Source organism: Pseudarthrobacter sp. fls2-241-R2A-127 (assembly GCF_030209355.1).
Taxonomy (GTDB): Bacteria; Actinomycetota; Actinomycetes; order Actinomycetales; family Micrococcaceae; genus Arthrobacter.
Genome location: NZ_JARVSF010000006.1, coordinates 1 through 54,161, shown reverse-complemented (window position 1 = coordinate 54,161; position 54,161 = coordinate 1). Strand labels below are relative to the sequence as shown.

Annotated in this window: 54 protein-coding genes and 1 pseudogene (1 of these 55 running past the window's edge); 30 read left to right on the top strand and 25 right to left on the bottom strand. The window is 66.2% G+C overall.

Translation table 11 applies throughout. From position 1 onward, the window contains the following. Nucleotides 1-153, bottom strand: the 5' portion of a protein-coding gene (locus tag QRN53_RS03385) for a hypothetical protein (protein ID WP_285242614.1). It extends 45 nt beyond the left edge of the window; the window shows 153 of its 198 coding nt (coding positions 1-153); the start codon lies at nt 151-153; the stop codon falls past the left edge of the window. A gap of 286 nt (nt 154-439) precedes the next feature. Between QRN53_RS03385 and QRN53_RS03380 the strand changes: the two genes are divergently transcribed. From QRN53_RS03380 to QRN53_RS03365, 4 genes are all read left to right on the top strand, one after another. Beyond that, on the top strand, nt 440-1,174 hold the full coding sequence (locus QRN53_RS03380; RefSeq protein WP_285242613.1) for a GAF and ANTAR domain-containing protein: 735 nt from the start codon (nt 440-442) through the stop codon (nt 1,172-1,174). An 89-nt stretch (nt 1,175-1,263) separates the two neighbouring features. Then, complete coding sequence (locus QRN53_RS03375; RefSeq protein WP_285242612.1) at nt 1,264-1,596, top strand: ArsR/SmtB family transcription factor; 333 nt, start codon at nt 1,264-1,266, stop codon at nt 1,594-1,596. A 12-nt stretch (nt 1,597-1,608) separates the two neighbouring features. Next, complete coding sequence (locus QRN53_RS03370) at nt 1,609-2,106, top strand: SRPBCC family protein (protein WP_285242611.1); 498 nt, start codon at nt 1,609-1,611, stop codon at nt 2,104-2,106. Nucleotides 2,107-2,258: 152 nt separating this feature from the next. Beyond that, a complete protein-coding gene (locus QRN53_RS03365) occupies nt 2,259-2,858 on the top strand; it encodes a DnaJ family domain-containing protein (protein ID WP_285242610.1) in 600 nt (199 codons plus the stop codon). 54 nt (nt 2,859-2,912) lie between these two features. On the opposite strand, the gene QRN53_RS03360 is transcribed toward QRN53_RS03365, so the two are convergent. Then, nucleotides 2,913-5,084, bottom strand: a complete 2,172-nt coding sequence (locus QRN53_RS03360; protein WP_285242609.1) for a transglycosylase domain-containing protein — start codon at nt 5,082-5,084, stop codon at nt 2,913-2,915. Nucleotides 5,085-5,263: 179 nt separating this feature from the next. On the opposite strand from QRN53_RS03360, the gene QRN53_RS03355 reads away from it, so the two are divergent. After that, the gene (locus QRN53_RS03355; RefSeq protein WP_285242608.1) at nt 5,264-5,890 is read left to right on the top strand and encodes a PadR family transcriptional regulator; all 627 of its coding nucleotides are present in this window, start codon (nt 5,264-5,266) and stop codon (nt 5,888-5,890) included. A gap of 78 nt (nt 5,891-5,968) precedes the next feature. Here the strand turns inward: QRN53_RS03355 and QRN53_RS03350 are convergent, their stop codons facing one another. Further along, on the bottom strand, nt 5,969-7,318 hold the full coding sequence (locus QRN53_RS03350; RefSeq protein WP_285242607.1) for an ammonium transporter: 1,350 nt from the start codon (nt 7,316-7,318) through the stop codon (nt 5,969-5,971). Nucleotides 7,319-7,644: 326 nt separating this feature from the next. Further along, entirely contained in the window at nt 7,645-8,439 is a 795-nt protein-coding gene (locus QRN53_RS03345) for a carbon-nitrogen hydrolase family protein (protein WP_285242606.1), read from the bottom strand. A 32-nt stretch (nt 8,440-8,471) separates the two neighbouring features. Here QRN53_RS03345 and QRN53_RS03340 point away from each other — a divergent pair, with 32 nt between their 5' ends. Beyond that, nucleotides 8,472-9,128 carry a GntR family transcriptional regulator gene (locus QRN53_RS03340; protein ID WP_285242605.1) on the top strand — a complete coding sequence of 219 codons (657 nt, stop codon included), beginning with the start codon at nt 8,472-8,474 and terminating at the stop codon, nt 9,126-9,128. On the opposite strand, the pseudogene QRN53_RS03335 reads toward QRN53_RS03340, so the two are convergent. Further along, nucleotides 9,129-10,536: pseudogene (locus tag QRN53_RS03335) on the bottom strand (MFS transporter). 161 nt (nt 10,537-10,697) lie between these two features. Between QRN53_RS03335 and QRN53_RS03330 the strand changes: the two are divergent. Continuing rightward, a complete protein-coding gene (locus QRN53_RS03330; protein ID WP_285242604.1) occupies nt 10,698-11,384 on the top strand; it encodes a DUF2848 domain-containing protein in 687 nt (228 codons plus the stop codon). A 90-nt stretch (nt 11,385-11,474) separates the two neighbouring features. On the opposite strand, the gene QRN53_RS03325 is transcribed toward QRN53_RS03330, so the two are convergent. Then, nucleotides 11,475-11,711, bottom strand: coding sequence for a DUF2630 family protein (locus tag QRN53_RS03325; RefSeq protein ID WP_285242603.1), 237 nt, complete (start codon nt 11,709-11,711; stop codon nt 11,475-11,477). 86 nt (nt 11,712-11,797) lie between these two features. Here QRN53_RS03325 and QRN53_RS03320 point away from each other — a divergent pair, with 86 nt between their 5' ends. Further along, nucleotides 11,798-12,196 carry a DUF3592 domain-containing protein gene (locus QRN53_RS03320; protein WP_285242602.1) on the top strand — a complete coding sequence of 133 codons (399 nt, stop codon included), beginning with the start codon at nt 11,798-11,800 and terminating at the stop codon, nt 12,194-12,196. 9 nt (nt 12,197-12,205) lie between these two features. On the opposite strand, the gene QRN53_RS03315 is transcribed toward QRN53_RS03320, so the two are convergent. Genes QRN53_RS03315 through QRN53_RS03300 form a run of 4 tightly spaced genes read right to left on the bottom strand, consistent with a single transcriptional unit; the run spans nt 12,206 to nt 14,591 of the window. After that, nucleotides 12,206-12,538, bottom strand: coding sequence for a DUF202 domain-containing protein (locus QRN53_RS03315; protein ID WP_285242601.1), 333 nt, complete (start codon nt 12,536-12,538; stop codon nt 12,206-12,208). Then, nucleotides 12,538-12,942 (bottom strand): YidH family protein, encoded by a 405-nt coding sequence (locus QRN53_RS03310; RefSeq protein ID WP_285242600.1) that lies wholly within the window; start codon nt 12,940-12,942, stop codon nt 12,538-12,540. The genes QRN53_RS03315 and QRN53_RS03310 overlap by 1 nt, the downstream gene beginning before the upstream one ends. Nucleotides 12,943-12,981: 39 nt before the next feature. Next, the gene (gene lhgD, locus QRN53_RS03305; RefSeq protein ID WP_285242599.1) at nt 12,982-14,184 is read right to left on the bottom strand and encodes an L-2-hydroxyglutarate dehydrogenase; all 1,203 of its coding nucleotides are present in this window, start codon (nt 14,182-14,184) and stop codon (nt 12,982-12,984) included. Nucleotides 14,185-14,231: 47 nt separating this feature from the next. Then, a complete protein-coding gene (locus tag QRN53_RS03300) occupies nt 14,232-14,591 on the bottom strand; it encodes a YnfA family protein (RefSeq protein WP_285242598.1) in 360 nt (119 codons plus the stop codon). Between the two features lie 54 nt (nt 14,592-14,645). Here QRN53_RS03300 and QRN53_RS03295 point away from each other — a divergent pair, with 54 nt between their 5' ends. From QRN53_RS03295 to QRN53_RS03285, 3 genes are all read left to right on the top strand, one after another. Continuing rightward, nucleotides 14,646-15,671 (top strand): LLM class flavin-dependent oxidoreductase, encoded by a 1,026-nt coding sequence (locus tag QRN53_RS03295; protein ID WP_285242597.1) that lies wholly within the window; start codon nt 14,646-14,648, stop codon nt 15,669-15,671. 143 nt (nt 15,672-15,814) lie between these two features. Beyond that, on the top strand, nt 15,815-16,912 hold the full coding sequence (locus tag QRN53_RS03290; RefSeq protein WP_285242596.1) for a ferredoxin reductase: 1,098 nt from the start codon (nt 15,815-15,817) through the stop codon (nt 16,910-16,912). 13 nt (nt 16,913-16,925) lie between these two features. Further along, nucleotides 16,926-18,110, top strand: coding sequence for a fatty acid desaturase family protein (locus tag QRN53_RS03285; protein WP_285242595.1), 1,185 nt, complete (start codon nt 16,926-16,928; stop codon nt 18,108-18,110). A 72-nt stretch (nt 18,111-18,182) separates the two neighbouring features. Here the strand turns inward: QRN53_RS03285 and QRN53_RS03280 are convergent, their stop codons facing one another. The 4 genes from QRN53_RS03280 to QRN53_RS03265 all read right to left on the bottom strand — a co-directional run bounded on the left by QRN53_RS03280 (nt 18,183) and on the right by QRN53_RS03265 (nt 20,983). Continuing rightward, on the bottom strand, nt 18,183-19,040 hold the full coding sequence (locus QRN53_RS03280; RefSeq protein WP_502934818.1) for a cation diffusion facilitator family transporter: 858 nt from the start codon (nt 19,038-19,040) through the stop codon (nt 18,183-18,185). Nucleotides 19,041-19,288: 248 nt separating this feature from the next. Continuing rightward, nucleotides 19,289-19,666 (bottom strand): ArsR/SmtB family transcription factor, encoded by a 378-nt coding sequence (locus QRN53_RS03275; protein WP_285242593.1) that lies wholly within the window; start codon nt 19,664-19,666, stop codon nt 19,289-19,291. A gap of 97 nt (nt 19,667-19,763) precedes the next feature. Further along, the gene (locus tag QRN53_RS03270) at nt 19,764-20,171 is read right to left on the bottom strand and encodes a response regulator transcription factor (RefSeq protein WP_285242592.1); all 408 of its coding nucleotides are present in this window, start codon (nt 20,169-20,171) and stop codon (nt 19,764-19,766) included. Nucleotides 20,172-20,239: 68 nt separating this feature from the next. Then, nucleotides 20,240-20,983 (bottom strand): GAF and ANTAR domain-containing protein, encoded by a 744-nt coding sequence (locus QRN53_RS03265; RefSeq protein ID WP_285242591.1) that lies wholly within the window; start codon nt 20,981-20,983, stop codon nt 20,240-20,242. 289 nt (nt 20,984-21,272) lie between these two features. On the opposite strand from QRN53_RS03265, the gene QRN53_RS03260 reads away from it, so the two are divergent. From QRN53_RS03260 to QRN53_RS03250, 3 genes are all read left to right on the top strand, one after another. Next, nucleotides 21,273-21,866 (top strand): adenylate kinase, encoded by a 594-nt coding sequence (locus QRN53_RS03260; protein ID WP_285242590.1) that lies wholly within the window; start codon nt 21,273-21,275, stop codon nt 21,864-21,866. A gap of 41 nt (nt 21,867-21,907) precedes the next feature. Next, nucleotides 21,908-22,786: an NAD-dependent epimerase/dehydratase family protein gene (locus tag QRN53_RS03255; protein WP_285242589.1), complete on the top strand. Its 879-nt coding sequence runs from the start codon at nt 21,908-21,910 to the stop codon at nt 22,784-22,786. A gap of 116 nt (nt 22,787-22,902) precedes the next feature. Further along, entirely contained in the window at nt 22,903-23,691 is a 789-nt protein-coding gene (locus QRN53_RS03250) for a phosphatase PAP2 family protein (RefSeq protein WP_285242588.1), read from the top strand. 19 nt (nt 23,692-23,710) lie between these two features. Here QRN53_RS03250 and QRN53_RS03245 read toward each other — a convergent pair whose 3' ends face one another. After that, nucleotides 23,711-24,040 (bottom strand): MerR family transcriptional regulator, encoded by a 330-nt coding sequence (locus QRN53_RS03245; protein WP_285242587.1) that lies wholly within the window; start codon nt 24,038-24,040, stop codon nt 23,711-23,713. 144 nt (nt 24,041-24,184) lie between these two features. On the opposite strand from QRN53_RS03245, the gene QRN53_RS03240 reads away from it, so the two are divergent. The 3 genes from QRN53_RS03240 to QRN53_RS03230 all read left to right on the top strand — a co-directional run bounded on the left by QRN53_RS03240 (nt 24,185) and on the right by QRN53_RS03230 (nt 26,726). Continuing rightward, a complete protein-coding gene (locus QRN53_RS03240; RefSeq protein WP_285242758.1) occupies nt 24,185-24,610 on the top strand; it encodes an Hsp20/alpha crystallin family protein in 426 nt (141 codons plus the stop codon). A 94-nt stretch (nt 24,611-24,704) separates the two neighbouring features. Further along, nucleotides 24,705-25,082: a hypothetical protein gene (locus tag QRN53_RS03235; RefSeq protein WP_285242586.1), complete on the top strand. Its 378-nt coding sequence runs from the start codon at nt 24,705-24,707 to the stop codon at nt 25,080-25,082. Between the two features lie 96 nt (nt 25,083-25,178). Next, on the top strand, nt 25,179-26,726 hold the full coding sequence (locus tag QRN53_RS03230; RefSeq protein WP_285242585.1) for a glycoside hydrolase family 1 protein: 1,548 nt from the start codon (nt 25,179-25,181) through the stop codon (nt 26,724-26,726). A 27-nt stretch (nt 26,727-26,753) separates the two neighbouring features. Here QRN53_RS03230 and QRN53_RS03225 read toward each other — a convergent pair whose 3' ends face one another. Next, nucleotides 26,754-27,866 (bottom strand): App1 family protein phosphatidate phosphatase, encoded by a 1,113-nt coding sequence (locus QRN53_RS03225; RefSeq protein WP_285242584.1) that lies wholly within the window; start codon nt 27,864-27,866, stop codon nt 26,754-26,756. Nucleotides 27,867-27,897: 31 nt separating this feature from the next. Continuing rightward, nucleotides 27,898-28,629, bottom strand: coding sequence for a DUF72 domain-containing protein (locus QRN53_RS03220; RefSeq protein WP_285242583.1), 732 nt, complete (start codon nt 28,627-28,629; stop codon nt 27,898-27,900). 40 nt (nt 28,630-28,669) lie between these two features. Between QRN53_RS03220 and QRN53_RS03215 the strand changes: the two genes are divergently transcribed. The 3 genes from QRN53_RS03215 to QRN53_RS03205 all read left to right on the top strand — a co-directional run bounded on the left by QRN53_RS03215 (nt 28,670) and on the right by QRN53_RS03205 (nt 31,590). Further along, on the top strand, nt 28,670-30,478 hold the full coding sequence (locus QRN53_RS03215; RefSeq protein WP_285242582.1) for a glycoside hydrolase family 15 protein: 1,809 nt from the start codon (nt 28,670-28,672) through the stop codon (nt 30,476-30,478). A gap of 114 nt (nt 30,479-30,592) precedes the next feature. Beyond that, nucleotides 30,593-30,886: a hypothetical protein gene (locus tag QRN53_RS03210; RefSeq protein WP_285242581.1), complete on the top strand. Its 294-nt coding sequence runs from the start codon at nt 30,593-30,595 to the stop codon at nt 30,884-30,886. Beyond that, a complete protein-coding gene (locus QRN53_RS03205) occupies nt 30,883-31,590 on the top strand; it encodes an HAD family hydrolase (RefSeq protein ID WP_285242580.1) in 708 nt (235 codons plus the stop codon). Before QRN53_RS03210 ends, QRN53_RS03205 begins: the two co-directional genes overlap by 4 nt. Before the next feature lie 27 nt (nt 31,591-31,617). On the opposite strand, the gene QRN53_RS03200 is transcribed toward QRN53_RS03205, so the two are convergent. The 4 genes from QRN53_RS03200 to QRN53_RS03185 are packed head-to-tail and all read right to left on the bottom strand — an operon-like array spanning nt 31,618 to nt 36,811. Beyond that, nucleotides 31,618-32,430: a bifunctional allantoicase/(S)-ureidoglycine aminohydrolase gene (locus QRN53_RS03200; protein ID WP_285242579.1), complete on the bottom strand. Its 813-nt coding sequence runs from the start codon at nt 32,428-32,430 to the stop codon at nt 31,618-31,620. A gap of 16 nt (nt 32,431-32,446) precedes the next feature. Next, nucleotides 32,447-33,721 (bottom strand): DUF6986 family protein, encoded by a 1,275-nt coding sequence (locus QRN53_RS03195; RefSeq protein ID WP_285242578.1) that lies wholly within the window; start codon nt 33,719-33,721, stop codon nt 32,447-32,449. 1 nt (nt 33,722) lies between these two features. Beyond that, on the bottom strand, nt 33,723-35,321 hold the full coding sequence (aceB, locus tag QRN53_RS03190; RefSeq protein ID WP_285242577.1) for a malate synthase A: 1,599 nt from the start codon (nt 35,319-35,321) through the stop codon (nt 33,723-33,725). A 38-nt stretch (nt 35,322-35,359) separates the two neighbouring features. Then, on the bottom strand, nt 35,360-36,811 hold the full coding sequence (locus QRN53_RS03185; protein WP_285242576.1) for an NAD-dependent malic enzyme: 1,452 nt from the start codon (nt 36,809-36,811) through the stop codon (nt 35,360-35,362). Nucleotides 36,812-37,031: 220 nt separating this feature from the next. Here QRN53_RS03185 and QRN53_RS03180 point away from each other — a divergent pair, with 220 nt between their 5' ends. After that, nucleotides 37,032-37,787, top strand: a complete 756-nt coding sequence (locus QRN53_RS03180; protein WP_285242575.1) for an IclR family transcriptional regulator — start codon at nt 37,032-37,034, stop codon at nt 37,785-37,787. An 89-nt stretch (nt 37,788-37,876) separates the two neighbouring features. Here QRN53_RS03180 and QRN53_RS03175 read toward each other — a convergent pair whose 3' ends face one another. Together QRN53_RS03175 and pucL are read right to left on the bottom strand one after the other, a co-directional pair. After that, the gene (locus QRN53_RS03175) at nt 37,877-39,382 is read right to left on the bottom strand and encodes a nucleobase:cation symporter-2 family protein (RefSeq protein WP_285242574.1); all 1,506 of its coding nucleotides are present in this window, start codon (nt 39,380-39,382) and stop codon (nt 37,877-37,879) included. Nucleotides 39,383-39,508: 126 nt separating this feature from the next. After that, a complete protein-coding gene (pucL, locus tag QRN53_RS03170; protein WP_285242573.1) occupies nt 39,509-40,417 on the bottom strand; it encodes a factor-independent urate hydroxylase in 909 nt (302 codons plus the stop codon). Between the two features lie 347 nt (nt 40,418-40,764). Here pucL and QRN53_RS03165 point away from each other — a divergent pair, with 347 nt between their 5' ends. Together QRN53_RS03165 and QRN53_RS03160 are read left to right on the top strand one after the other, a co-directional pair. Continuing rightward, a complete protein-coding gene (locus QRN53_RS03165; RefSeq protein WP_285242572.1) occupies nt 40,765-40,950 on the top strand; it encodes a hypothetical protein in 186 nt (61 codons plus the stop codon). A gap of 220 nt (nt 40,951-41,170) precedes the next feature. Then, nucleotides 41,171-42,196, top strand: coding sequence for a glycoside hydrolase family 16 protein (locus tag QRN53_RS03160; RefSeq protein ID WP_285242571.1), 1,026 nt, complete (start codon nt 41,171-41,173; stop codon nt 42,194-42,196). A gap of 9 nt (nt 42,197-42,205) precedes the next feature. On the opposite strand, the gene ligD is transcribed toward QRN53_RS03160, so the two are convergent. Together ligD and QRN53_RS03150 are read right to left on the bottom strand one after the other, a co-directional pair. Beyond that, nucleotides 42,206-43,450: a non-homologous end-joining DNA ligase gene (ligD, locus tag QRN53_RS03155; protein WP_285242570.1), complete on the bottom strand. Its 1,245-nt coding sequence runs from the start codon at nt 43,448-43,450 to the stop codon at nt 42,206-42,208. A 31-nt stretch (nt 43,451-43,481) separates the two neighbouring features. After that, nucleotides 43,482-44,852: an 8-oxoguanine deaminase gene (locus QRN53_RS03150; RefSeq protein WP_285242569.1), complete on the bottom strand. Its 1,371-nt coding sequence runs from the start codon at nt 44,850-44,852 to the stop codon at nt 43,482-43,484. A 388-nt stretch (nt 44,853-45,240) separates the two neighbouring features. On the opposite strand from QRN53_RS03150, the gene QRN53_RS03145 reads away from it, so the two are divergent. The 7 genes from QRN53_RS03145 to QRN53_RS03115 all read left to right on the top strand — a co-directional run bounded on the left by QRN53_RS03145 (nt 45,241) and on the right by QRN53_RS03115 (nt 54,079). Next, complete coding sequence (locus QRN53_RS03145) at nt 45,241-45,735, top strand: nucleoside deaminase (protein WP_221383463.1); 495 nt, start codon at nt 45,241-45,243, stop codon at nt 45,733-45,735. Nucleotides 45,736-45,749: 14 nt separating this feature from the next. Continuing rightward, on the top strand, nt 45,750-47,291 hold the full coding sequence (locus tag QRN53_RS03140) for an NCS2 family permease (protein WP_285242568.1): 1,542 nt from the start codon (nt 45,750-45,752) through the stop codon (nt 47,289-47,291). A gap of 100 nt (nt 47,292-47,391) precedes the next feature. After that, nucleotides 47,392-48,603 carry an XdhC family protein gene (locus QRN53_RS03135; protein WP_285242567.1) on the top strand — a complete coding sequence of 404 codons (1,212 nt, stop codon included), beginning with the start codon at nt 47,392-47,394 and terminating at the stop codon, nt 48,601-48,603. Next, nucleotides 48,594-49,529 (top strand): FAD binding domain-containing protein, encoded by a 936-nt coding sequence (locus tag QRN53_RS03130; protein WP_285242566.1) that lies wholly within the window; start codon nt 48,594-48,596, stop codon nt 49,527-49,529. Before QRN53_RS03135 ends, QRN53_RS03130 begins: the two co-directional genes overlap by 10 nt. Before the next feature lie 2 nt (nt 49,530-49,531). After that, nucleotides 49,532-52,357, top strand: a complete 2,826-nt coding sequence (locus QRN53_RS03125) for a molybdopterin-dependent oxidoreductase (protein ID WP_285242565.1) — start codon at nt 49,532-49,534, stop codon at nt 52,355-52,357. A 71-nt stretch (nt 52,358-52,428) separates the two neighbouring features. After that, nucleotides 52,429-53,409: an aldo/keto reductase gene (locus tag QRN53_RS03120; protein WP_285242564.1), complete on the top strand. Its 981-nt coding sequence runs from the start codon at nt 52,429-52,431 to the stop codon at nt 53,407-53,409. 22 nt (nt 53,410-53,431) lie between these two features. Then, on the top strand, nt 53,432-54,079 hold the full coding sequence (locus QRN53_RS03115) for a uracil-DNA glycosylase (RefSeq protein WP_285242563.1): 648 nt from the start codon (nt 53,432-53,434) through the stop codon (nt 54,077-54,079). Nucleotides 54,080-54,161: the final 82 nt, after the last annotated feature.

The following is a 54,161-nucleotide window of genomic DNA, read 5'->3' as shown; positions in this document are numbered from 1 at the left end:
GAACGTGTTGGGGCCGCTGCAGGTGACAGCGATGCGGCAGGCGGTCGTGTTGTGGCGGGTGGAAAGGTCCGTCACTGCGGAGTCGAGGGTCTCGTGGAAAGAAGCCCGGTCCCAGATCTTCAGCGTTACGGATTTGGCAGCGTTAAACGTCATTGTTCAGTACTTTCCTTCGTCAGTGCGGCCCTGCGGGCCGTCGGATTGGCCTGTCCACGCTTCGGGGATCGGTGGCCTGCGCTCACCGGTGGGCCTCGTTGCGTCACCAGGATGTCGGGGTGGGAGCTTGCCCACCCTGCATATCCATAGTGCCCAAGTCCGAAGGGTGGGCCGGACCAAATGGCGCTTTATTGCGCGTGAGTCTCATCACGTATGAGTGGCGGCGCGGCGGCTGTTCGTCGGTTCGGGCCGCTTCCGGACGGCACCGCAACCGTAGGATGAACCCATGCTGAATCCTGTCGATAACGAAACTGTTCATCACCTGCAGGAGATCCTGGTGGGTGCCGGGAGCGCCGTGGAATTCCTGTCCGGCCTCTCCGGGCTGGCGGCAGAGACGGTGTCAGAGTGTGCCGGGACCGAGGTGGAGTGTGCCATTACCCTCCAGCTGCGCCGGCGGCCGTCCACCGCGGCCGCCAGCAGCGCCCGCGCATTGGAGCTGGACCAGGTTGAGCAGATGCTGGGCGACGGCCCCTGCCTCCGGGCCCTCCGGGAGATGTCGCCGGTGCTGATTGACGACGTCGCCCAGGATTCGCGGTGGGAGACCTACAACCGGGAACTGGTTAAACGCGACGTCCACAGCACGCTTGGCGTACCGCTGGAAATCACCAGCGACGCCGGAGCTGCCCTGAATTTCTTCGCGACCAGGCCCGGCGTTTTCACGGCAGACGTTTATGAGAAAGCGGTGGGTTTCGCGGCCGCAGCCCACAACACGCTGCACCTCTCCGTCCGGATCAATACGGCCCAAAACCGCGCTGACGATCTTGAGGCGGCCCTCGAGAGCAGGACCGCCATTAATGTGGCGTGCGGGGTGATCATGGCGCAAAACCGCTGCTCGCAGCAGGAGGCGATGGAGATCCTTACCCGGGTCTCCAGCAACCGCAACCGGAAGTTGCGGGACGTGGCCGGCGAGCTCATCGCGCAGCTGTCCGGCGATGGCGTGAAGACCCACTTCGACTCCTAGCAGCCACTGCCGGAAAGCCCGGGGTGCTGGCGGGCGTGACCGCCAGGAACCATTGACTCCCGCCGTTCGGCGGACTAACGTACAACCAAATGGTTGTAGATCAGCTCCGGGAGTCCGAACTTGACCGCCTCTTCCAGGCGTTCGCCGATCCCACCCGGCGTGACATCGTCCGCCGGGCCACGGTGGGCGAGTACACCGTTTCCGGGCTCGCAGCCCTCTATGCCATGAGTTTCGCCGCCGTCCAGAAGCATGTGGCGGTACTGGAACGCGCATCACTGGTTACCAAGGAAAAGCGTGGAAGGGAGCAGATTGTCCGGGGCAACCACGAGGGGCTCCAGAAAGCCCGGCGGCTGCTCGACGAATACGAACAGATCTGGCGGCAGCGCGCCGCCAGGATGGCAGACATTCTCGCTGAAGGTTAGGAAGGCACGGCCATGGCAGTCATCAGAATGGACAAGAATCCCGAAGCGCTCTCCCTGACGCTGGTCGCTGAGTTCGACGCCGGCGTCGAACGCGTCTGGCAGCTATGGGAGGACCCCCGCCAGCTTGAGCGCTGGTGGGGACCGCCCACCTGGCCGGCCACGTTCCACAAGCACGACTTCGTCCCCGGCGGCCGCGCCAATTACTACATGACCGGTCCGGAAGGGGAAAAGGCCCATGGCTGGTGGGAGTTCACGGCCATAGAGGCACCCCGGGAGCTCCAGTTCGACGACGGGTTCGCGGACAGCGACGGCAACCCAACGGGTGACCTGGGCGTTACCCATGCAACCGTCACCATCGAGCCGGTGGGGGAGCGGACGCGCATGACCATCCATTCCGCGTTCGAGTCCGAGGAGCAGTTGGAGCAGATGGTTGCCATGGGCATGGAGGAAGGCATGAAACTGGCCGCCGGGCAGATCGACGGCATCCTCGCCGGCCGCGCCAGCATCTGAGGCCCGGCAGCCGGCAGGACGTTTCCCCGGCGCAGGGTGGGTGCACGACGGCGGGACGTCCCGCCGTCGTCCGCCCACCCCCGGCGTTGAACGTGCAAGCCGGCGCCGGAATACTGGAAGGCGGACCAACCTGACGTGAGGCGGTGGCGGCAATGAGTGGCGGGTCAGCGGGTTTCCGCAAGCGACTTGAGCGGGCAGCAGGGCTGCGTTCGTACCGCGGCGCCGGCATCAGCGCCGAGGAAGAAGCCGCGCTGGATGCCCGGGAGGCGCAGGAGCGCGACAAGCGCCGCAAGGTCGGCGACGCTGCCCGCGCGGAATACCTGGTCCGCGATGCAATGGCGCAGGGAAAATTCGACAACCTCAAATACGCAGGCAAACCAATCCCCGGCCTCGGCGACTCCTATGATCCGGACTGGTGGGTCAAGGGGCTGATCCAGCGGGAAAATATCAGCGGCCTGGGACCGGCGGCCATCCTGCTCCGCGCCGAGGACGCCGAACTCGATGCCACGCTCGATGCCCAATACACGGAGCAGCAGGCCCGGGACCTCCTGCAGGACTTCAACAGGCGGGTCATCGATGCGCGCCGGCAACTGCAGGGCGGCCCGCCTGTCATCACCAAGACGCGGGACGTGGACGAGGAGTTGGACCGCTGGCGGAGCCGCCGGGCAGCGCGCGCGGCGGAAGCACCCGCAGAGCCTGAGCCCGGGCGCTCATGGTGGCAGCGGTTGTGGAGGGGTGCGGGCCAGGGCTAGCGCTTTTTCGGCGCCGTCAGTGATCGCCCAGGTTTCTCCGTGCTGGCTCATGCGTCAGGGTTTCGGAGTGGGACTTGCGCCGATCATAGAGGCGGGCGGTGGCGCGAACGGTGCTGCGGGATACAGCGCTGCCACCCTGAGCATGTAGTTGGCCCACTGCGGACCGGCGATCATGTACCCGTCCAGGCTGGGATAGAACGTGCCGTTGATGGTGACGTTCTGGCCGGCCCGCGTCTGGCCTCCCAGGGCATCCCCGAAGAAGGACGCCGTGACCAGCCCGGTGGTGTAGCCCACCACCCAGGTGGAGCCGTTGTTGTTCGACGTTCCGGTCTTGGCCGCGGTGGGGAACTTGTCCTGCACCTTCGGGTTGATCCACACGCCGGAGCCCCGCTTCAGAACGTCCTGCAGCACGGAGTTCACACCGCGGGCCACGTCAGGTTTGACGGCGTCATGGCAGTCCGGGGCCTGGACGGGAAGTTTCGCACCCGCGGCATCAGTGACCTCCACCAAGGCAATGGGCGTGCAGTAGCGGCCCGCCGTGGCGAAGGTTGCAAAGGCGTTGGCCAGGGTCAGGGGCGCCACTCCGGTGCCGCCCAGCAGGTTTCCCAGTTGGTGCATATTGACCGGCGTGCTGTCCAGCCCGCTGTGCAGTCCTACCGAGTCGACCATCTTTTGGATGCCACAGAAATCCAGTTGTGATGCGGAGGCGAACGTGGCGGTGTTGATCGAGTTGTACAGGCCGTAATTGACGGGCATCGGCCGGTAAAAACCGTCTTCGGCGTTCTGCAGGTCGTCGGCCGCGCCAAGCGTGGGGTTGTTCTGCGCGGTGTCATAGGCGCCCAGCACTTTGCCGCAGCTGTCCTTCCACGGAAAGTCGAGGGGATAGACACGGCGTGACGCGTCCACCACCGCCGTGAGGGCCTTCCCTTCGTTCAGCCACTCGGCGAACGTGAAGGGCTTCATGGTCGATCCCGGCTGGAACCCGCCGGCCCCGTTGAGGTCATTGCCCTGTGCGTCCTTGGCATCCACATTGAAATTCAGGTTGGTGTCGAATTTGCCGGCTTGTGGAAGGAAGACCGTGTTTTGGGCCATCGCCAGGATCTTGCCGCTGCCGGGCTGGATGCTCACCAGGGATGCGGCCCAGTGGTCCGGGTTGGCGCCCGCAGTTCCGTCCACCTGCGCCTGGGCTGCGGCCTGGAGCCTGCTGTCCAGGGTGGTCACGATCGTGAGTCCGCCCCGGTACAGCAGCCGTTCCCGGTCGGCCTCGCTTTGCCCAAAGGCGGGATTGTTCAGGATCAGGTGGGAAACGTAATCGCAGAAATATGGCGCCATGGCCGCATTGGCGCACCCCTGTTCCTGGGGCGTGATCTTCAAGTCGATGGGAGCGGCCACGGCCTCATCGTGCTGGGCCCGGGTGATCTTTCCCAGTCGGAGCATTTCGGACAGGACCTGGTTGCGGCGCACCACCGAATTGTCCGGGTGGGTGGCCGGATTGTAGAACGTGGGACTGTTCACAAGCCCGGCCAACAGGGCTGCCTGCGGCAAGGTGAGGTCCTTCGCCGTGGTGCTGAAGAAATACCTGGCCGCGGCTTCAATCCCGTAGGCGTTGCTGCTGAAAAATACGATGTTCAGGTAGCCCTCGAGGATTTGGTCCTTGGTGTACTTCTTGTCCAGGGCGATAGCCAACTTCATCTCCCGCAGCTTGTCACCGAGGTTTTTCTGCCCGCTCAGGACCACCGCATCCGGCCTGCCCTGGGAAAGCTGCGCTTCGTTGAGGACGTTGGTGACGTATTGCTGGGTGATGGTGGACGCCCCTTGCTCGCCGCCTTTGGTCAGGTTGGAAAACAGTGCGCGGAGGATGCCCTGCGGGTCCACTCCGGCATGCTCATAGAACCTGCTGTCCTCGATCGAAACGATGGCGTCCTTGATGAAGGGGGACATCTGGTCCAGCGGCACCCGCACGCGGTTCTCCGCGTAGAGGGTGGCGATCGGCTGGCCGTCGGAGGTCAGAACTTTGGTGGCTTGCGACGGCGGCTGGACGGTCAGGTCAGCGGGCAGGCTGTCAAAGAAGCCAATCGAAGAGCTGACGCCGAGGCCGGCAGCCGCCACCGCGGGAACCACCAGGCTGGCAGCGAGTACCCCGGACAGGATGCTTGCGGCAAAGAACCCTGCGAGCCGTCCCATGGCTCCGCCGAATCCATGCCTGCGCTTGCGCTTCTTCGCCATGCCTCAGCCCTCGTGCTCGAAGGTGTGAACAGGATACGCCGCCGGCCAGGCGCGTTACAGAGGCTTGGGGGTCAGGATTTGGTCACGCCAGGACCCTTGACCAGCGATAGTTAACGACATATCGTTAACTATCGCTGAAACATCGGCGAGATATTTGTTATTGAAAGGACGATGCCACTATGAAAGGCATATTCGACGAGAAACACCCAGGCCCGGAATTCGCTAAGGGACGCTTCGAGCGGGGGAGGGCCCACAGGGGACCGCACGGGCATAGGGGGCCCGGATTTGGGCCCGGTTTCGGGCCTGGCTTTGGGCCCGGTTTTGGCCCGGGCTTTGGTCCTGGGTTCGGCCCCGGTTTTGGCCGCGGCGGCCGGCGGGCAAGCCGCGGGGATGTCCGCGCGGCCATCCTCTCGCTCCTGGCCGAGGCGCCCTCCAACGGGTACGGGCTGATCAAGACCATTGCCGCGAAGACCGGGGGCATGTGGCGGCCCAGCCCCGGATCGATCTACCCCACTCTTCAGCAGCTGGTGGACGAAGGCCTGATCGAGGCGCTCAGTGAGGGCCGGGGAACAGAGTTCGCGCTCACCGACGCCGGCAAGGCCTATGTGGCGGAGCATGCCGAGGAAATGGACAACGCCTGGAACGCAGAGCCCGACAGCGCAGACCGCGACTTCCACCAGAGCATAATGAAGCTGATGGGTGCCATCCATCAATTCCGTACTGGCGTTACCGAGGAACAGCGCGCCGCAGCCGTCGAAAAGATGGACGAAATGCGCCGGGCCCTCTACAAGATCCTTGCGGACTAAGCCCACCGGGCGGTCCGGGCCGGCAGGCGCCGGTTCCGCCCGGACAGGCTCCGGGAACGGAGTTCCTGCGCGCGGACCCTACGCGAACGCGTCTTCCTTGGCGGGTGCTTCTTCCTTGGCGGCCACCTCGGACTTGGCCGGTACAGCGGAGGCGTGGGCAGCATGGTGGGTCAGCATGTGGCTCAAGGTGCTGAAACCGGATCCCATCTCCCCGAACGCGTAGGCGGTTTCCGCGTGCTCGGACAGGTCCACGCCGGCGGTCTCAGCCTCATGGCTGACACGGAATCCGACCGTCTTGTTGATGGCCAGGCCAATGACTGCCGTCCCGATTCCTGACAACAGCAGGGTGATGACGACGGCGGCCGCCTGGGCTACCAGCTGCTGGACGCCACCGCCATAGAAGAGTCCGCCGCCCTGGCCGTTGACCGGCAGGGCAATGAATCCCAGCGCCAGGGTGCCGATGAGGCCTGCGCCCAGGTGGACCCCCACCACGTCCAGGGAGTCATCGAGGCCAAAGCGGTACTTGAGGTCCACGAATACGCAGCAGGCAACCCCGGCCACCAGCCCCAGCCCCACCGCGGCGAGCGGACTGATGTTCGCGCAGGATGGTGTGATGGCCACCAGGCCGGCAACAACGCCGGAGGCGGCGCCCAGGGACGTCGGGTGTCCGTGGCGGACCTTTTCGGTCACCAGCCAGCTCAGCATCGCCGCGGCGGGCGCTATCAGGGTGTTGACCCAGATGAGCCCGGCCTGCTCCACGCTGGTTGCGGCGCCGCCATTGAAGCCAAACCAGCCGAACCACAGGATTGCGGCGCCCAGCATGATGAACGGGATGTTGTGCGGACGGTGGTTGGGATCCTTGGCGAAGCCGTGCCGCTGGCCCACGATGACAGCCAGAACCAAGGCGGCGGTGCCTGAACTGATTTCCACCACCGCGCCGCCGGCGAAGTCGATGACCTGGCCGAAGATTGCCGTCACGGCACCTCCTGCGCTCATCAGGCCACCGCCCCAGATCATGTAGGCGAGCGGGCAGTAGATCACCGTGATCCAGACGGGCACGAAGAGGGCCCAGGCACTGAATTTGGCGCGGTCGGCGATGGCGCCACTGATCAAAGCCACCGTGATGATGGCGAAGGTGGCGCTGTACCCGGCCTTGAGCAGGTCCGGTGACCCGATGAGGTTCTGCAGGCCGAAGCTGGTGAAGGGATTGCCGAAGAGTCCCAGCACGCCGTCGCCAGTGGTCATGGAGTAGCCCCACAGGACCCAGACAACGCCCACGATGCCGGCAGAAATGAAGCTCATCATGATCATGTTCAGGGCGGCTTTGGCGCGGGTCATGCCGCCGTAGAAGAGGCCAAGGCCAGGAGTCATCAGCAGTACCATCGCGGCTGAAATCATCAGCCAGACGTGTTGGGCAGTGATTTCCACTGGTGGGTCCCTTCGCAGCGTGAACGGTGTGCGGGCCCTTTTGGGCCCCGTGGCATTTCCCCCGCGGTCTATTTTTCGCGCCGCGTGTTTCAGCCAGTGCCGCTTAAAGTTGCGGCTGCGTTACACAAATCGCTCCTGCGTGAAGTTCACGTATCAGCCATGTTTCGGGAATGTAAACGCGCCCCCACCACTGCGGGTCACCCTGGTTGCCGGACCCCCGCGATCCTGCGGAATTCGCGGGGTTTCCGGCTGCTGCAAGGGTGAGGACCCGCCGTCGTGCGTCTTTTCGCCTTATGTTTCCGTGCTGTGAACGGCGATTCGTCCTTTTAAAAGCTGCGGGCGTTGGCCAGGACCGGCAGTGTGGCGCGCACGGACTCCACGGACGCCGGATCGATGTCGACGACGGCGAGTTCGGGCTTTCCGCCGAGGGAGACCAGTGCGGTGCCCAGGGGAGTGACAACAGCGCTGTGGCCGATTCCGGTAGGTGCCGAGCCTGCCGGGCCTGCGCCGACGGTTTCGGGGTCGCCCTGGCCGCAAGCCACCACGAACGTAGTGCTGTCCAGGGCCCGGGCGCGTACCAGCAGGTCCCATTGGTCTGCCTTGCCTTCGCCGGCTCCCCAGGACGCGCACACGATGTTGACGTGGGCCCCTGCGTTGGCGTTGGCCGTAAACAGGGCCGGGAAGCGGACGTCATAGCAGGTAGCCATGCCGAACACGGTGCCGTCGAGCTCGAAGGTTACCGGCGCTGCGCCGGCGTCCACCGTCTTGGACTCCGTGAAGCCGAACGCGTCGAAGAGGTGGACCTTGTCGTAGGACGCCTCCACGCCGGGGCCGGTGACCAGCAGGGTGTTGCGTACGCGCCCTTCCGCTCCGGGGGTGAACATGCCTGCGACGATGGTGATGTCCAGGTCCTTGGCGACGCGGCGCACCTCGCTTGCCCAGGGGCCGTCGAGCGGTTCGGCAATGTCCTTCAGCGGGTGGCCGAAGGCCCGCATGGCCGCCTCCGGAAAGACCACCAGCTGTGCGCCGGCATTCTTCGCCTGGGCCGCGTAGTCCCTGATGATGCCGAGGTTGGCAGCGGTGTCGGCGCCGCTGATGATTTGGGCGATGGCGATGCGCATGGAAGATCTCCGATCTGTTGTATACATAATGTATGGTAAAAATTTCGGGTTCGGCCGCCTCGGGCCGCGAAAAGGCGTACGCCTACCTGCGCGAGAACGTCCTGACCGATCCGGAACTGCAAGGCCGCTTCCTCAACGAGCAAGAGCTGGCGGCGGACATCGGGGTGTCCCGCACTCCGGTCCGCGAGGCACTCCTGCTGCTGGTCTCCGACGGGCTGGTGGAGCTCATTCCGCAGCGCGGAGCCTACGTTCCTGTTGTCACAGGCCGGGAGATTTCCGAGCTGATGGAACTTCGCGGCGTCCTGGAAAGCCATGCCGCCAAGCTGGTCATTGACGAACACCGGGTGCCCGCCACGCAAATGCAGGAGACCTTGCAGCAGCAGGCGCAGATTCCGAACAACAATGACCCCGACGACGCCCGCGAGTTCATCCGCCTGGACACGCTCTTCCATCAGCAGCTCATCGACGCCGCCGGAAACGAACTCATTTCACGAACGTACAGCAAGCTCCACGTGCGGCAGGTGCTGGTGGGCGTTGCCGCCCTGTTCCGCACCGGAGGCAGGCGGCAGGCGGTGTGCGCCGAACACCAGGGCATCCTCGATGCCCTGGTGGCCGGCGATTCCGCCCGTGCCAAGAAGGCTATCGACCATCACCTCGCGGTGACCCGGGACATCCTCCTGCGGACCTGATCACCGGGCTTCGCCCGCGCCGGACACGCGGGCCGCTTCGCCGGCCTCCCGGGATCCGGCGCTGCCTTCCAGCAGCAGGCGGTATTCCTGGTCCTCCACGGTGTTGTTGTCCCGGCCCAAGGCCAGGCCGGCGAGCGTCACGGCCGCTGCGACCGCCACATAAATGGCCACCGGTATCCAGGTGCCGAACTGCGAGAGCAGGACGGTGAACATCAGCGGTGCGATGGCCCCGCCGATGACACCAGCGAACGTGTAGGCCAGTGAGCTGCCCGTGGACCGCAGGCGCGGAGAAAACTGCTCCACGATGAAGGCTGCCTGCGGCCCGTACATAAAGGAGTGCGCTGCCAGCCCCAGGACGATGCCCACGATCAGCATCGGCTCGTTGTTGCCGCCCAGGACACCGAAGAAAACGAAGGTCCACACGGCGCCCACCACTGCACCTGCGCCGTAGACCAGCCTCCGGTTGAAGCGGTCGGAGACTGCGCCCGCCAAGGGGATCATGAACAACTGGAACGCCGAGCCGACCAGGACGGCGGTGAGCACCTGGTTGCGGTCGTAGCCGAGCGCCTGGATGCCGTAGGTGAGGGTGAAGACAGTGAACAGTGCGTACAGCACGTCCGGGCCCACCCGGCAAAGGATGGCGGCGATGAGCGGGCGGAGCTCCTTGCTGAAAACTTCCCTGACGGGTGCGGCAGGCTGTTCGCCGTGGGCTTCGATGGCTTTGAAGATGGGGGTGTCCTCCAGCTTGAGCCGGATCCACAGGCCGAAGCCGACCAGGCGCGGAAACCAGGAACGCAATGCGCCAGCCAAAGCTGATGAACTGATCTTCGGTGAGCGTCAGGGTCAGGACCGCAAGCGCGCCGTTGGCCAGCAGGTTTCCGGCGGGCGGACCCACCTGGGCGGCGGAGGCCCAGAATCCCCGCCGTTGCGGGTCGCCGTATTCGCTGGAGAGCAGTACCGCGCCGCCCCATTCGCCGCCTACGCCCACGCCCTGGGCGAAGCGCAGGAGCACCAGGATGATCGGGGCTGCAACGCCGATGCTGCCGTAGCCCGGAAGGACGCCGATCAGCACCGTGGCCACACCGATGATCATCAATGTGGTGACCAGGACTTTCTTGCGTCCAATCCGGTCACCGAGCCGGCCGAAGACCACACCGCCCACGGGCCGTGACACATAGCCCACCGCGTAGGTGGAGAAAGCCAGGATGGTGCCGGTCAGGGGGTCCGAGGACGGGAAGAAGACGATGGGAAACACCACCGCGGCAGCGGCGGAATAGACGGCGAAGTCATACCACTCCAGGGCCGTGCCGGTCAGGCTCGCCGCAAAAGCCCTGAACAGGCCTTTGGGTTGGATCGGCGGGCCCTGGTGTGTCGCTGCGCCCGCAGCCGAAACCGGGGAATTGCTCATGGTGTCCTCCACAGTGGATTTTTTTGAGGTGACGCCTGTCACGCTGGCGTTAAATGTATACATTACGCATACTGGATGTACATTGGCGACTGTTTCCGGTTTCCGGTTTGTTAATTTTCCCGCGGTGCACCGGCTCCGCGGCCTTCGAAAAGGACGGCACCATGACGGCTCTCAGCTTTGAACTCCCCGACGGCAGCATCAAGAACGTGCAGGTCCGGCACCTCCTCAACGCCGGCTACGCAGGGCGCGAGCAGGACGAGGTGCAGGCCCACATCGCAGAACTCGCGGAGCTTGGCGTCCCCGGCCCCACCACCACGCCGGCAATGTACCCCGTTTCTCCCTACCTGGCGCAGCAGGTAGCCGAGGTCCGGGTCCAGCACGCGCGGACGTCCGGCGAGGCGGAATGGGCTTTGGTCATCACCGACGACGGCGTCCTGCTCACCGTCGCCTGCGACCACACCGACCGTGAGTTGGAGGTCCACGGTGTGGCCTGGAGCAAGAACGCCAGCCCTGACGTCCTGGGCCGCAAAGCATGGCGGCTTGACGATGTGCGGGACCACTTGGACCGCATCACGCTGCGGGGATGGGTAGGGGAGGGGGAAACCCCGGACACGCTTATCCAGGACAGCTCCCTCGAGGCCCTGCTGACGCCGGACTACTGGCTGGAGGTGCTGGCCGAACGCGGGCTCAACCAGCCGGGCACGGTACTGATTTCCGGCACCGTGGCGATGACCGGCGGGGTCAACCAGTTCGCCCGCAGCTGGAAGGTTGAGATGGCGGATCCCGTAACGGGGGAATCGCTGGACGTCCAGTACGTCGTTGAGCAAATGCCGCAGCCCATCGGCTAGGTACACCTCGGCGCTGCACCAGGCGGCGACGGCACGAAAAAGGGTTCCGCCGCCCCAACCGGGGAGGCGGAACCCTTTTACGCCGCGAGGCTACTGCCGGTAGCCCTCCACTTCACTCACGGGCCGGGCCTGGGCCTCGTTCGGGTTTTCGCCGGAGTCCTTCTTGGCCCGCCGCTGGCGCAACAGGTCCCAGTACTGGTCAAGGCTTTCCTCCACGTACTTCAGGCGGGCGTGGTCCGGCGCCTGGCCTCCAGTGGACCCCTCGCGCAGCGCATGCTCCTCTTCCACGAGGGCCTGGATGTGCGTCAATATATCCTGATCATTCATGGGCTTCCCCTCACTCCGGTTCGGTCACCTTCAGCGTACGTAGCTGGTGCTGAAGCCACCAGTCCCCGCGCTGTACCATCAACTTCATGCCCACTGCGCTAGATATGGCAGGTCCCATCCTGGAAGTGCTGACCTGGTTGTGCCTGCCCGCCGGGCTGGCACTGCTGGTGTACACCGGGTTCCTTCGCCGCTTCGTCCACCCGTGGGACGTAGCCGAAGCGGTGGTGTACTCGGATTCCACCGGCGTAGGTTTCCGCTGGTACGACCGGAAGAACCAGGTGCACAACGCGCCCATGTCCCCATACGACATCAGGGACATGGCCGTGGGGGACACGTTGCCCGTCTACTACCACCCCAAGCGCCCAACACAGTGGCAGGCCACCGTGCCGGAAGAGGCGGGCAGGACGGCGTCGGTCCTTGGCCGCTGCTTGACGGCCATCGGCACCGTGGCGTTGCTCGGCGGCTTTGTCCTGCCAATGTTCTAGCCTCCGCCGCTAGCCCGCCACCACCACCGCAATGCCCAAGGCGCCCAGGACGACGCCGGCGACCGCGGTCCAGAGCACCGCCGGGAGGTCCGCTTCGATGCTTTCCCCCGCCAGGCCATGGGACCTCGCCCGGTAGCGGCTGCGCTGGGTGAGATAGATGGCCAGGGCGGCGCCACCGGACACCACCGGGAGCATCAGGATGGCTGGCCCGTAGGTGGGAAGCCAGCGCAGGAAGAAGGCGCTCGCCGTCACCAGCGCCAACATCGTCCGGCCCCAGGCGAGTGCCGTCCGTTCGGGTTGGAGGCCCGGATCGCCGTGGGGTCGGGGTGCGCCGGATGCCATCAGCGCATGAGGATGAAAACGAGGACGACGGCGGCCGCCAGCGCGCCTGCCCCGGCCAGGAGGGGGACAAAGAACGGCAGGGGAAGCGGCGCTTTGTTCCGCATGCTGCGCTCCACGCGAAGCCACCGCACCGCGGCGCCCCCGCTGAGCATCATGCCCATCAGGAGCAGGATGATGGCCAGGCCTTTGCGGACCGGCTCGATGAAGAGGCCCGAGGTGAACGCCTCGATGGCGATGCCACCGGCCAGCAGTGCAAGGGACGTCCGGATCCAGGCCAGGAAGGTGCGTTCGTTGGCGAGGGTGAACCGCGGATCCGGTTCCTCACCCCCGGGCAGCAGCCGTTCGGCGAGCCGTCCGCGCGGCGACGGGGCCGCGGGGCCGCGCGGCTGCTCACTGTTGGTCACTGGCCCAGTGTAGCCGCGCCGGGAAAGCGCGGCGGCTGGTCAGGCTGCCCGGCGGAGGGCCGCCTTGCCGGCCAGGTGTTCACCGATGGGCAGTGCGGCGGTGGCTGCAGGGGACGGGGCATTCAACACATGCAGCATCCGGTCGGTCCCTGCCAGCAGGAAATCGTGGACGAGCGTGCCGTCCCGGCGTACCGCCTGCGCCCTGATGCCTGCCTCGCGGGGAAGGAGGTCCTCTTTGGCCAGGCCGGGCGCATATTTGCGGCATTCCTGAAGGTAGCTTCCCTTGAACAGGGAGTTCCTGACCTCCCGAACGGCGGTGGCGGTATTGGCCCGTGCCACATGCCACAGCCCGGGGAAGCGCGCGTAGCGGGCCACATCCCGAAGGTTCACCGAGAATTTGGGGTAGCCCTCCCGGGCCAGGCCCAGGACTGCATTGGGTCCCACCGTGATGCTGCCGTCGATGGTGGGCGTCAGGTGTACGCCCAGGAAAGGCAGGTCCGGGTCCGGCACGGGGTATATGAGGTGGGAGACATAGTCCCGTTTGCTGTCCGGCAGCTCAAAATATTCGCCACGGAAAGGAATGATCTGGACGTCGGTCTTCATCCCGGCCAGTTCCGCAAGGCGGTCCGACTGCAGGCCGGCGCAGGCCACGAGGCGTCGGCAGGAGTAGGCAGCCTGGCCCGTGGCCACCACCACCCGGTCCGAATGCTCCACGATCGAGGCCACTTTTGCGCCGGTGACCACCCGGCCGCCGGCAGCGGAAATGAGCCCGGCCAGTTTTCGTGCCACTTCCGCGTAGTCCACGATGCCGGTGCTTGGAATAAAGAGGGCACCAAGGCCCGAAACGTTGGGCTCCCGCCGGTTGAGCTCCCCCCGGTCCACGCGCTCGCAGCCCAGCCCGTGGATGGCGGCGCGCTCCTCCAGGCGGTCCAGCCGCTCCAGTTCCACCGCCGAGGTGGCCACCAGGAGTTTGCCGGGCTCGGCCCAGCTGATGCCGTGCTCCCGGCAGAATTCCTTGGTCTGGCGGGCTCCGGCCTTGCTGAATTCGGCCTTGAGGCTGCCCGGGGCGTAGTAGATCCCGGAGTGGATGACGCCACTGTTGTGCCCGGTCTGGTGCGAAGCCAGGCTGGAGGCCGCCTCCAGCAGGACCAATGATGCGTCGGGCTCTTTCCGCAGGAGCTGGTAGGCGGTGGCAAGGCCCACGATTCCGCCGCCAATGATGCAGTAGTCCGTCCGTTCCACGGGTCCCGCCTTTCGTTGTGGCTAGAGTCTAGCCACCGGTGCCCTGTTCACCCCCCGCTCCGCGGCGCGAACATGATCAGCGCAACGCCCAGCAGGCACACCACCGATCCTGCGATGTCCCACCGGTCCGGACGGAAACCGTCGAACGCCATGCCCCAGGCCAGGGAACCGGCAACGAACACCCCGCCGTACGCGGCCAGGATCCGGCCGAAGTGCGCGTCCGGCTGGAGCGTGGCCACAAAGCCGTAGGCGCCCAGGGCAATCACCCCAAGTCCGGCCCACCACCAGTCCCTGCCCTCCCGGACGGACTGCCACACCAGCCAGGCGCCCCCGATTTCCGCCACGGCGGCCAGGACGAACAGCACGATGGTCTTGAAGACACTGACGGTTTCTTCCGGAATATCCACGCAGCCATCATGCCAGCCGGGAATGCAGTCGGTTGCCGGACGGTTGGGGCAGGTATGGAGCGCATCGGATTTCTTTCCTTCGGCCACTGGGGCCCCGGCCAGGGTTCCCGCACCAGGACAGCGGCCGATGCCCTGCTCCAGGGGATCGATCTTGCGGTAGCTGCCGAGGAACTCGGCGTTGACGGCGCGTTCTTCCGCGTCCATCATTTCGCGCGCCAGCAGGCCTCGCCGTTTCCTCTTCTTTCAGCCATTGCCGCGCGCACCAGCCGCATCGAAGTTGGCACGGGCGTGATCGACATGCGCTACGAAAACCCGCTTTACATGGCGGAGGAGGCTGCCGCTGCCGACCTGATCAGCGGCGGCAGGCTGCAGCTTGGCATCAGCCGCGGCTCACCCGAGCCGGCCCGCCAGGGGGCCTCCGCTTTCGGCTACGTGCCGGGGGAAGGGGAGACGGATGCCGACATGGCCCGCCGGCACACCGACGTCTTCCGCCGGGCCATTACAGGTGCCGGCGTTGCCCAGGCAGACCCCCGGTACGCCGGCGGCGCTACGGGACTCCTGCCCGTCCAACCCCAGTCGCCGGGTCTGGCGGACCGGATCTGGTGGGGCGCGGGGACCCGCAAAACCGCCATATGGGCCGCGGAATCAGGGATGAACCTGATGAGTTCCACCCTGCTGACGGAGGACACCGGCGTTCCGTTCCACGAACTCCAGGCGGAACAGATCCATCTGTTCCGGGAGGCGTGGGCGGCGGCAGGACATGCGCGTACCCCGCGGGTGTCGGTCAGCCGCAGCGTCCTTCCCATCGTGGACGAGGAGGACAACTACTACTTTGCCGGGAGCGCCCTCCGGGACAGCCGCGACCAGGTGGGCGTCATCGACGGCCTCACCTCCCGGTTCGGCAAGAGCTACGTGGGTGCACCGGACCTCCTGGCGGAGCAGCTTGCAGCCGATACTGCTGTGCAGGCGGCCGACACCCTGCTGTTGACCGTTCCCAACCAGCTGGGCGTGGACTTCAACGCCAAGCTCCTGGGCAATATTGTGCAGTTCGTGGCCCCGGCCCTGGGATGGAGCCGATAGGCGGCTGGGAACCTTTTGCGATACCGAACCGTTACTCTTAAAGTGCGGTGTGGGGGCTTCGCGCCCCAACTACCCTGTGACTGCTGAACGGTCATATGACGGAGAGAGAGAAATATGGCTCGCGCCGCCCTAGGCTTAAACGCATGATCCGGCTACGACAGCTGGCCCAAGCGGCTTCGGTATTCACCACCCCCTTATCGCCAGAGGACGTCCTCTCGCTGTTCAACCCTGTCTACTCAGCCCGGCAGCTCAGGGGCGTTGTCACCAAGGTGGTCCAGGAGACCGCCCAGTCGGCAACCATCTTCTTCCGTCCCGGCCGCGGCTGGAAGGCGCACCTTGCCGGCCAGTGGGCCCGCATCGGCGTCGAACTCGACGGCGTGCGTCACTGGCGGTCCTATTCATTGAGTGCTCCCGCCGGCAAGGATCCGGCCATCACGGTCACGGACGTCGGCGCCGTATCCGGCACCTTGGTGCGTACCACCAAGCCCGGCGATGTCCTGTTCCTGGCCCCGCCGCAGGGCGACTTTGTGCTGCCGGAGCATCCCCGCCCCCTTCTCATGGTCACCGCGGGCAGCGGCATCACTCCGGTGATGTCCATGATCCGTACCCTCGTGCCGCGGCGTCCGGATGCCGACGTCGTCCTGGTCCACTCGGCCCGCACGCCCGGCGACAGCCTGTTCCGTGAAGAACTGGCGGAGCTCGCAGACCAGTTCCCCAACTTCCGGCTGGCGCACTGGTACACCGGCGAGCAGGGCCGGATGGACTTCTCCAGCACCAAGGAACTGGACGAGATCTGCCCCGACTGGAAAGAACGGTCCGCGTATGCCTGCGGCCCGGACAGCTTCCTGGATGACGCCGAGGCGCTGTGGAAGCGGGCAGCCCTGACAACGCGCGCACCCGGCACCGATGTCGCAGTGGCCGGAGATCCCGGCAACCTGATGATCGAACGCTTCAACACCACGTTCAACGCCGGGGTGGGGCACGACGGCGGGCTGGTCACCTTCGAAGCCTCGGACCGGGAAGTGGAAGCCGACGGCGACACCCCCATCCTGGACATCGGCGAGGACGCCGGGGTGCTGATGCCCAGCGGCTGCCGCATGGGTATCTGCCACAGCTGCCTTACGCCATTGCTCGCAGGGCAGGTCCGCGACCTCCGCACCGGGGAAATCCATGGCGAACCCGGCCAACTGATCCAAACGTGTGTTTCGGCAGCCGCCGGACCCGTCAACCTCGAACTCTGAGGAGCAGCACCGTATGACTGTCATCTCACCCACGAAAACCACCACAGCCGCAGGTGCCAGCGCCGGCACCTCCAGGACGCGCCCCGGAAAACTGGCCGAATCGGGAAGCCCCAGCGTCCGGCCACCCGCGGCCGCGCACCTCAGCGACGAACAGGTGGCGGAGCTGGGCCGTGAGCTCGACGCCATCCGGGACGAGATCCTGGGCAAGCGCGGCGCGGAAGACGCCGCCTACATCCGCCGCATGATCAAGATCCAGCGCGGCCTGGAACTTTCCGGCCGGGCCGCCCTGCTGGTCAGCAAGAACAAGGCTGCCTGGGTCACCGGCACCACCCTCCTGAGCCTGGCCAAGATCCTGGAAAACATGGAGCTCGGCCACAACATCCTGCACGGACAGTGGGACTGGATGCGTGACCCGGATATCCACTCCACCACTTGGGAATGGGACTTCGTCACGCCGTCGCGGTCCTGGCAGCACACGCACAACGACCTCCACCACCGCTGGACCAACGTGGTGGGCAAGGACAACGACGTCGGATACAACCTGCTGCGCATGGATGAGCAGCAGCCGTGGAAGCCCATCAACCTGGCCAACCCGCTGTTCAATGCCATCCTGGCGCCGGTCTTCGAGTGGGGCATCGCCATCTACGACCTCGAGCTGACCGAGTACAAGGAAGGCACCAAGTCCAAGGAAGCCCTGCTCAAGGACCTCAAGGCCCTGGGCAAGAAGGTCATCACCCAGTTCACCAAGGACTACGCCGCCACCCCCGCACTGGCCATGCTCACCGGCTCCGCGAAGCAGGCGCTGTTCGGCACCATTGCCGCCAACGCCGTCCGCAATGTGTGGGCCCACGCCGTCATCTTCTGCGGCCACTTCCCCGAAGGGACCGACACCTTCACCGAAGAAATGGTGGAAGGCGAGACGCGGGGCGACTGGTACGTGCGCCAAATGATCGGCTCCGCCAACATCTCGGGCTCCAAATTCATGCATCTGATGACCGGCAATCTCTCCCACCAGATTGAGCACCACCTCTTCCCGGACCTGCCCTCCAACCGGTACGCCGAGGTGGCGCCCAGGGTCCGCGAGATCTGCCAGCGCTATGGCCTGAAGTACACCACCGGGCCGCTGCTCAAGCAGGTGGGTTCGTCCTGGGCCAAGGTGTTCAAACTGGCGCTGCCCGGCAAGGCCGCCCGGGCCTAAAGACCGCAAGCCAAAAACAGGACGTGGCCCTGCCGGAGATATCCGGCAGGGCCACGTCCTGTTTTCGGGTTCCTAGCGGCGGGTTTCAGGCGCCAGGAGAATGTGGTCCAGTTTGGGCAGGGCGTGACGGAGCCGGTGCTCGGCGCGGTCAACAGTCTCCGCGGCCTGCGACAACCCGGTATCGGCCAGTTCCAGGCGGGCGGACCCCTGCAGCCGGTGGCCGGACCAGCGCAGCTGCAACTGCCGGACCGCCAGGACCCCGGGGGTCTGCGCCAGGGCGGCCTCGGCGAGCTCCACCAGATCAGGTTCGATGCCGTCCATGAGCCGCCGCCCGATGCTGCGGACCGTCCCCCAGAGCAGCACCATAATGGCGGCGGAAATGACCAATCCCACGATCGGGTCCGCCAGCGGGAAACCAAGCATGACGCCAACGGCGCCGATCACCACTGCCAGGGACGTGAAGCCGTCCGTCCTGGCGTGCACACCGTCCGCCACGAGGGCCGCCGAACCGATCCTGCGGCCCACCCGGATGCGGTAGATTGCCACCGCCTCGTTGCCCGCGAAGCCAATGAGGCCCGCCGCCATGACCCACCCCAGGTTTTGCAGGGGCTGCGGATGGATGAGCCGGTCAACGGACTGCCAACCCGCCACAATGGCGGAAAGGGCCACCACGGCCACGATTGACAGCCCGGCCAGGTCCTCTGCCCGGCCAAACCCGTAGGTGTACCGGCGGGTTGCCGCCCTGCGCCCCAGGATGAAGGCAATCCACAGCGGCACCGCGGTCAGGGCGTCGGAGAAGTTGTGGATGGTGTCTGCGAGCAGTGCCACCGAACTGCTGAACAGGACCACCAGGAACTGCAGCAGCGTGGTGGCCAGCAGGACGAACATACTGATCTTCAGTGCCCGGATGCCCTCCGTGCTGGCTTCCATGGCGTCGTCGATGGTGTCCGCCGCATCGTGGGTGTGGGGCACGAACAGCTCGAAAAGCCAACCTTTGAAGCCGGAATGGTGATGGTGGTCGTGATCATGCCCGTGCCCGTGCCCGTGCCCGTGCCCGTGCCCGTGATCATGCCCGTGCTCGTGGTCGTGGTCGTGGTCGCGATCGTGGTCGTGATGATGGCCGCCATGGTCGTCGTCGTGATGGCTGTGGGCATGCGTTGATTCCTGGTGCGGACCGGTCATGAGGCGCTCCTCTGGGCGTGGTGGGCGGGTGCGCGGTGGTGCGCCGGTTCGCCGCCGAGCGCGTGTTCGGCCTGGAAGATGGCATCGGCCACCAGTTGCCGGGCATGTTCATTCTCCAGCCGGTACAGGACCCGAGTTCCGTCCTGCCGCGTGGACACTATCCTGGCCAGCCGCATTTTGGCCAAGTGCTGGGACACGGCTGCGGGGGACTTCCCTACCGCATCGGCCAGGGCGCCCACTGCCATTTCGCCGTCGCGAAGGGCAAGGATGATCCGCACCCTCGTGGCGTCAGCCAGCATCGAGAAGACCTCCACGGCCAACTCCACGTACTGGCTGTCCGTTCCCAGCGAGCAAGCATTCTTATCTGCATTCATGCGCATATAGTGTCACACTGCGGGGTGGGGCGCATGTCGGCGGCCTTCTACCCAGGGTCGGCGCCGGGACTCCCGTCGTCGGCCTTTGCCGGTCTGGTCAGCAGATGGCGGTGCCGGTAGTGCGGGGCTCCTGTGCCATGGGTACGGGGCACAGTTGCAGGGCCAGCGCTTCGAGTTCCCGGGGGTGGAAAGGCTTGGTGAGGTAGGCGGCGGCCCCGGACGCCATGCCGGCCAGGACGTCGTCGCCCTCCGAACGGGCTGTCAGGAAGAGCAGCGGGGCAGAGCTCCTGGCGCGGATGGCGCGGGCAACCACGTGCCCGTCCATGTCAGGGAGGCCAAGATCGAGGGTGACAAGCGCTATGCCGGGACCGGCCGCGGCGGCGATGGCCTCCGCCCCGGTGCCTACGGCCTTCACCAGGAAGCCTGCACGTGAAAGGACTACCGAAATCAGTCCGCGGATATCGTCGTTATCCTCAACGACAAGGCAGGTGCGCTGCTGTTCCATCCAAGCCCCCCGGCGAAAAAGTTGGCAACAGTCTATCCGCGCTGTGCCGGGTTTTCGGGGCCTTGGCCTTATCCGTCGTAATGTGTCCGCGCAGGGCCCTGGCCCAGGGAGTGGACCACGGCGGCGGCCACATCGTGGAGCTTGGAATTGCGGGTGCTTGACGCCGTCTTGAGGATGTCAAAGGCGTCCTGCTGGCTGCACCGGTTCTGGGCCATGATGATCCCCACCGCCATGTCAATGACGGTCCGGGTTTCCAAAGTGGCGCGGAGGTTCGCCGCTGTCTCGCTGAAATGCGCAAAGCGGATCGCAAGCCGGAGGGCCAACGACGTCTGGCTGACAAACTCCTCGGCGAAGTCCAGGATGCGGCTCTCGAAACGGTGCGCACGGCCGGAGTACAGCAACAAAGCTGCCTTGGTGTCGCCCTCCAGCCGGAACGGGACCGCCGCGATGGACCGGATCCCCTCCGCCAGCACTGCGGACGAGTAGTCCGGCCAGCGGCACTCAGCGGTGAGATCGGGGATATGGACAGTTTGCTGGTTGGTTGCCGCAGTCATGCCCGGTGTCTCGGTGAACCGGTGCTCAAAACGTCCAATGGTCCGGGCTTCCTGGCTGCTGCTGGCTACCGTGGTGCCCTTCCGCTGCCTGAGCAGGGTGACGGCGCACAGCATTTCATCGCCGGGTTCGGAGAGGTTGCGTGCGGAGACCTGTGCCAACTCGTTGAGGAAGTCCTCGACGTCAGAGCTGTCCAGGACAATTTCGTGCAGGTGCTCGGTGATGGATGTATCGGGTTTAGCTGTTGACTCGCTGGCCACTGTTTCTTGGTGCCATTCGCTCAGGTCAAAACGAGCCGGCAACACACAAACGCCCCGCAACATGGGCGGGGAGCCGGTGATGGTCGCTGGATCGAAGAACTTTCCAACGGCCCGCTGCTAAACCGATAACCAGAGTATATACATCCGCAAGGAAGGCGAAACGTCATGTCCTGCGGGTCGTCACAGCCGGGTGCTGGCGCCGCGCAGGGGGTAACCGGCACAATGAAGCGGGAGCCGGCCACCGGATGCGGCGCCAACCCAAAGGCTGCCCGTCGGGGAGGACAGGAACATGACCAGGCTTCTTATCATCGGCCCGCCGGGCTCCGGCAAGGGAACCCAGGCAGAACAGCTTGCCCGGCACTTCGGGATCCCGGCCGTGTCCACGGGAGACATCTTCCGCAGCAACGTCAGCCGGAAGACAGACCTCGGGAATCAGGCAGCCGAATATCTCGACGGCGGCCGGTTCGTTCCCGACCACCTCACCAACGCGCTGGTGAAGGACCGCCTCCTTGATGGGGACGTCAGGCACGGCTTCCTGCTGGACGGGTACCCGCGCACCGCGCCACAGGCAACGGAACTGGACAGTATGCTCGCCGCCCAGGGACACGGGCTGGACGCCGTCATCGAGCTGCAGGCTCCTGATGCTGAACTGGAAGCGCGCATGCACCGGCGGGCAGAGGAACAAGGGCGCACCGACGACACCATTGACGTCTTCCGCCGCAGGCTGGACCTCTACCACCGCCAGACGCATGAAGTAGTCTCGGTGTACGCGGGCCGGGGAATCCTGGTATCCGTCAACGGCAGCGGGGATCCGGGGGAGATTACCGCGTTGGCGATTGCCGCCGTCGAACAATTCCTGGCAGCACCGCGACGGCCATCCTGACCGGAACAACGCATGGTGAACTCGAACAGAAGGAAACACTGATGAGAATTGCCGTTACAGGCGGAAGCGGAAAACTTGGCCGGCACGTGGTGCGCCGGCTCACCGACGACGGCCACCAGGTCCTCAACCTGGACCGTGCCGGTACCCGGAGCCCCGGCCTGCTGGTGGTGGACCTGCGCAACTACGGCCAGGTGGTGGATGCGCTGCTGGGAGTGGATGACCGCCATGACGGGTTCGACGCCGTGGTGCACCTTGGTGCCATACCGGCCCCCGGCATCATTCCGGACGCCGCGACGTTCGAGAACAACATGCTCTCCACCTACAACGTCTTCCAGGCGGCACGACGGGCCGGCATCAAGAAGGTGGTGTACGCCTCAAGCGAGACCGTACTCGGGCTGCCATTCGACATTGATCCGCCCTACATTCCGGTGGACGAGGAATATCCTCCCCGGCCCGAGAGCACCTATTCCCTGGTGAAGACGCTGGAGGAAAGGATGGCGGTGGAACTGACACGCTGGGACCCGGAACTGAGCATCACAGGCCTCCGGTTCTCCAACGTCATGGACGAGGCCGACTATGAGCGGTTCCCCTCCTTCGAGGACGACGCGACGCTGCGCAAGTGGAATCTTTGGGGCTATATCGACGGCAGGGACGGCGCACAGGCAGTAGCCCGGGCCCTGGAGAATGCGAAGCCCGGTTTCGAAGCCTTCATCATCGCCAACGCGGACACCGTCATGAGCCGCCCAAGCGCAGAACTGGCAGCCGAGGTGTTCCCGAACGTCAAGGTCACCAAGGACCTGGGCGAACACGAAACCATGCTGTCCATCGACAAGGCCCGGCGCCTGCTCGGCTTCGAGCCCGAACACAGTTGGCGGAACCACGCAGCGGTTCCCTCCGGCACGGCCGGCGGCAACGGCTAGCTCCGGCGCGTTCCAGCGACCTCCGCGATTACGGGCTGCATGATGGAGTGAATGGGCCTTCACCGGGATAGTGTTCAGGCTAAGCATTTATCACGGCGCAGGGACAAGGCAGCACATTGGTACAGAAATCATCACGGTCCGGGGTCCAGGAACACAACGCCGGAAAGTGGCGCACCTTCAACGAGAAGTTCGTGGTGGAGGAGCGCTACGTGGATGTGGAGGACCGGCGCCGGCTCTACCGGGCGTCGGTCATCCTCTCCGTGGTGGGGCTGGCGCTCTTTGTCGCCATCCTCGTCAGTGTGGTCCAGTCCACCGGCCTTCACGCGATGGATGAACCCCTGCACGACTGGCTGGTGACCACGCGTTCCGGTGCCCTCACCGCCTTCATGATCTTCCTGGCAGTGTTCTTCGGCCCCATCGCGCTGCCCATCATCGTCCTGGTGGTGGTCGTCGTCTGGGGTGTCGCCGCCAAACATGCCTGGCGGCCCATCCTGCTGGCGTCGGCGATGCTGACAGGGGTGATCGTTTCGCAGATCATCCTCCACATTGTCCAGCGCTCCCGTCCCCCGGTGGACCAGATGTTGTTTGGCGCGGACCAGACCTTTTCGTTCCCCTCCGGCCACGTCCTCGGTGCCTGCGACTTCCTGCTGGTGGGTGCCTACCTGATCGTCTCGCGGCGGCGGAGCCGCCGGGCTGCCGTCATCGGATTCGCCGTTGCCGCCGTCGGAATCATCCTGGCCATCTCCAGCCGGCTGTACCTGGGCTATCACTGGCCCACCGACACCTTGGCGTCGTTCTCCCTGTCGCTGATGATCCTCGGGGGCGTTATTGCGCTTGATACCTGGCGGACGGCCAGGATCGCAGGCGAACCGGTCACGGGGAAGCTGTCCAAACCGGAGGAGTGAACCGGCGCGCCGAACCGGCTCACGTCCCGTCCTGCCAAGGCCTGGACCGCGCCCGTTTCAGCGCCCGGTGGAGCTTGAGGTTTGCGGCCTCCAGTTCCAGGACCTTGGCAACTCCGGCGAGGTTCAGGCCCTCCTGGAGCAGCTCGCCGATCCGGAGCAGCACGGCGATGTCCTCCTCGCTGTATTGACGCGTGCCGCCCGCGGTCCGGGCGGGCGTCAGCAGTCCCTTGGCCTCGTACAGCCTGATGTTTTGTTGTCCCGTGCCCGTCAGGTCCGCCGCCACGGAGATTGCGTACAGGGCGCGTGGGCCGGGGGAACGGCCGGGCCGGCCCGTTTCAGGTTCCGCCATGAGTTCTCCCAAAAATTCCACCGAATGCGGTCTTGCCCAAGTTTCCCACCGGTGCTATAAAAAATCTACATTCACCACCATAGATTGAAAGTGGTGGTGGGTGACCGGATATCCAACACCTTGAAGCTGAAGGAGTGGGAAATGATGTTGATGCGTACGGACCCGTTCCGTGAGCTGGACCGGCTTGCGCAGCAGGTTTTGGGAACCGCCGCCCGCCCGGCAGCCATGCCGATGGACGCTTGGCAGGAAGACGGCGAATTTGTGGTGGCATTCGACCTTCCCGGCGTGGACGTGGACTCCGTGGACCTGAACGTGGAACGGAACGTCCTGACGGTGCGGGCCGAGCGCCGGGACCCGACGCAACCTAACGTGGAACTGGTGGCGTCGGAGCGGCCCCGCGGCGTGTTCAGCCGGCAACTGATCCTGGGCGACACCCTGGACACCGACAGGATCAAGGCCGCCTACGACCAGGGCGTGCTGACCCTGCGGATCCCGGTGGCCCAGCAGGCCAAGCCGCGCAAGATCGAAATCCAGACCCAACAGGGCGGGATGCAGCAGATCGACGCCTAGGACCCATGGCACTGCGCCGGCGCCCCTGTCTCCGGGCGGGACGCCGGCAGCCATTGGCCGGCACAGGGAATTCATCCAAGGAGGCGTAAACCCCATGAGCGAGTGGCGGCGCTACGATTCACCGCTGATTCCTGCATTCCATGAGCGCTTCGAGGAGCGGTGGGGGCCTGGAACGGCGCCCTTCCTGGACCCCGAGGCGCATGAGCAGCCCATGCCGCGGGCGCAGTGGATCAACCCGGCCACCGGCGCTGCCTTGGCGGTGGTCCCGATCTGGACGGCCGATGAGGCCCAGCAGCGGTCCTTCGGAGTGTTCTACCTGCCCCCTGCCGGCGATATCTGGGTCCTGCGGCCGGGCTACACGGGTTATCTGGAACCGTCCGACGGCGATTCGGAACATCTGGTGACCCTGCGCAATGACGCCTTCCGCAAGGCGGTGGCGCACGCCAAGGAGTTCCTCTTCGGCTCGCAGTAGCCAACGGTGCCGGCCAGGGGCGTTGGTGCTCGTCAGCCGCTCCCCGCTGTGTAATCCTGAGACGTACCCGACCCACCGCAACAAAGGCTGGCCTCCATGCATAAATCCGCCAAGGACCTCGCAGCACTTATCCCTCCGGGGTTCACGCTTGGCGTCGCCACTGCAGCATTCCAGATTGAAGGGGCGCTCGACGAAGACGGCCGCGGCAAGTCGGGCTGGGAGGTGTTCGCCGCCAAGCCGGGGGCGATCGTGGGGGACCACAGCCCGGCCGTCGCAACCGACCATTACCACCGCATGCCGCAGGACGTGGCCCTGCTGAAGCAGTTGGGCGTGGACTCGTACCGGTTCTCGTTCTCCTGGCCCCGCATTCAGCCGGGCGGAACCGGTCCGGTAAACCGGGCCGGCCTGGCATTCTACGACCGGCTCCTGGATGAGCTCCTGGCCAACGGGATCTCACCCATGGCCACCATCTACCATTGGGACACGCCGCTGGAGCTGGACGAGGCGGGCGGCTGGATGAACCGGGACATGGCCTACCGGCTGGGGGAGTATGCCGCATTGGTGGCCGAAGCTTTCGGCGATCGGGTGGCCCGGTGGGTCACCATCAACGAACCGGCAACCGTCAGCGCCAACGGCTACTCCCTGGGAGTGCATTCCCCCGGCAAGGAGCTGGCCCTGGGCGCGTTTCCCACCGTCCACCACCAGCTGCTCGGGCATGGCCTGGCGGTCCAGGCGCTCCGTGCCGCGGGGGTGCCGGGCGAGATCGGCATGACCAATGTCTATTCACCCATGGTGCCGAACTCCATCAATCCGCTGGACAAGATCAGTGCCGGTCTCATGGACCTGGGCCAGAACCGGCTGTACGCCGACCCGGTCCTGACCGGCAAGTACCCCGACCTCATCCGGGCGGCCAAGTTCTTCAGCTCCTTCGAGCATCCCGAAGAGGACATGGAGATCATCTCCCAGCCGCTGGATTTCTACGGGCTGAACTACTACATGCCCACCAAGGTGGCCGTGGGCCCCGGCAGCGGCGCGGTGCCGCCGAGCATGGCGGAAGCTATGGGGAGCGACCTGAGCGCAGCAGGCGGCGGTACTACACCGTTCCATGTGGAGGCCTGGCCGGAAGCGGACATCACCGCCTACGGGTGGCCGGTCAAGCCCGAGTACATGGCTGTCGCCTTGAAGGAGATGGCGGAACGGTACCCCAACTTGCCTCCGGTGATTATTACCGAGGGCGGGGCGAGCTTCGAGGACATCATTGTCCGCGACAAGTCCACCAATACCAGGTTCATTCCGGACGAGCGCCGGCTGAAGTACATCTCCGACCACCTTGAGGCCGCGCTGAAGGCAACAGCTCCTGGCGGCGAAGCCGAATCGGTGGACCTCCGCGGCTACTACGTATGGTCCTTCCTGGACAACTTCGAATGGTCGGCCGGGTACAAGCAGCCGTTCGGCCTCCTGCACGTGGACTTCGAAACCCTGGAGCGGACGCCCAAGGCCTCCTACTTCTGGTTCCAGGAGCTCATCGAGGAACGCGACCTGGCAGCGGCGGCGGACGCCGCGATCGCCCAGGCGGTTGTTCCGGAGATCCTGGACGGCAGTGAAGCGCCCGACGACGGCGCGCCGCTGGGTGCCAGCGCCTAAACCGTGCGGTGCCGGCCCTGCTCCGGGTCAGCCCCGGAGCAGGTCCAGCATGGCCAGCTGCTTGGCGATGCCCGCGCCGTCCGGGGAATAGATCCACGGAACCCTCGAAGAGGTGTGGTCGCCGTCCTCCGAGTGGCCGCCGGCGAACACCGATTCGCTGACTGACAGCTGCCGGATGGCGATGGCCGCCACTTTGTCCGCGTTGTCTGCGGCGAAGGCAGAGTAGATGGCTTCATCGTGCTGCCCGTTGTCACCGATCAGGAGCCACCGCATGTCCGGGAATTCCTGGGCCAACCGCTCCAGGTTCCGCCGCTTGTGTTCCTGGCCGCTGCGGAACCAGCGGTCCTGCGTCAGGCCCCAGTCCGTCAAGAGCAGCGCGCCCTTGGGGTACATGTTGCGGGTCAGGAAGCGGCCCAGCGTGGGGGCCGCATTCCAGGGGCCAGTGGACAGATAGATGACAGGGGCGTCGGGGTGCTCGATGGTCAGCCGGTCCAACAGCACCGCCATGCCCGGAGTTGCCATCCGTGCCCGTTCGCTGAGCACGAAGGTGTTCCACAGCGCCAGGAAGGGCCGCGGCAGGGCGGTCACCATGACGGTGTCGTCGATGTCCGAGACGATTCCGAATTTCACCTCGGGTGCGATGACCTGGATCAGCGCCTCCGCCGGTTCCGTTCCCTCGGCGCGCAGGACCGCGGTGTGCCAGCCGGGGGAAAGCTGGACGTCCACCTCGGTGTCGATCAGGCCGCCCCGGTCCGCCGTCATGTGGGTGACGACGTCGCCGATGGTGATCTCGACGTCGGTAAACTGCAGCGGCACGCCGGTGAAGGCACGCCAGCCGCGGATGTTCTGGTTCCCGATTTTCGCTTCCTGCTCCGCCCGGCTTCCCGGCAGGGGCTTTTGCGTCAGCAGCACCCGGCCCAGCACACGGACCCGGGTCGTGGAGCCATAGCCCTGGTATGCGATGGTTTGCGGCACGAAATCCCAGCGCTTCGCCAGCCGGATCCGCAGGCTGTTGACCGCGTCCGAGACCCGGTGCGCCAGCCGGAAGGCCTGGTTCCCCGAGAGTGCGTACTGGGCCAGCACTGCCGGCGCGGGCTTGCGTGCTGTTTTTCGGGCCGGATGCTGGGGAGCCGTGTCCATGCCACCACTCTGCCACAGGGTGGAGCGTGGATCAGCCGGTGCCGAGGATCCCGCGCAGTGTTTCGGCGTTGCGCACGGCGTTCCCGCCGCTGTCGTTGTTGAAGTAGGCGTACACGTCCAGGCCTCCGCCGTCCCACTCGCGGATCCGGTCGGCCCACCAGTGCAGGTCGGCTTCCGAATATGAGCCACCATACAAATGCTCATGGTCGGGGCCATGCAGCCGGACATAGGTAAATGGCGCGGTGGTGCGCAGGATACAGGGCAGGTTGGCCCCGCTCATGATGCAGTAGGCCGCCTGGTGCCGTTCCAACAGCGAAAACAACTCCGGGCAGTCCCAACTGGGATGCCTGAATTCAACGGCAACCCGGATCCAGGCCGGAAGCGCGGCCAGGAAATACTCGAGCCGTGCGTCGTCCCTGCCCAGTTGCGGCGGCAGTTGGACCAGGAGCACGGCCCGTTTATCCCCCAGTTCATGCCAGCACCTGGCAATGCGTTCCACCCAGACCTCGGGCGCGTACAGCTTGCGGGCGTGGGTGAGGCCGCGGGGAGCCTTGACTGACATGCTGAAACCCGGCGGCAGCCGCTTGTTCCAGCCGGCAAACGTGGTGTCGCGGGGCCACCGGTAGAAGCTGGCATTCAGTTCAACTGTGGTGAACCTGGCGACGTAGTGCTGCAGCCGGTCCCGGGCCGGCAACCCGGGCGGGTACAGGACGTTCTCCCAGTGGTCGTAGCTCCAGCCGGAGGTACCGATGTGCACTGCCATTCTTCGATGTTCCTACAGTGTTGTGTGGCAGGGTAAGGTCATGGCGCGAATTGAAGATTATGCGGTGGTTGGCGACCTTCACACCGGTGCCCTCATCAGCAAGGAAGGCTCGATCGACTGGCTCTGCCTGCCGCGGTTCGATTCCCCTGCGTGTTTCAACGCGTTGCTGGACACGCCGGACGCAGGGCGCTGGCTGCTGGCTCCGGAGGGCGCGGGTGCCTGTACGCGCCGCAGCTACCGCGACGGAAGCCTGATTCTGGATACCGAGTGGGAGACCCCGGAGGGAACGGTGCGCGTCACCGACTTCATGCCTCCCCGGGATTCCGTGGCCGACATCGTCCGGATCGTCGAGGGTGTCAGCGGCAGCGTAAAGATGCACGGCGAGTTGGTGCTTCGCTTCGACTACGGGCATATCGTGCCCTGGGTACGCAAGGACAAACGGGGACTGCATGCCATTGCCGGCCCGGACGCCGTCTACCTGGTCACTCCCGCACCCCTGCACGGCGAGAACATGCACACCGTCAGCGACTTCACGGTCAATGCCGGCGAGAAAGTGCCGTTCGTGCTGACCTGGGCTCCCAGCCATGTGGGCCGGCCGGTTTCCGTCGACGCGGAGAAAGTCCTGCACAGCACGTTCGAGTTTTGGCAGGGCTGGTCCTCCCAGTGCACGGTCGAAGGAAAATACCAGGACGCCGTGGTGCGCTCCCTGGTCACGCTCAAGGCCCTCACTTACGCCCCCACCGGCGGGATCGTCGCCGCCGTCACCACATCGCTGCCGGAACAGCCGGGCGGCCAACGCAACTGGGACTACCGCTATTGCTGGCTGCGGGACGCCACCATGACCCTGCAGGCGCTGCTTGCTGCCGGGTATAAAGCCGAGGCCGCCGCCTGGCGGGACTGGCTGCTCCGTGCCGTGGCGGGAGACCCCGCGGACCTGCAGATCATGTACGGAATCCACGGTGAGCGGCGGCTGCCGGAGATGGAACTGCCCTGGTTGAAAGGCTACGAGAACTCGGCGCCGGTGCGGATTGGAAATGCGGCGGCCGAGCAATTCCAACTGGATGTGTGGGGTGAGGTCCTTGACTGCCTTGCCCTGACCCGGAACTCGCTGCTCAAGCATACGGACGAGGCCTGGGACGTTCAGGTGGCCTTGATGGAGCACCTTGAGACCATCTGGGACCAGCCGGACAACGGGCTCTGGGAGATGCGGGGGCCGCGGCGCCACTTCACGCATTCCAAGGTCATGGCGTGGGTGGCTGCGGACCGGATGGTGAAGGGCGTGCGGGAGTCCGGCCTGCCGGGGCCGGTGGAGCGCTGGGAGGCGCTGCGGGACCGGATCCGCCAGGACATCCTGGCCAACGGCTACGACGCGGCGCGCAACACGTTCGTCCAGTCCTACGGCCGGCCTGAACTCGATGCCAGCCTGCTGTTGATCCCCAGGGTGGGCTTCCTGCCCCCGGATGATCCCAAGGTGGTGGGGACCATCGAGGCGATCCAGCGGGAGCTGACCCAGGACGGGTTCGTGCTGCGGTATCGCCCGGAACAGAGCGACGACGGCCTGCCCGGGGATGAAGGCGTCTTCCTGGCCTGCTCGTTCTGGCTGGTGGAGGCCCTCCTGGGCGCCGGACGACATGAGGAGTCGCGGGAACTCTTCGAACGGCTGCTGGAACTGCGCAACGATGTGGGGCTGCTGAGTGAGGAGTGGGCGGTGAAGGCCGGCCGCCAACTGGGCAACACGCCTCAGGCTTTCAGCCACTTCGCCCTTGTGACTAGCGCCTTGGAGCTGCATCAGGATACGGTTCGGCGCAGTGACGCTCCCATTCCGCCTGAAGGGGCGGACTCGCGCTGAGGCGGCGCGGGCCGGGGCCTGAACTTCTCCTTCGCAGGATAGATAAGTATACTTACTAACACCTCATGGAGTGCTCCCCAGCACAATGCCGTGATTGACGGAGGAGTGATTGTTGTGGCCGGATTTTTTGAACTCGTGGATGCCCCTGACGGCGGATACCGGATCAGGATGATGGACGGAAGCGGGAACCTGATGGCCATTTCAGTGACCTTCCCCACCAAAAGGGCGGCCGTCGCAGGCGTCGCGATGGCCAGGGAGATCGCGGGTACCGGCCTCATCCGGGACAGGAGCCTGGACGGCGCGGGTTCAGTCATCCGCGAACGGGTGCGGCCTGTCAGCTCCCCTAAGGAGGATGCCGCGAAACGGAAGAAGGCACCTGACGTGCGGCGGACGGCCATCGGCCGATGACCGGAACCGCTGCCTCTCCTGGTGCCGGCCACGGGGTCCTCTTCGACGTCGACGGGACGCTGATCGACTCGTCCTATCTCCACACCGTCGCCTGGTGGGGCGCGTTCCGCCAGTACGGACACGACGTTCCAATGGCGGCCATCCACCACTTGGTGGGCATGGGCGGCGCCCGCCTGGTGGACAACCTCCTGCCGCCGGGCCGTGACCGCTCCGAAGACGAGGACATCATGGCCAGCCACGGCGCCCTGTATGCCTCGCACTGGCCCTCGCTTCGTGCGTTCGCAGGTGCAAAGGACCTCCTGGGGCAATGCCACGACCACGGCCTTGCGGTGGCGCTTGCCTCCTCGGCCCGGGAAAAGGACCTGCACGTGATGCGCTCCGTGCTGGACGCAGACGCCTTCATCGATGCCGCCACGAGTTCCAACGACGCCGAGGAAAGCAAGCCGGCGCCGGATATCCTTGCGGCGGCGCTGGAAGCCCTCGGCATCGACGCCGGGAACGCCGTCTATGTCGGGGACGCCGTGTGGGATATGAAGGCCGCCGCTGCGCTGGGCATTCCGGCGATCGGCGTTACCTGCGGGGGAATCAGTGCGGCGGAACTGCGCGATGCGGGCGCCGTCGAGGTCTATGAAGGCCCCCGCGACCTGCTGGAGAACCTGGGGTCAAGCGCCATCGGCCGGCTGCTGGCGCGCCAGGATCACTGACGCGCCACATGCAGCCGGGCTGCCGGCCTAGGTGAGCTTCACCTGGCGGTTCATGTCCTTGTACAGCAGGTAGCGGAACTCGCCGGGGCCGCCGGCGTAGCAGGCCTGCGGGCAGAAGGCGCGCAGCCACATGAAGTCGCCTGCTTCCACCTCCACCCAGTCGTTGTTCAGCAGGTACATGGCCTTGCCCTCCAGGACGTACAGGCCGTGCTCCATCACGTGGGTTTCCGGGAACGGGATGACGCCGCCGGGCTGGAAGGTGACGATGTTGACCTGCATGTCGTGCGCGAGGTCGCTGGAGTCCGTGAACCGGGTGGTCTTCCAGACATCGTTGGTGTCCGGCATGGACGTGGGCTCCACGTCCTTCTCGTTGGTGACGAAGGACTTTGCCTCGTATCCTTCGAGGCGTTCGTAGGCCTTGCGGATCCAGTGGAAGGACACGACGTCGTCCGAGACGTTCTCCAGGCCCCATTCCGAACCCGCGGCCAGGTAGGCGTAGCCGCCTTCCTCCAGGGGGTGGAGTTCGCCGTCCAGCGTGAGGTTCACGTTGCCGCGGGTGACGAAGATGACGCCTTCGACGCCGGCCTCGAACTCGGCCTTGGGGGCGCCGCCGCCGGGGCCGATCTCGACGATCAGCTGGGAGAAGGTGGTGGCGAAGCCCGAAATCGGCCGGGCGATGATCCAGGACCGGGTGTTGGAGAAGCCCGGCAGGTTGGACGTGACGATGTCCGTCATCACGCCCTTGGGGATCACCGTGTACGCCTCGGTGACGATGGCGCGCTCGGTGGTCAGGTGGGTCTGCGGCGGGAGTCCGCCGGTGGGGGAGTAGTACTTGCCCATGAAAGGGATCCTTTGCCTAGGAGTTGGAAGTGGTGGCGAGCCGGGGGTGTGCCAGGCCGGTAAGCTGCGGAATTCCGACGCCGGCAGGCGCCTGGACTTCCTCGGCGCCAACCGCGCCGCACTGGACCCCGCGGAGCACGAACGCGGCCAGTGCCCGGGCGGTGGCGGGTTCGTCCATGACTCCGCCTTCGGTCCGTTCCACGTAGTTGCGCAGGCGGGCCGCGGCAGCGGGGAGGCCTTCCCTGTAGAAGGCATAGGTGGCGGCGAAGCGGCTGGGCAGCTGGGCCGGGTGCAGGTCCCAGCCTTGGTAGTAGCCGCGCTCCAGCGACCTGCGGACCAGCCGGCCGTGCAGCTGCCAGGCGTTCTCCACGTTGTCGCCCACCGGGATGATGTTGGTGGACCCGTCCGAAAGCCGGATGCCGGTACCGGCCACGGCCAGCTGCATGACCTCTTTGGCGAAGTCGGCAACGGGGTGCTCCATGGACTGGTATTCCGCGGAGATCTGGAGTGAGGCCGAGTAATCGTAGGTGCCATAGTGCAGCCCGCTGATCCGGCCGGGCACGGCGTGCGGCAGCTGCGCCACCGGAGACGTTCCTTCCGGGCCGAGGATCAGCTGCGGGGTTTCCACCTGGACTTCGAAGCGCAGCCGTCCGGCGGGAAGGCCGTGGACCTCCTCCAGCCGGGACACGGCGTAGTCCATCGCCTGCACCTGCGCCACGGTAGTGACCTTGGGCAGCGTGAGGACCAGGCCCTCCGGCAATTCGCCGGCGGCGGCGAGGCCGGAGACGAACAGGTCCAGCGTGCGGAGGCCACGGGCCCGGGTGGCAGCCTCAAAGCACTTGAAACGGATGCCGATAAACGGGGGAGCGGTCCCGGCAGCGGCGGCCTGGGCTACCGCGGACGCTGCGGCAACCGCGGCAGCGTCCTCGGCGTCGTCGCCCCTGTCCCCGAAGCCGTCCTCGAAGTCCAGGCGCAGGTCCTCGATCGGTTCGGCCTGGAGCTTGGCCTGCACGCGGCCCGCCACGGCTTCGGCAAGCCCGGCGTCCTGGCCCAGCAGCCGTCCCAGCTCCCCGAAGCCGCCGTGGGCTTCCGTCGTCGCGGTTGCCTGGGCGCCCCAGTCGGCCGCGAGCGACGGCGTGAACCGGTCCGCGGGCACGTACACCGTGTGTACGGGCTGGCGAGAGCCGTCGTCGCCCGGGTAGTTCCGTTCCAGCAGCCGGTCGGTGGCGGCAAGCTGCCCGTCAATGTGCGCGAGGTCCCCCGCGGAGAGCGAGGATTTGGGTGCTGCCATCTCAGCCCACCAGTTCGTAGGCAGGCGTGGTGAGGAAGTCCGTGTAATCGTCCGAGAGGCAGATGTCAGCGATGAGCTCGCCGGCCGGCTGGTAGTAGCGGCGGAACGCCTCGTCCCCGAACTCGGTGCGGAGCCGTTCCGTTTCCTCGCCGAGGATCCGTTCCACCAGCTCCTTGGTCACGGTGTTGCCGGAGTCCGCCAGGACGGACTTGTTGCGGATCTGCTGCCACACCTGGGAGCGGGAGATCTCCGCGGTGGCGGCATCCTCCATCAGGTTGTGGATGGCCACCGCGCCGTTTCCGGACAGCCACACCGCGGTATAGGCCACGGCCACGTAGAGGTTCAGTCGCAGGCCGGCCTCGGTGACCTGGCCGTCCGCGGAGGAGACATCGAGCAGCTGCTCAGCCGTGACCGAAACCTCCGGACGCTGCTTGTCCACCTGGTTCGGCCTGTCCCCCAGCACGGAGTCGAAAACCTCGCGGCAGGTGGAGACCAGGTCCGGGTGCGCCACCCAGGAGCCGTCAAATCCGTCATTGGCCTCGCGGGTCTTGTCCGCCCGCACCTTCTCGAACGCCGCTTCGGTCACTTCCGGGTGCCGGCGGTTGGGGATGACGGCAGCCATGCCGCCCATGGCGAAGGCGCCGCGCCGGTGGCAGGTCTTGACCAGGAGCTCGGTGTAGGCGCGCATGAACGGTGCGGTCATCACCACGGAGGCGCGGTCCGGGAGGACGAACTCCTCGCCGGCATCACGGAAGTACTTGATGATGCTGAACAGGTAATCCCAGCGGCCCGCGTTCAGGCCCGAGGCGTGGTCCCGCAGTTCGTAGAGGATCTCGTCCATTTCGAAGGCGGCCGGGATGGTTTCGATCAGGACCGTTGCCCGGATAGTGCCCTGGTGCAGGCCCAGGTAGTCCTGGGCGAACACGAAGACGTCGTTCCACAGCCTGGCTTCAAGGTGGCTCTCCATCTTCGGCAGGTAGTAGTACGGGCCCTGTCCGTTGAGCACCAGCTGCTTTGCGATGTGGAAGAAGTGCAGGCCGAAGTCCACCAGGGCACCAACGGCGGGTTCGCCGTTGAGCAGCAGGTGCTTCTCCTGCATGTGCCAGCCGCGGGGACGGGCCACCACGACGGCGAGCGGTGCGTCGGTGCGCAGGCGGTATTCCTTGCCTTCATCCGAGGTGTAGCTGAGGGTGCCCTGGGCGGCATCCCGGAGGTTCAGGATGGCGTCGATGACGTTGGCCCAGGTGGGTGTGCTGGCGTCCTCGAGGTCCGCCAGCCACACCTTGGCACCGGAGTTCAGGGCATTGATGGCCATCTTCGCGGGTGAGGCCGGGCCGGTCATCTCAACCCGGCGGTCCTGCAAAGCCGCCGGTGCCGGCGCAACCTTCCAGTCGCCGTCGCGCACGTCCTGCGTCTCCGGCAGGAAGTCCAGCTTGCCGGTTTCTGCCACCCGCTGCCGCTTGACGGCGCGCGCCGCCAGGAGTTCATTGCGGGTGCCGGCGAACCGGTTGTGGAGCTCCTCCACAAAGGCAAGTGCCTTGGGGGTGAGGATCTCCTCAGCGCGGTTGATCGGCCGGGGATCTGTGACGGTGATGGCCATTTCTGGTCCTTTCCTTGTGCGGGAAGTCGAGCGGGCGGTCAGGCGGAGGCCAGTGCTGCCACCGGCTCCTTGGTGGAATCGGCCGGGACGGCAGACGTTGCCACGTTTGAGGCGTGTGCCGCGGCGGCCACGGCTGCCGCGACGTTGGCGGTCACGTGCGGATCGAAGATGCTCGGGATGATGTAGCTGGCATTGAGCTCATTATCATTCACCCGGTTGGCGATTGCCTCCGCGGCGGCCACCAGCATTTCCGGGGTGATGTCGCTGGCGCCGACGTCCAGGAGCCCGCGGAAGAGGCCCGGGAAGGCCAGGACGTTGTTGATCTGGTTGGGGAAATCGCTGCGTCCGGTGGCCACGACGGCGGCGTGGCGGGACGCGATGGCCGGATCCACCTCGGGGGTGGGGTTGGCCATGGCGAAAACGATGGAGTCCTTTGCCATGGAGGCGACGTGCTCTTCGTCCAGGATGTTCGGGGCGGATACACCGATGAAGACGTCGGCACCCACCAGGGCCTCGTGCAGGCTGCCGGAGAAGCCTTCCTGGTTGGTGTTTTCGGCGATCCAGGTGCGGTGCCCGTCGTCGTACTTCTCGCCCTTGTGGATGGCGCCGGAACGGCCGGCCGCCACGATGTGCCGGGCACCTTGGGCCTTGAGCAGCTGGATGATCGCCGAGCCGGCGGCGCCGACGCCGGAGACCACGATCTTCACGTCCTCGATCTTCTTGTCCACCACGCGGAGCGCGTTGACCAGGGCCGCGAGGGTGACGATGGCGGTGCCGTGCTGGTCATCGTGGAAGACCGGAATGTCGAGTTCTTCGCGCAGCCGCGCCTCGATCTCGAAGCAGCGGGGAGCGGCGATGTCCTCAAGGTTTACGCCGCCGAATACGGGTGCCAGGAGCTTGACGGTGCGGATGATCTCCTCGGTGTCCTGGGTATCAAGGCAGACCGGCCAGGCGTCCACGTTGGCGAACTGCTTGAACAGGGCGGCTTTGCCTTCCATCACCGGAAGCGCGGCGGCCGGACCGATGTTGCCCAGGCCCAGCACGGCGGAGCCATCGGTGACCACGGCGACGGTGTTCCGTTTGACGGTCAGGTTCCGGGCGGCTGCGGGGTCCTCGGCGATGGCCAGGCAAACGCGGGCGACGCCGGGAGTGTAGGCGCGGGACAGGTCGTCGCGGTTGCGCAGCGGGACCTTGGGGACCACCTCGAGCTTGCCGCCGAGGTGCATCAGGAAGGTGCGGTCCGAGACGTGCTGGACGGTCACGCCGTCGAGGGCGTTGAGGGCGTCCTTGACCCGGGCTGCATGGGCGTCGTCCGTCGTGTTGCACGTGACGTCGACAACGAGGGTCTCGTGGTGGGACTCAGTGACATCCAGTGCGGTGATGGCGGCGCCGGCCGCTCCCACGGCTGCCGCAAGCTCGCTGGTGGCGCTGAAGCTCGACGGAGCTTCCACGCGCAGGGTGATCGAATTTCCGGGGCTGGGGTTCGCCATTGAATGTCCTCCTGTTAGGCCTTGTCCGGCTTCTGTCTAATCCGAATATTTTCGTATTATGGATATTATTATCTACTTTATGGAAACACAACCCCTTCGCGATATGACTGCCGAGGGACGTCGCCGAGTACACGGCGGTGCTGTATGTTGGGTGTTCTAAGCGACTCTTTTCACGATGCGGATAAGAGTTGTCGGATTCCGAGCCATAGGAGACAACGGAATGGCAGAAAAAGCCTCTGGCGGAGTGCAGTCGGTGGAGCGCGTCTTCGAGCTGCTGGAGCTCATCACGGATGCCGGCGGCGACGTCACGCTCAGTGAACTGTCCTCCTCGACCGATTTGCCGCTCCCCACCATCCACCGCCTGCTCCGCACCCTGGTATCGCTCGGCTACATCCGCCAGCTGCCCAACCGGCGCTACGCCCTGGGCCCCCGGCTAATCCGGCTTGGCGAAGGCGCCAACAAGCAGCTCGGCGCCCTGGCCCGCCCCCAGCTCAAAACCCTGGTGGACCGCCTGGGGGAGACCTCCAACATGGCCGTGCTGGATTCGGACATGGTGATCTACGTGGCGCAGGTCCCGTCGCTGCACTCCATGCGCATGTTCACCGAGGTGGGCCGGCGTGCCCACACCCACGCCACCGGCGTCGGCAAGGCAATCCTGGCCCAGCTCGACGACGACACGGTCCGCGGCATCGTGGCCCGCGCCGGGATGCCCACGCCTACCGCGAAGAGCATCGGCGACGTCGATGAACTCCTGGCCGACCTCAAGCTCATCCGCGAGCGGGGCTACTCCATTGATGAGGAGGAGCAGGAGCTCGGCGTCCGCTGCTTTGCGATGGCGGTGCCCAATGCCCCTACGCCCACGGCGATCTCGGTATCCGGTCCGGTATCCAGGGTGGACGAGAACTTCGCTGACAAAGCCGTTCCCATCCTGCGCGAGGCCGCGGAGGCCATCTCCCGCGAGCTCAACAGCAACTGAGGCGCCCTGTGCGCAAGGCCTGAGCCGGCCACGCATGACGGCGGCCCCCTCCTTTCGGAGCGGGCCGCCGTCATTGTTTGCCGGGAAGGTCAGTGCCCCGGCGCCTTGTCCGCTTCCTGGACCGGGACTTCCTTGCCGTCGCAGTCGATAAGCTTGCCGTTCTCGAACCTGTCCCCGTCCGAGAGGCAGCGGAGGTCCTCCGCCTTGACCAGCCTCTCGGTGCCCGCGACGAAGACGGACTGGTTGTCCGAATTGCCGGCGCGGAAGTGGTTGAACAGCAGGTTCAGCAGGATCGCCATGACGGCGGCTGAGCTGATGCCGGAGTGGAAGATGGTGCCGAACCAGGACGGGAACTGGTCGTAGAACGTGGGCGCGGCGATGGGGATCATCCCGAAGCCGATGGATGCGGCCACCACGATCAGGTTCATGTTGTTCTTGTAGTCCACCTTGGACAGGGTCCGGATGCCGCTGGCTGCCACCGTGCCGAAGAGCACGATGCCGGCTCCGCCCAGGACGGGCGTCGGCACTGCTGCCACCACGCGGCCCAGGACCGGGAGCAGGCCGAGGACCACCAGGATCACGCCGCCGGCACTGACCACAAACCGGCTCTTGACGCCGGTGATGGCCACCAGGCCGACGTTTTGGGCGAAGGCGCTCTGGGTGAAGGAATTGAAGAGGGGCGACACGGCGCTGGACAGCATATCCGCGCGCAAGCCGTTGCCGATCCTCTTGGAGTCCACCTTGGTGCCGACGATCTCGCCCACCGCAATGATGTCCGCGGACGTCTCCGTCAGGGTCACCAGGATGACGATCAGCATGGAGATGATGGCTGCGACCTCAAACGTGGGCGGTCCGAAGGCGAAGGGGGTGGGGAAGGCTACGATCTCGCCCTGGCCCACTTTGGAGAAATCGGCCATGCCGAAGACCACGGCGATGAGGGTGCCCAGGACCATGGCAAGGAGGATGGAAAGCCGGGAGATGGCCGCGCTGCCCACCTTGCTCAGGAGCAGGACGATGCCCATGGTGCCGGCGGCCAGGCCGATGTTGGCCACGCTGCCGTAGCTCGGAGCCTTGTTGTTGCCGCCCATGGCCCAGTTGGCCGCCACCGGCATCAGCGTCAGTCCGATGGTGGTGATCACGGTGCCGGTCACCACGGGTGGGAAGAAGCGGATGATCTTCGAGAACAGCGGAGTAATCAGCAGCCCGATCAGGGAGGCTGCAATGACGGATCCGAATACTGCCTGGATCCCGCCGCCGCCGTGCACGATTGCCACCATGGTGGAGACGCCGGCGAACGACACGCCCTGCACCAGAGGCAATTGCGAGCCGAAGAACGGAATGCCGACGGTCTGCAGGATGGTGGCGAGGCCGCCGACGAAGAGGCATGCCGCGATGAGCAGTCCGATGTCCTGGGAGTTCATTCCCGCGGCGGCGCCGATAATCAGGGGAGGGGCGATGATGCCGCCGTACATGGTCAGGACGTGCTGGAAGCCGTAGGCGAACATGCTTCCGATCGGGAGTCGCTGGTCTTCGGGGCGGCCATGCGGGGCGCCATTTCCAGCGGCAGTGGCGGCCGTTTTTTTCTTGGTGTTCATGGCAGACTTTCTTGGTTCATGGCAGACGTCATCGTCTGGCTAACTTGTGTCTGGCTAACAGGTAAGGCTGTGGGGTGGTTTTGACGGGCCCAGCCGGCGTGGCTGGGCCCGTCTGGCCGGGTGGCTCTAGCAGAAGCCTGCGATGCCCGACCATGCTGCGGGTGCCGCGGTTGCGTCATCACGCAGGACGGTCGCCTCGATCAGGCCGTACGGCCGGTCGGCCGCGAAGAAGACCTCATTGGGGTTGTCCAGGCCGAACGGCGAGAGGTCCACCAGGAAGTGGTGCTTGTTGGGCATCGAGAACTTGATTTCGTCGATCTCGCTGTGCGCCTCAAGGACCTTGGCGCCCATATCGAACAGGGTCTGCTGCAGGGCATGGGAGTAATTTTCGGTGAAGCCTTCGAGCAGGAGCCCCTTGACGTCGTCGTAATTCTTGTTGAAGTCCAGGCTGCTGAAGTCGGTTCCGGCCTTGAAGCGCCAGCGGGCGGAAACGTCCGTGGCGAGGATGCGGTCCGTGGTCTCCGGAAGCGTCGTGTAGCGGTCGCGGGGGTAGCCCACGAAGCCGGACTCTGTGGACTTCAGGACGGTCAGGTCCTTCAGCCCGGAGATCAGGTGGCTCGCGGATCCGTCGCGGACCAGGACCGCGGTGCGGACTTCCTGGCCGTTGCGGACGAACGAGTGGTCGTGTTCGCTGCCGTGCGCCTGGATACGGTTCCAGGCGTACGATTCCGCTTCCCACCGGCCGCCGGTGACCCAGTCGAAGCTGGAGGTGAAGTGCTCGCCGAGGCGCAGCAGGAACGCCTCCGGCGAACCGATGCCGTCCCGGGCGAAGGCGTAGATGGTGTTCTTCTGGGTATCCGTGGCCACAACGTGGGCGTTGTCGCCCTCAAGGTGGGCCGCGGCGAAGTCGCCCCGCAGCTGCGAGGTGACGTTCAGGTCTTCGATCTCGTGGCGGTTGGTGTCCCTGGTGATCTTGACGACGCGGACTTCGGCCTTGCCGTACTGGTTTTCGCCGAGAATGATCTTGCTGCTCATGGTCTTTTCCCAATCTCCGGTAAGTGGAACCAAGGTTCCATCACTGAAATTAAGCGCGCGTTTCAAGCGCGTTTCCGGTGGAGCCGACCCAACAAAAAAGAGCCGGCATCCATTGATGCCAGCTCATTACGACCCTGCCTGCTGCTCCCAGGTTACGTGACCTGCGCCACGAGTTGCCTACCAGCGTACCCCCGCCGGCCGGTGGTGTACATCACAACTCCAAAATTCGGTTTGTGACCGTATCTGCCGGGAAGGAGTTCCCATAGGTTATTGACGCCCCACTGTCCCCCTCCTAAACTTTCATAAAGCAGAATTTGCTTTCCGTAATACGAAAAAAGGAGGTTTCGATGTACCAGCAGGACACCCCACCCGTGCCGGCCGCCCCGGCCGCGGGAACTGGCGCGCAGGAGTTCTACCTCCCGCTCGGCGGCGGTATTGACCCGGACCTGTACGTGCCGGAGGAGCGGCACCATGAGCGCGGACGGTTCTCGCGCTGGGTTCACTCGCTGCCGGTATTCGGCCGCCGGATGTGAGTACCGTCCCCATCTACCTGCGGAATTGCTCCGGCAAAACACAAGTAGTCGCTACTGGCGACCCCGGCAGGGAACTCCCATAGCCTGAGGCGGTAAGTAGTTGCCCGGAGTTGGGCTCGCGTGCCTGCCCGGGCCGGACGCCAGTGAGCGCCGGGGAGGCGAGGATGCAGGACATGAAGGAGCAACCCCTTTCCCGACCTGGGCCGTGCGGGGCTTGCCCGTGAAGACCCGCATGCTGCAATGCCTGTGCTGCCTCCTGGTGATCGGAGGCCTTTCCGCCAGCGCGGTCCGCATCCCCGCGGAGACCGGCCTGTCTGCCGATCCCGCCGAGGCTGCCTCCGGGTCGCCCGGCGTCATCGTCCCCGCGCCCTCCGGCAGTCCGGGGAGTACCGTGACTGCCGCGCCGGCAGCGCCGCCGGACGCCCCGGCAGCGGCGCCCGGGCTGGATGCCTCCACTGGCCAGGCCACAGCGCCGGCCGACGCCGCCCCCTCCGACGCCGCCCCCGCCGACGCGCCGCCCGCCGATGACACGGCCCAGGACGACTCGCTAAAAGGCAAGCCGGTCGTGTCCAGCCAGGGACTGGAGCCCGCGGGGGTTCCGGGCACCTGGCACCTGGTGTTCGACGAAGAATTCAATACCCTGAACCCTGCTGTCTGGACCCCCTACTGGTTTAACGACTGCGATCCCAAATCCAAGATGAACGGGGTCAAGACCTGTTCCAGCAACGTCACGGTTGCCAACGGCGAGGCGGTCCTCCAGCTCTCCGACTCCGATTCCGGGGCGCTTCTGTCCACCAACCCCAAGGACGGGGTTTCCGGTCACGTGGGCTTCCAATACACCACGGGATACGTCGAGGCCAGGATCTATTTTCCCGGTACCTGCTCAGGCGGCATCTATAACTGGCCCGCCTGGTGGAGCACCGGCCAGTCGTATCCGAAAACCGGGGAGATTGACGTCGCGGAGCCCCTGGCGGGAAACATGACCACCGTCTACCACTCTGCGAGTGGCGGCGAACTGGGAAGCGCCATCGTGGGGTGCTGGGCCGGTGGGTACCACACCTACGGCGTGCACCGGATGGCAGGGGTCAACGACATCTACTTTGACGGCCGGCGGGTCTATTCCTACGCGTCCCAAGACGGCAATGCGCCGCACTACCTGATCCTGAACGTAGGCCTCAACCCCAACCAGAGGACGTTCGGCCCCGCAGGAGCCATCAAGGTGGACTGGGTTCGGGCCTGGCAGTAGCAGCAATATTCAGGAGCCGGACCGTCCTGGCCACTGCTTGCCTGCCCAGGGGTCGTAGTCCGCGATGAGGTCCTCCTGGGGAGGCCGTTCGGCCTCGGGGACGTGCTGGAGGTTCACACGGACCCGGTACCAGAGTGAGCTGGATCCGCGCATCCCATCAACAAGGACGTCGGCCGGCTGGAGCGCGCCAACAGCTGCGGGGTGCCGGCCCTTCCACTGGTCGAGGGCTGCCAGCGCCTCTGGTTTGGTCCTGGTCCGGGCCACCTCGATAAGCGGCATGAGTGACTGCCGGCGGCCGGTCCCGTTGCCGCTGCGGGGAGCCTTCTCCGCCGGGCCCAGTTCCTTCGCCAGGGCAAGGAGCCCGTCGAGCATGCCTGCCGCGTCATCGATTCCGTCGTGCGGATCGCCGATGTCCGCGAAGCGCTGCGGCACCGTCTGCACAGTGAACTGTTCCGGCCGGGCGGTACGGACCTCCTCCCATGTGAGCGGGGCTGACACCCGGGCGTCAGGCAGCGGCCTGACGGAGTAGGCGGAGGCAACGGTGCGGTCCTTGGCGTTCTGGTTGAAGTCCACGAACACGCTCTCGCCGCGTTCCTCCTTCCACCATCGTGCCGTGGCGAGGCCGGGAGCGCGGGTTTCCACCTCCCGTGCAAGGGTTTCGGCGGCGAGCCGGACATCGCGGTACGACCACTGCGGGGCGATGCGCACCAGGATATGCAGCCCCCGTGATCCGCTGGTCTTCGGCCAGCCCAACAGCCCCGCGTCGTCCAGGACCTCCCGGGCCACGTAGGCGACGTCCACGATCTGCGACCAGTCCACGCCGGGCATCGGATCGAGGTCCACCCGCAGTTCGTCCGGGTGCTCCAGGTCTTCAGCCCGCACGGGGTGCGGATTCAGGTCCAGGCAGCCAAGGTTGATGACCCAGGCCAGTCCCGCCGCATTACGGATCACGGCTTCTTCCGCCGACGTGCCGGACGCATAGTGCAGGGTGGTGGTGTCGATGAAAGGCGGGTGGTTCTCCGGCACGCGTTTTTGGAAGAAGGGCTCGGCGTCGATGCCCTTGGGGAACCGCTTGAGCACCATCGGCCGCCCTCCGGCGCCGCGCAGCGCACCGTCCGCCACGGCCAGGTAATACCGCACCAGGTCCAGCTTGGTCAGCCCGGGCTCCGGGAATACCACCTTGTCCGGGCTCGAGATCCGGACCTCAACACCCTCGATGTCCAGGACCTCGGCCGGCGTCTTTGACGGAGTCATGCCGCCACGGTAGCAGCGGCCGGGAACTGTGTCAGCCGTTCACCAAGCGCTTTGCCGCCGCTGAATGCTCCGCGATGAGCCCTGCGATGTCCAGGCCGGGGATTTGTCCGTCCACGACGCGCCACTGGCCGCCCACCATTACCCGGTCGGCGCGGTCGGCGGCGCACAACAACAGGGCGGCGATGGGGTCGTGGCTGCCGGAGAATCGCAGGTCATCGAGCCTGAAAAGGGCAAGGTCCGCCTGCATGCCCGGAGCCAGCTGGCCCAGGCCGGGCCGTCCCAGTACCGCGGCCGAACCACGAGTGGCCCAGCCCAGTGCCCGCTCCACCGGGACATCGGCGCCATAACGAAGGCGTTGGAGGTACAGCGCCTGCCGCGCCTCCATGATCATGTTGGAGGCATCGTTCGACGCCGACCCGTCTACTCCCAGCCCCACCGGAACACCCGCGTCCTCAAGTTCCAGGACCCGGGCCGTGCCTGAGGCGAGCCGCATGTTGGAGGTGGGGCAGTGGGCGACGGCGGTCCCCGCCGAGCCGAGGCGGGCGATCTCCGCATCGCTGAAGTGGATCCCATGTCCCAGCCAGGTGCGGTCGGTCAGCCAGCCCACGCTGTCCAGGTAGTCCACGGTCCGCAGTCCGAACATCTCCCGGCAGAAGTCTTCCTCGTCGAGGGTTTCGGCCAGGTGGGTGTGCAGCCGGACGTCCAGCCGTTCGGCTAGCGCGGCGCTCTCGGCCATGATTTCCTTGGTGACGGAGAACGGAGAGCACGGTGCCAGGGCGATCTGGATGACGGCGTCCTCCCCGCGCTCGTGGTAGGCGCCGATCAGCCGTTCACTGTCCGCCAGCACCACGTCCGGTGCCTGGACCGTTGACTGCGGCGGCAGGCCGCCGTCGTCCGTTCCCAGCGTCATGGAGCCGCGCGTGAGTGTTGCCCGCATGCCCAGCCGGCGCACTGCCGCCACCTCGATGTCGATGGCATCCTCCAGGCCGGCGGGAAAGAGGTAATGGTGGTCCGCGGCGGTGGTGCATCCGCTGAGCAGCAGTTCCGCGAGGGCGGCGGTGGCTGCGAGTTCCACATCCTTGGGCGTGAGCCGGGCCCAGACCGGATACAGGTTCTGCAGCCAGGGGAACAGCGGGGCGTTAGCCACCGGCCCCCAGGCGCGGGTGAGCGTTTGGTAGAAGTGGTGGTGCGTGTTGACCAGGCCAGGCAGCAGCACGTGGCTGCCGGCGTCGAACGTCTCGGTACAGGGTTCGGACGGGTTTTGCCCGGCCGCCAGGACTTCGGTGATGACGCCGCCGCTGATGACCAATCCGCCGGAGGCGTCAAGGTTGTTGGCGGTGAATGCGGCCTGCGGATTCCGGATCCAGAGTGCGGGTGCGGGTGTGGGAAGGGTCTGGTGCATGGGGTGTTCCTGTCCTGAGCGTGGTGGCGTTTGTTCCAGCTCAGTGAGGCCCTGTCTGCTGATCCAGGTAGCCGCGGCGGGGCCGCGGATTCGACGAGGTTAGCCAGCCCGGGTGCGGGGCGTCAATACCGGCGGGATGTGACTGGGGGAGGGTTAACAACCCGAAACATGGATTTCACATAGCGAAATTAAATTTCCAGAAAACTATGGCGCGGACCACAAACCGGTGCTAATCTCGATTCTGCCAAAGGCGGGCACCCGAACCCGGGAAGCTATCTACCAGGCGCAACTTAACCTTCACAGCACATGCTGAAGCCTGGTAACCGTCGCACCTGGTTCTACTGGTCCTTGCACGGCAGCAGGCTTCCCGGCAAAAGGAAGTCGCATCATGAGTACCACCGTCACGGCCGAGCAGTTCCTGGCCAGATCCATCCGGCTGGCAACAGCCAACGTCCTCAACAGCGGCGGCCCCTTCGGCGCCATGATCGTCACCGCGGACGGCACAACCTTCGACGGCGTCAACCGCGTCACCGCGGACAACGATCCCACGGCCCACGCCGAAGTCACCGCCATCCGCACCGCCTGCCGCGAACTCGGCACCTTCGACCTCAGCGGCGCCACCCTCTACACCAGCTGCGAGCCTTGCCCGATGTGCCTGGCCTCGGCCCTCTGGGCACGGGTTGACCGCGTGGTCTACGCCGCCGACCGGCACGATGCCGCCTCGGTAGGCTTCGACGACGCCGTCTTCTACGAATACTTCGAAAACCAGGACAGGGACTCCCTGATGCCGGTATCCAAGCTGGAACTGGGCGATCCCCAGGCCCCGGCACCGTTGGAGCCGTTCAATACCTGGAACACGCTCGAATCCAGGATCGACTACTAGGCCGGGCGGCTGAGATGACAATTCTGGACCATTCCCACGAGGAGCATCCGGCTCCAACCACAAGCACGTCGCGGCGGGCGCCGCGCACCCCCGCGCAGGAGTCTCCCCTTCCCGGGCGGCCGGCGTCGGGCTCCTTCCTGGACCGCTTCTTCCAGATCACCCGGCGCGGCTCAACCCTTGCCCGCGAATTCCGTGGCGGCCTGGTCACCTTCTTCACCATGGCGTACATCGTCATCCTGAACCCCCTCATCCTCGGCGGGTTCAGCGCGGACAACGCCCCCACCGACGTCGCCGGGGGCTGGTTGTCCGCATCCCAGGTAGGCGCCGTCACCGGCCTCACCGCCGGCGTGATGACCATCCTGTTCGGCCTCATCGCCAACCTGCCGTTCGGGCTCGCCGCGGGACTGGGTATCAACTCCTTCCTGGCCGTCTCGGTGATCCACGAGGTCACCTGGCCCGAGGCCATGGGGCTGGTGGTCATCAACGGCATCCTGATCGTCCTGTTCGGCGTCACCGGCGCCCGGACCGCCATCTTCAGGGCTGTCCCCAAAGAACTCAAGGCCGCCATCACCGTGGGCATCGGCCTGTTCATCGCCTTCATCGGGTTCGTTGACTCCGGCTTCGTCCGGCCCACCACAGGCGGCCCGCCCGTTCAACTGGGCGACGGCGGCTCCATCACCTCCGTGCCAACGCTTGTCTTCGTCGTCGGGCTCCTCGCCATGGGCATCCTCGTGGCGCGCAAGGTACAGGGCGGCCTGCTCATCGGCATCGTCGGCACCACCGTGCTGGCCGCCGTCGTCGAAGCCATCATGAAACTGGGCCCTGCCAGCGCCACCAACCCCGGCGGCTGGCACCTGAACACTCCTGTCCTGTCCGGACAGCTGGTATCCGCACCGGACCTGGGCCTGGTGGGCCACTTCGACCTCTTTGGCTCGTTCAGCCGGATCGGCGGACTGGCGGCCACCATGCTGGTCTTCACCCTGGTGTTCACCAACTTCTTCGACGCCATGGGCACCATGACCGGCCTGGCCAAGAGCGCCGGAGTGGCCCATAAAGACGGCACGTTCCCGCGGCTGAAATCGGCCTTCATCGTTGAAGGCTTCGGCGCTGTGGCCGGCGGCGCTACCTCCGGTTCGTCCAACACGGTGTACATCGACTCCGCGGCAGGGATCGGTGAAGGCGCGCGGACCGGGCTGGCATCGGTTGTCACCGGCCTGCTGTTCCTGGGCTCAATGTTCCTCACCCCGCTCACCAGCGTGGTGCCGCTCGAAGTCGCCGCCGCCGCGCTGGTGGTGGTGGGCGCCATGATGATGGCCCAGATCCGCGAGATCAAGTTCACCAAGTTCACCGTGGCGCTGCCGGCCTTCCTCACTATCGTGACCATGCCGCTGAGCTACTCGATCGCCAACGGCATCGGCGTCGGCTTCGTGAGTTGGGCGGTCATCGGGGCCGCGTCAGGCAAGGCGAAAAAGATCCATCCCCTGATGTGGGTGGTGAGCGCCGGCTTCCTGGTGTACTTCGCCCGCGGACCGATCAACCTCCTGCTGGCCGGCTGATCGTTGCCCCAACCCGGCCGGGGGCCGGGCCAATGCTTGGCCCGGCCCCTGGCAGGACACACAATGGACACCACCGCCGCGCGGACGAAGGAGTGCCGCCATGCTTGACCTGATCCCTTCGCTCGGCCCCTGGCTGCCACGGCTCGCGGACCGGCAGTTCGCCGTGGCCACCATCGTGGCAGCCTCCGGTTCGGTGCCCCGCCCCGTGGGGACCTCCATGCTCGTCACGGAATCCGGTGAGGTGCTGGGCAGCCTCTCGGGAGGTTGCGTGGAAGGCGCCGTGGTGGCGCTCGCCCAGGAGGCAATGGTCGACGACGTCCCGCGCCACAACGTCTTCGGTTTCAGTTCCGCCGACGCCTTCGCCGCCGGGCTCACCTGCGGGGGAGAACTCGCCATCCATATCCAGCCCGTCCCCGCCGCAGCCGCCCACCCCCTGCGGACGGCCCTGCTGCAACTCGCCGGCCTTGGCCCGGGCCAATCCGTGGCGTTGGTACGTGGGTTGGGCAGCCTGGGCGCTACCGCCGTCGTAGTTCCCCATCCGGAGGCGTTTCGTCTGGCGGCGGAGCCGCAGTTGGCGTCGCTGCTGCACGGTGAACCCGCTGCCCAGGTGGAATCCATGGTGCACCGTGGCGGCCCATGCGTGGTGCGCGTTGCCCAGGCGGGGGAGTGCCCCTCGGACCCCACCAACCAGGCCCATCCTTCCACCGGGTCCGCCATCCTGGTGGAGTCCCGGCTGGCCCCGCCACGCATGCTGGTGTTCGGTGCCAACGACTTCGGTGCGGCCCTGGTACCGGCCGCGAAGCTGCTGGGCTACCACGTGACCCTGGTGGATGCCCGGCCCGCTTTTGCCGGCCAGCCGCGCTTCGCCGCCGCAGACCAGGTGGTGACGGACTGGCCGCACCGGTACCTGGCGGCGGAAGCGGCGGCCGGGCGGACCGATCACCGCACCGTGGCCGCGGTCCTCACCCATGACCCCAAGTTCGACATTCCGCTGCTGGAGGCCGCGCTGGCCCTCGACCTCGCCTACGTGGGCGCCATGGGATCCCGCCGCAGCCACCTCCAGCGGATCGAGGAGCTCCTCAGCGCCGGAGTCCTGCCGGAACGCATTGCCCGGCTGCACTCACCCATCGGCCTGGACCTCGGCGCCGTCACCCCTGCCGAGGTGGCGGTGTCCGTCACCGCGGAGCTCATCGCCGCGCGCAGCCGCGCCGCCACCTGCGCGCCGCTGCGCGACACCACCGGCACCATCCACCACCGTGCGCCGGCAACGGCGCCCACAGACCTTAACCCGCAGGAGATCGCATGGACATGAACACAATCGAGGCGGTGGTCCGCACCACCGACCCCGCACAATGGCGCGACGGCGACGCCTGGCTGGCCGGCGGCACGGTCCTCTTTTCCTACGGCAGCTATGCCTTCGGGCCCCAGCCCCTCAAACGGCTGCTGGACCTCGGCTCAGCCGGATGGACCCCGATCACCGTCACCGACGACGGAATCGGCCTCTCTGCCACCTGCACCATTGCCGAGCTGTACACGCTGCCCGGCATGGCCGGTTCGGAGGGCGGCGGCTGGCCCGGGCTGGACCTGGTCCGGGCCTGCTGCGATTCCTTCGTGGCCTCGTTCAAGGTGTGGAACATGTCCACCGTGGGCGGCAACCTCTGCACGTCCCTGCCCGCCGGGCCCGTGATTTCCCTGTGCGCCGGGCTGGACGGCGTGGCCACCATCCTTTCCCCCGGCGGCGGAAGCCGTACCGTCCCCGTGGCGGATTTCGTGACCGGAGACGCCACCAACTGCCTGGCACCGGGCGAGTTGCTCCGCAGCGTCCACCTCCCGGCGTCGGCCCTCTCCGCACCCGTGGCGTTCCGCCGCCTGTCCTTGAGTAACCTGGGCCGGTCCGGGGTGCTCCTGGTCGGACGGCTCGACGCCGGCACGTCCCTGGTCCTGACCGTCACCGCCGCCACCAAACGCCCGGTACAGCTCCGCTTCGAGGACCTGCCCGACGCCGACCGGCTGGCAGCTGCCCTCGACGACGCCATCCCGGCCGACCTCTACCACGACGACATCCACGGGCTGCCGGCCTGGCGCCGCGACATGACATACCGGCTCGCGGAGGAAATCCGTGCCGAGCTCGCCGCGCCGGCCGGTGCGCCCGGGCTGCGTTTCTCCGGAGACTTCTGGCCACCGCGCGCCGGCGCAGCACCGGCCGCCGGATCCACCACACGTTCGAAAGGGGCCTGAGCATGGCCATCGAGATCAATGGCACCACGGCTGAGGCGGCTCCGCGGCCCGGGCAGTGCCTCCGCACGTTCCTGCGCGAGCAGGGCAACCTGGGCGTGAAGAAAGGCTGCGACGGCGGCGACTGCGGTGCCTGCACGGTGCATGTGGACGGCACCCCGGTCCACAGCTGCATTTACCCGGCGGTCCGCGCCGAGGGCCGTGCGGTGACCACCATCGAGGGGCTGGCCGGCACCACTGACGGCGGCCTGCATCCGGTGCAGCAGCAGTTCCTGCAGCGTCAGGGGTTCCAATGCGGCTTCTGCACGGCAGGCATGGTGATGACGGCTGCCACGTTCGACGACGGGCAAAGGGACAACCTGCCCCGCAACCTCAAAGGCAATCTCTGCCGGTGCACCGGCTACCGTGCCATCGCCGATGCCGTCTGCGGGAACGCGGGCCACCCGGATCCCGCGGGGCCTGGCTCGGGCATCGCGGGGGAGGGGCAGCCGGATCCTGAACCGGGCCGGCTGGGCGACGACGTCCCGGCCCCGGCCAGCCGCGCCGTGGTCACCGGGGCTGCGCGCTACACCCTGGACGTCCCCCCGGAGCAGCAGCAAGGACTGCTGCACCTGAAGATCCTGCGGTCGCCGCACGCGCACGCCCGGGTTGTGTCCATTGATAAGGACGCTGCGCTGAACGTGCCCGGCGTGGTGGCTGTCCTGACCTCCGAGGACGCACCAGCGCAACTTTTTTCCACGGCCCAGCACGAGCTCTTCACCGATGACCCGGACGATACCCGGGTCCTCGATGACGTGGTGCGCTTTCGCGGCCAGCGGGTGGCCGCCGTCGTCGCGGAGTCGGTGGCTGCGGCGGAAGCCGGCGTCCGGGCCCTGCAGGTGGAGTACCAGGAGCTCCCGGCGGTCTTCTCGCCGCAGGAAGCCCTGCTCCCCGGCGCCGCCCTGGTCCACGGAGACAAGGATGCCGTGAAAGCGCGCATCTCCCGCCCGGAGCGGAACGTGGTGGCTGAGCTGCACTCGGAACTCGGCGACGTCGCCGAGGGCTTCGCCGCCTCTGACTTCATCCACGAACAGACGTACCAAACCCAGCGGGTGCAGCACGTTGCCCTGGAAACCCATGCCGCCATCGCCTCCGTGGACGACGAGGGACGACTCCAGGTCCGCACCTCCAGCCAAGTCCCGTTCCTGGTCCGGCGTACGCTGTGCCGGGTCTTCGGCCTCGAAGAGGACCGCGTGCACGTGGTGGCAGGTCGCGTTGGCGGCGGATTTGGCGGCAAGCAGGAAGTCCTCACCGAGGACCTCGTGGCGCTCGCAGCCCTGAAGCTGAAGCGGCCGGTCCAGCTGGAACTGACCCGCACGGAACAGTTCACCGCCACCACAACCCGGCACCCGTTCACCATCAAGCTGAAAGCAGGTGCCGCCAAGGACGGCCGGCTGACGGCCCTGCAACTGGACGTGGTCACCAACACCGGCGCCTACGGCAACCACGGCCCGGGCGTCATGTTCCACGGCTGCGGCGAGTCGCTTGCCGTCTACAAGTGCGCGAACAAGAAGGTGGACGCGCATGCGGTCTACACGAACACCGTTCCGGCCGGCGCGTTCCGCGGCTACGGGCTGAGCCAGATGATCTTCGCGATCGAGTCTGCGATGGACGAGCTGGCCGCCGGGATCGGAATGGATCCGCTGGAGTTCCGGCGGCGGAACATGGTCCGGGAAGGCGACCATATGCTCTCCACCCAGCCCGACCCGGAGGAGGACGTCCACTACGGCAGCTACGGACTGGACCAGTGCCTGGACCTTGTCCGGGACGCGCTGGACCGGGGCAGCGAACGCTACCGGGAGGCCGGGCTTGGGGACCTCGGGCCGGACTGGATGGTGGGTGAGGGCGCTGCCCTGTCCATGATCGATACCGTGCCGCCGCGCGGCCACTTTGCCCACTCCCACGTCCGGCTCCTGCCGGATGGAACGTACCAGGCCGACGTCGGGACCGCCGAGTTCGGCAACGGCACCACCACGGTGCACGCCCAGCTTGCCGCAACGGCGTTGTCCACGCAGGCGTCCCGCGTGGCAGTGCGGCAATCGGACACGGACCTTGTGGAGCACGATACCGGCGCGTTCGGTTCTGCAGGCACCGTGGTGGCCGGCAAAGCCACCCTTGAAGCAGCCGAAGAGTTGGCCATCCGGGTGCGGGCATTCGCGGCGGGTATCCGCCAAACGCAGGCCTCCGCGTGCGTCCTCGACGGCGACGCAGTGGTGGTCGACGGAACCCGCGTGGCACTGGCTGAACTGGCGCAGGCTGCCGCGGAGGCCGGCGTCGAACTCGCAGCCGAGGGCCGCTGGGGAGGGACGCCGCGCTCCGTCGCCTTTAACGTGCATGGCTTCCGGGTGGCGGTGAACCGAGGCACCGGCGAGCTGAAGATCCTGCAGAGCGTACAGGCCGCGGACGCCGGCGTAGTGGTCAACCCGCGCCAGTGCAGGGGACAGATCGAAGGCGGTATCGCCCAGGCCTTAGGTGCCACGCTGTACGAGGAAGTGGTGGTGAACGACGACGGCAAGGTCACCACGGACATCCTGCGGCAGTACCACATTCCTACTTTTGCGGACGTGCCGCGCAGCGAGGTGTACTTCGCGGACACCAATGACAAGCTGGGGCCGCTGGGTGCCAAGTCAATGAGTGAAAGTCCTTTCAACCCTGTGGCCCCGGCGCTGGCCAACGCGATCCGGAACGCCACCGGAGTGCGGTTCGCGTCCCTGCCGATCGCCCGTGACCGGATCTACCTGGGGCTGAAGGAGGCAGGGCTCGTTCGGGCGGAGGCGGAAGCGGTGCGCTGATCCAGGTGCAGCCCAGGTAAATTCATTCCGAGGATTCACCCAGCTTTGCCCCAAACCCATATAGTCGGGGGATGGAACAGCGGATTTTAGGCAAGACCGGACGGAACGTCTCCATCGTGGGGCTGGGCACCTGGCAGCTTGGCGCGGACTGGGGCACTTTGGACCCGGCCCAGGCCCAAGCGATCCTCGCCGCCTCCGTGGAGGCCGGCGTCACCTTCTTTGACACCGCGGATGTCTACGGCGATGGAAAGAGCGAGCAGGCCATCGGGAAATTCCTCGCGGACAACCCGGGGCACGGCGTCACCGTGGCCACCAAGATGGGCCGGCGCATGGAGCAGCGCCCCGAAAACTACAACCTGGCCAACTTCCGCCAGTGGGTGGACCGCTCCCGGAAGAACCTGGGCACTGACACCCTGGACCTGGTCCAGCTGCACTGCCCGCCCACGCCTGTGTACAGCAGCAACGAGGTGTACGACGCCCTGGACACCCTGGTGTCCGAAGGTGCCATCCGCAACTACGGTGTCAGCGTTGAGCGGACCGACGAGGCCCTGGAGGCCATCCGGCACGAGGGAACCGCGTCGGTCCAGATCATCCTGAACGCCTTCCGGCTCAAGCCGCTGGACGAGGTGCTGCCTGCCGCCAAGGCTGCAGGCGTGGGCATCATCGCCCGCGTGCCGTTGGCTTCCGGCCTGCTGTCCGGAAAGTACTCGAAGGACACCACGTTCGCGGAGAACGACCACCGGAACTACAACCGCAAGGGCGAGGCGTTCGACGTCGGAGAGACCTTCTCCGGTGTGGACTTTGACTTGGGCCTAAAGGCCGTGAAGGAGTTCGAGCAGCTGGTGCCGTCCGGTGCCACCACTGCGCAGGCGGCCATCGCCTGGATCGCGGCGCAGGATGGCGTCACCTCTGTCATCCCCGGCGCGCGCAACGTGGAGCAGGCCCAAGGCAACGCTGCCGCGGCCGGGGTAAGCATCGGCAAGGAGTTCGACGACGGCGTCCGCTGGATCTACGACCACTACTTCCGCGAGGCCATCCACCCGCGCTGGTAGGGTCCTGCTCGAAAGCACCCCGGTGACCGGCTCTCTCCAAGGCTTCGTAGAACGGCTGGCAGCCGTGGAACTTGCGCCCGCCTGTACCAACTTCTTTGACCACGAAGTGCCGGAAAATGCACTGCGCCGGCACAACCTGGAGCTCTACCTGCAGGAGATGCTGGACCGGCGCCCCTCGGTCCTGCTGGTGGGCGAGGCTCCGGGCTACAGGGGCATGCGTATCACCGGCGTGCCCTTCACCAACCGGGTCATCCTCGGAGGTCCAGCGAACAGCTTTGGGCTTTTTGGTCCGGGTAAAGCCTACGAGCTGCCGCCTGAGGCTGCCAGGGTTGCTGCCGAGCCAACGGCAACAGTGCTGTGGCAGGTTTTGGAAGAGGTGGGCTTCCTCCCGCTGCTGTGGAGTGCTTTTCCTTGGCACCCGCACCAACCGGGCAACCCCTTGTCCAACCGCACGCCCAAGCCGTCCGAAACCAAACTCGGCACGCCATTTTGGCAGGAACTGGCCGGGTTGTTCGGGATCAGCTCCATCGTGGCGGTGGGCAACGTGGCACGGCACAGCCTGCAGCGCAGCGGCCTGGATGCGCCCAGGATCAGGCATCCGGCCCATGGCGGCAGGTCCGGCTTCAAGCGCGGGCTGGAGCAGCTGCTGGAAGGCGGAATGCCGTCTTGAGCTGGCTTCCCTGCGGCCGCCCTTGATTGATGCTCCTATAGCTGTCAATTGGTGTTGAGCCAGTCTGAGTAGCGTTGGAAGA

What these genes read in the sequence shown, in the direction of transcription:
- QRN53_RS03220 (WP_285242583.1), bottom strand. Translation starts at nt 28,629, where the DNA reads ATGGCAGTGCACATCGGTACCTCCGGCTGGAGCTACGACCACTGGGAG.
- QRN53_RS03225 (WP_285242584.1), bottom strand. Translation starts at nt 27,866, where the DNA reads ATGGACACGGCTCCCCAGCATCCGGCCCGAAAAACAGCACGCAAGCCC.
- QRN53_RS03150 (WP_285242569.1), bottom strand. Translation starts at nt 44,852, where the DNA reads ATGCACCAGACCCTTCCCACACCCGCACCCGCACTCTGGATCCGGAAT.
- QRN53_RS03135 (WP_285242567.1), top strand. Translation starts at nt 47,392, where the DNA reads ATGCTTGACCTGATCCCTTCGCTCGGCCCCTGGCTGCCACGGCTCGCG.
- QRN53_RS03280 (WP_502934818.1), bottom strand. Translation starts at nt 19,040, where the DNA reads ATGGAAGCCAGCACGGAGGGCATCCGGGCACTGAAGATCAGTATGTTC.
- QRN53_RS03360 (WP_285242609.1), bottom strand. Translation starts at nt 5,084, where the DNA reads ATGGCGAAGAAGCGCAAGCGCAGGCATGGATTCGGCGGAGCCATGGGA.
- QRN53_RS03365 (WP_285242610.1), top strand. Translation starts at nt 2,259, where the DNA reads ATGAGTGGCGGGTCAGCGGGTTTCCGCAAGCGACTTGAGCGGGCAGCA.
- QRN53_RS03140 (WP_285242568.1), top strand. Translation starts at nt 45,750, where the DNA reads ATGACAATTCTGGACCATTCCCACGAGGAGCATCCGGCTCCAACCACA.
- QRN53_RS03275 (WP_285242593.1), bottom strand. Translation starts at nt 19,666, where the DNA reads ATGAATGCAGATAAGAATGCTTGCTCGCTGGGAACGGACAGCCAGTAC.
- QRN53_RS03330 (WP_285242604.1), top strand. Translation starts at nt 10,698, where the DNA reads ATGACGGCTCTCAGCTTTGAACTCCCCGACGGCAGCATCAAGAACGTG.
- QRN53_RS03255 (WP_285242589.1), top strand. Translation starts at nt 21,908, where the DNA reads ATGAGAATTGCCGTTACAGGCGGAAGCGGAAAACTTGGCCGGCACGTG.
- QRN53_RS03180 (WP_285242575.1), top strand. Translation starts at nt 37,032, where the DNA reads ATGGCAGAAAAAGCCTCTGGCGGAGTGCAGTCGGTGGAGCGCGTCTTC.
- QRN53_RS03345 (WP_285242606.1), bottom strand. Translation starts at nt 8,439, where the DNA reads ATGCGCATCGCCATCGCCCAAATCATCAGCGGCGCCGACACCGCTGCC.
- QRN53_RS03200 (WP_285242579.1), bottom strand. Translation starts at nt 32,430, where the DNA reads ATGGGCAAGTACTACTCCCCCACCGGCGGACTCCCGCCGCAGACCCAC.
- QRN53_RS03175 (WP_285242574.1), bottom strand. Translation starts at nt 39,382, where the DNA reads ATGAACACCAAGAAAAAAACGGCCGCCACTGCCGCTGGAAATGGCGCC.
- QRN53_RS03145 (WP_221383463.1), top strand. Translation starts at nt 45,241, where the DNA reads ATGAGTACCACCGTCACGGCCGAGCAGTTCCTGGCCAGATCCATCCGG.
- QRN53_RS03340 (WP_285242605.1), top strand. Translation starts at nt 8,472, where the DNA reads ATGGTAAAAATTTCGGGTTCGGCCGCCTCGGGCCGCGAAAAGGCGTAC.
- QRN53_RS03325 (WP_285242603.1), bottom strand. Translation starts at nt 11,711, where the DNA reads ATGAATGATCAGGATATATTGACGCACATCCAGGCCCTCGTGGAAGAG.
- QRN53_RS03205 (WP_285242580.1), top strand. Translation starts at nt 30,883, where the DNA reads ATGACCGGAACCGCTGCCTCTCCTGGTGCCGGCCACGGGGTCCTCTTC.
- QRN53_RS03320 (WP_285242602.1), top strand. Translation starts at nt 11,798, where the DNA reads ATGCCCACTGCGCTAGATATGGCAGGTCCCATCCTGGAAGTGCTGACC.
- QRN53_RS03270 (WP_285242592.1), bottom strand. Translation starts at nt 20,171, where the DNA reads ATGGAACAGCAGCGCACCTGCCTTGTCGTTGAGGATAACGACGATATC.
- QRN53_RS03195 (WP_285242578.1), bottom strand. Translation starts at nt 33,721, where the DNA reads ATGGCAGCACCCAAATCCTCGCTCTCCGCGGGGGACCTCGCGCACATT.
- QRN53_RS03185 (WP_285242576.1), bottom strand. Translation starts at nt 36,811, where the DNA reads ATGGCGAACCCCAGCCCCGGAAATTCGATCACCCTGCGCGTGGAAGCT.
- QRN53_RS03260 (WP_285242590.1), top strand. Translation starts at nt 21,273, where the DNA reads ATGACCAGGCTTCTTATCATCGGCCCGCCGGGCTCCGGCAAGGGAACC.
- pucL (WP_285242573.1), bottom strand. Translation starts at nt 40,417, where the DNA reads ATGAGCAGCAAGATCATTCTCGGCGAAAACCAGTACGGCAAGGCCGAA.
- QRN53_RS03120 (WP_285242564.1), top strand. Translation starts at nt 52,429, where the DNA reads ATGGAACAGCGGATTTTAGGCAAGACCGGACGGAACGTCTCCATCGTG.
- QRN53_RS03125 (WP_285242565.1), top strand. Translation starts at nt 49,532, where the DNA reads ATGGCCATCGAGATCAATGGCACCACGGCTGAGGCGGCTCCGCGGCCC.
- QRN53_RS03215 (WP_285242582.1), top strand. Translation starts at nt 28,670, where the DNA reads ATGGCGCGAATTGAAGATTATGCGGTGGTTGGCGACCTTCACACCGGT.
- QRN53_RS03290 (WP_285242596.1), top strand. Translation starts at nt 15,815, where the DNA reads ATGATCCGGCTACGACAGCTGGCCCAAGCGGCTTCGGTATTCACCACC.
- QRN53_RS03295 (WP_285242597.1), top strand. Translation starts at nt 14,646, where the DNA reads ATGGAGCGCATCGGATTTCTTTCCTTCGGCCACTGGGGCCCCGGCCAG.
- QRN53_RS03235 (WP_285242586.1), top strand. Translation starts at nt 24,705, where the DNA reads ATGAGCGAGTGGCGGCGCTACGATTCACCGCTGATTCCTGCATTCCAT.
- QRN53_RS03285 (WP_285242595.1), top strand. Translation starts at nt 16,926, where the DNA reads ATGACTGTCATCTCACCCACGAAAACCACCACAGCCGCAGGTGCCAGC.
- QRN53_RS03370 (WP_285242611.1), top strand. Translation starts at nt 1,609, where the DNA reads ATGGCAGTCATCAGAATGGACAAGAATCCCGAAGCGCTCTCCCTGACG.
- QRN53_RS03245 (WP_285242587.1), bottom strand. Translation starts at nt 24,040, where the DNA reads ATGGCGGAACCTGAAACGGGCCGGCCCGGCCGTTCCCCCGGCCCACGC.
- QRN53_RS03240 (WP_285242758.1), top strand. Translation starts at nt 24,185, where the DNA reads ATGTTGATGCGTACGGACCCGTTCCGTGAGCTGGACCGGCTTGCGCAG.
- QRN53_RS03375 (WP_285242612.1), top strand. Translation starts at nt 1,264, where the DNA reads ATGGTTGTAGATCAGCTCCGGGAGTCCGAACTTGACCGCCTCTTCCAG.
- QRN53_RS03315 (WP_285242601.1), bottom strand. Translation starts at nt 12,538, where the DNA reads ATGGCATCCGGCGCACCCCGACCCCACGGCGATCCGGGCCTCCAACCC.
- QRN53_RS03380 (WP_285242613.1), top strand. Translation starts at nt 440, where the DNA reads ATGCTGAATCCTGTCGATAACGAAACTGTTCATCACCTGCAGGAGATC.
- aceB (WP_285242577.1), bottom strand. Translation starts at nt 35,321, where the DNA reads ATGGCCATCACCGTCACAGATCCCCGGCCGATCAACCGCGCTGAGGAG.
- QRN53_RS03130 (WP_285242566.1), top strand. Translation starts at nt 48,594, where the DNA reads ATGGACATGAACACAATCGAGGCGGTGGTCCGCACCACCGACCCCGCA.
- ligD (WP_285242570.1), bottom strand. Translation starts at nt 43,450, where the DNA reads ATGACTCCGTCAAAGACGCCGGCCGAGGTCCTGGACATCGAGGGTGTT.
- QRN53_RS03355 (WP_285242608.1), top strand. Translation starts at nt 5,264, where the DNA reads ATGAAAGGCATATTCGACGAGAAACACCCAGGCCCGGAATTCGCTAAG.
- QRN53_RS03165 (WP_285242572.1), top strand. Translation starts at nt 40,765, where the DNA reads ATGTACCAGCAGGACACCCCACCCGTGCCGGCCGCCCCGGCCGCGGGA.
- QRN53_RS03230 (WP_285242585.1), top strand. Translation starts at nt 25,179, where the DNA reads ATGCATAAATCCGCCAAGGACCTCGCAGCACTTATCCCTCCGGGGTTC.